The 56,697-nt window shown below is 57.9% G+C and carries 52 protein-coding genes (2 of these 52 only partly in view); 40 read left to right on the top strand and 12 right to left on the bottom strand.

Going from position 1 to position 56,697, the window contains the following annotated elements; translation table 11 throughout:
* The 5 genes in view from INF73_RS16735 to INF73_RS16715 are tightly spaced (at most 38 nt apart) and all read left to right on the top strand, a layout consistent with a single transcriptional unit that may run on beyond the window.
* Positions 1-1,460 carry the 3' portion of an ABC transporter substrate-binding protein gene (locus INF73_RS16735; RefSeq protein WP_041909887.1) on the top strand. 73 nt of this gene lie to the left of the window's left edge, so only the last 1,460 of its 1,533 coding nucleotides appear in the window; the start codon falls outside the window, past its left edge; its stop codon occupies positions 1,458-1,460.
* Positions 1,461-1,498: 38 nt separating this feature from the next.
* Positions 1,499-2,506, top strand: a complete 1,008-nt coding sequence (locus tag INF73_RS16730) for an ABC transporter permease (RefSeq protein ID WP_370567541.1) — start codon at positions 1,499-1,501, stop codon at positions 2,504-2,506.
* Positions 2,503-3,396, top strand: a complete 894-nt coding sequence (gene ddpC / locus INF73_RS16725; RefSeq protein ID WP_041909883.1) for a D,D-dipeptide ABC transporter permease — start codon at positions 2,503-2,505, stop codon at positions 3,394-3,396. Before INF73_RS16730 ends, ddpC begins: the two co-directional genes overlap by 4 nt.
* Positions 3,396-4,382 carry an ABC transporter ATP-binding protein gene (locus INF73_RS16720; protein ID WP_041909881.1) on the top strand — a complete coding sequence of 329 codons (987 nt, stop codon included), beginning with the start codon at positions 3,396-3,398 and terminating at the stop codon, positions 4,380-4,382. Before ddpC ends, INF73_RS16720 begins: the two co-directional genes overlap by 1 nt.
* Entirely contained in the window at positions 4,375-5,304 is a 930-nt protein-coding gene (locus tag INF73_RS16715) for an ABC transporter ATP-binding protein (RefSeq protein WP_028013227.1), read from the top strand. Before INF73_RS16720 ends, INF73_RS16715 begins: the two co-directional genes overlap by 8 nt.
* On the opposite strand, the gene INF73_RS16710 is transcribed toward INF73_RS16715, so the two are convergent.
* Complete coding sequence (locus INF73_RS16710) at positions 5,301-6,050, bottom strand: SDR family NAD(P)-dependent oxidoreductase (RefSeq protein WP_047368601.1); 750 nt, start codon at positions 6,048-6,050, stop codon at positions 5,301-5,303. The genes INF73_RS16715 and INF73_RS16710 overlap by 4 nt on opposite strands.
* A 112-nt stretch (positions 6,051-6,162) precedes the next feature.
* Here INF73_RS16710 and INF73_RS16705 point away from each other — a divergent pair, with 112 nt between their 5' ends.
* The gene (locus INF73_RS16705; protein WP_193542618.1) at positions 6,163-7,068 is read left to right on the top strand and encodes a LysR family transcriptional regulator; all 906 of its coding nucleotides are present in this window, start codon (positions 6,163-6,165) and stop codon (positions 7,066-7,068) included.
* Positions 7,069-7,091: 23 nt separating this feature from the next.
* Here INF73_RS16705 and INF73_RS16700 read toward each other — a convergent pair whose 3' ends face one another.
* Entirely contained in the window at positions 7,092-7,520 is a 429-nt protein-coding gene (locus tag INF73_RS16700; RefSeq protein WP_028013230.1) for an OsmC family protein, read from the bottom strand.
* A 114-nt stretch (positions 7,521-7,634) separates the two neighbouring features.
* On the opposite strand from INF73_RS16700, the gene INF73_RS16695 reads away from it, so the two are divergent.
* The gene (locus INF73_RS16695) at positions 7,635-8,594 is read left to right on the top strand and encodes a hypothetical protein (protein ID WP_193542616.1); all 960 of its coding nucleotides are present in this window, start codon (positions 7,635-7,637) and stop codon (positions 8,592-8,594) included.
* A gap of 7 nt (positions 8,595-8,601) precedes the next feature.
* Here the strand turns inward: INF73_RS16695 and INF73_RS16690 are convergent, their stop codons facing one another.
* On the bottom strand, positions 8,602-9,477 hold the full coding sequence (locus INF73_RS16690) for a LysR family transcriptional regulator (protein WP_045260574.1): 876 nt from the start codon (positions 9,475-9,477) through the stop codon (positions 8,602-8,604).
* Positions 9,478-9,587: 110 nt separating this feature from the next.
* Between INF73_RS16690 and INF73_RS16685 the strand changes: the two genes are divergently transcribed.
* The 8 genes from INF73_RS16685 (at position 9,588) to adhP (ending at position 17,649) form a co-directional block, all read left to right on the top strand.
* Positions 9,588-10,439: a Vmh family MBL fold metallo-hydrolase gene (locus tag INF73_RS16685; RefSeq protein WP_193542614.1), complete on the top strand. Its 852-nt coding sequence runs from the start codon at positions 9,588-9,590 to the stop codon at positions 10,437-10,439.
* 231 nt (positions 10,440-10,670) lie between these two features.
* A complete protein-coding gene (gene bdm / locus INF73_RS16680; RefSeq protein WP_028013234.1) occupies positions 10,671-10,886 on the top strand; it encodes a biofilm-dependent modulation protein in 216 nt (71 codons plus the stop codon).
* A 95-nt stretch (positions 10,887-10,981) separates the two neighbouring features.
* Positions 10,982-11,119 (top strand): stationary-phase-induced ribosome-associated protein, encoded by a 138-nt coding sequence (sra, locus tag INF73_RS16675; protein WP_008501714.1) that lies wholly within the window; start codon positions 10,982-10,984, stop codon positions 11,117-11,119.
* Between the two features lie 176 nt (positions 11,120-11,295).
* Positions 11,296-12,993, top strand: a complete 1,698-nt coding sequence (locus INF73_RS16670; RefSeq protein WP_028013235.1) for an NAD-dependent malic enzyme — start codon at positions 11,296-11,298, stop codon at positions 12,991-12,993.
* A 248-nt stretch (positions 12,994-13,241) separates the two neighbouring features.
* On the top strand, positions 13,242-13,727 hold the full coding sequence (locus INF73_RS16665) for an Hcp family type VI secretion system effector (RefSeq protein ID WP_041909869.1): 486 nt from the start codon (positions 13,242-13,244) through the stop codon (positions 13,725-13,727).
* Positions 13,724-14,206 carry a DUF2778 domain-containing protein gene (locus tag INF73_RS16660; RefSeq protein ID WP_071993720.1) on the top strand — a complete coding sequence of 161 codons (483 nt, stop codon included), beginning with the start codon at positions 13,724-13,726 and terminating at the stop codon, positions 14,204-14,206. The genes INF73_RS16665 and INF73_RS16660 overlap by 4 nt, the downstream gene beginning before the upstream one ends.
* Before the next feature lie 523 nt (positions 14,207-14,729).
* On the top strand, positions 14,730-16,442 hold the full coding sequence (locus INF73_RS16655; protein WP_193542612.1) for an ABC-F family ATP-binding cassette domain-containing protein: 1,713 nt from the start codon (positions 14,730-14,732) through the stop codon (positions 16,440-16,442).
* A gap of 196 nt (positions 16,443-16,638) precedes the next feature.
* A complete protein-coding gene (gene adhP, locus INF73_RS16650; RefSeq protein WP_041909867.1) occupies positions 16,639-17,649 on the top strand; it encodes an alcohol dehydrogenase AdhP in 1,011 nt (336 codons plus the stop codon).
* 43 nt (positions 17,650-17,692) lie between these two features.
* On the opposite strand, the gene INF73_RS16645 is transcribed toward adhP, so the two are convergent.
* Positions 17,693-18,199: an Rrf2 family transcriptional regulator gene (locus INF73_RS16645; protein ID WP_028013240.1), complete on the bottom strand. Its 507-nt coding sequence runs from the start codon at positions 18,197-18,199 to the stop codon at positions 17,693-17,695.
* Positions 18,200-18,329: 130 nt separating this feature from the next.
* On the opposite strand from INF73_RS16645, the gene INF73_RS16640 reads away from it, so the two are divergent.
* From INF73_RS16640 to INF73_RS16610, 7 genes are all read left to right on the top strand, one after another.
* Entirely contained in the window at positions 18,330-19,532 is a 1,203-nt protein-coding gene (locus INF73_RS16640; protein ID WP_193542610.1) for an NAD(P)/FAD-dependent oxidoreductase, read from the top strand.
* Positions 19,533-19,672: 140 nt separating this feature from the next.
* Positions 19,673-21,292: a TIGR04028 family ABC transporter substrate-binding protein gene (locus tag INF73_RS16635; protein WP_047365084.1), complete on the top strand. Its 1,620-nt coding sequence runs from the start codon at positions 19,673-19,675 to the stop codon at positions 21,290-21,292.
* 10 nt (positions 21,293-21,302) lie between these two features.
* Positions 21,303-22,247, top strand: a complete 945-nt coding sequence (locus tag INF73_RS16630) for an ABC transporter permease (RefSeq protein ID WP_126325953.1) — start codon at positions 21,303-21,305, stop codon at positions 22,245-22,247.
* Entirely contained in the window at positions 22,244-23,095 is an 852-nt protein-coding gene (locus INF73_RS16625) for an ABC transporter permease (RefSeq protein ID WP_023344202.1), read from the top strand. Before INF73_RS16630 ends, INF73_RS16625 begins: the two co-directional genes overlap by 4 nt.
* Positions 23,092-24,699, top strand: a complete 1,608-nt coding sequence (locus INF73_RS16620) for an ABC transporter ATP-binding protein (protein WP_193542608.1) — start codon at positions 23,092-23,094, stop codon at positions 24,697-24,699. The genes INF73_RS16625 and INF73_RS16620 overlap by 4 nt, the downstream gene beginning before the upstream one ends.
* Positions 24,696-25,685 carry a putative FMN-dependent luciferase-like monooxygenase gene (locus tag INF73_RS16615; RefSeq protein ID WP_193542606.1) on the top strand — a complete coding sequence of 330 codons (990 nt, stop codon included), beginning with the start codon at positions 24,696-24,698 and terminating at the stop codon, positions 25,683-25,685. The genes INF73_RS16620 and INF73_RS16615 overlap by 4 nt, the downstream gene beginning before the upstream one ends.
* 10 nt (positions 25,686-25,695) lie before the next feature.
* Positions 25,696-26,787 (top strand): alkylhydroperoxidase domain protein, encoded by a 1,092-nt coding sequence (locus tag INF73_RS16610; protein ID WP_193542605.1) that lies wholly within the window; start codon positions 25,696-25,698, stop codon positions 26,785-26,787.
* Between the two features lie 6 nt (positions 26,788-26,793).
* Here the strand turns inward: INF73_RS16610 and araJ are convergent, their stop codons facing one another.
* A complete protein-coding gene (gene araJ, locus INF73_RS16605; protein WP_193542603.1) occupies positions 26,794-27,969 on the bottom strand; it encodes an MFS transporter AraJ in 1,176 nt (391 codons plus the stop codon).
* Positions 27,970-28,156: 187 nt separating this feature from the next.
* Entirely contained in the window at positions 28,157-28,663 is a 507-nt protein-coding gene (locus tag INF73_RS16600) for a YbjP/YqhG family protein (RefSeq protein ID WP_193542600.1), read from the bottom strand.
* A gap of 333 nt (positions 28,664-28,996) precedes the next feature.
* On the opposite strand from INF73_RS16600, the gene ppk2 reads away from it, so the two are divergent.
* From ppk2 to INF73_RS16585, 3 genes are all read left to right on the top strand, one after another.
* Positions 28,997-29,815, top strand: coding sequence for a polyphosphate kinase 2 (ppk2, locus tag INF73_RS16595; RefSeq protein ID WP_049138026.1), 819 nt, complete (start codon positions 28,997-28,999; stop codon positions 29,813-29,815).
* A 102-nt stretch (positions 29,816-29,917) separates the two neighbouring features.
* A complete protein-coding gene (locus tag INF73_RS16590) occupies positions 29,918-30,106 on the top strand; it encodes a hypothetical protein (protein ID WP_048960001.1) in 189 nt (62 codons plus the stop codon).
* On the top strand, positions 30,106-30,429 hold the full coding sequence (locus INF73_RS16585; RefSeq protein ID WP_193542598.1) for a CcdB family protein: 324 nt from the start codon (positions 30,106-30,108) through the stop codon (positions 30,427-30,429). The genes INF73_RS16590 and INF73_RS16585 overlap by 1 nt, the downstream gene beginning before the upstream one ends.
* Before the next feature lie 51 nt (positions 30,430-30,480).
* Here INF73_RS16585 and fdnI read toward each other — a convergent pair whose 3' ends face one another.
* Genes fdnI through fdnG form a run of 3 tightly spaced genes read right to left on the bottom strand, consistent with a single transcriptional unit; the run spans position 30,481 to position 35,073 of the window.
* On the bottom strand, positions 30,481-31,137 hold the full coding sequence (fdnI, locus tag INF73_RS16580) for a formate dehydrogenase-N subunit gamma (RefSeq protein WP_028013252.1): 657 nt from the start codon (positions 31,135-31,137) through the stop codon (positions 30,481-30,483).
* Positions 31,130-32,014 (bottom strand): formate dehydrogenase subunit beta, encoded by an 885-nt coding sequence (gene fdxH / locus INF73_RS16575; RefSeq protein ID WP_193542596.1) that lies wholly within the window; start codon positions 32,012-32,014, stop codon positions 31,130-31,132. Before fdxH ends, fdnI begins: the two co-directional genes overlap by 8 nt.
* An 11-nt stretch (positions 32,015-32,025) precedes the next feature.
* A complete protein-coding gene (gene fdnG, locus INF73_RS16570) occupies positions 32,026-35,073 on the bottom strand; it encodes a formate dehydrogenase-N subunit alpha (RefSeq protein ID WP_193542594.1) in 3,048 nt (1,015 codons plus the stop codon).
* Between the two features lie 221 nt (positions 35,074-35,294).
* Here fdnG and yddG point away from each other — a divergent pair, with 221 nt between their 5' ends.
* Positions 35,295-36,173, top strand: coding sequence for an aromatic amino acid DMT transporter YddG (gene yddG / locus INF73_RS16565; RefSeq protein WP_059357601.1), 879 nt, complete (start codon positions 35,295-35,297; stop codon positions 36,171-36,173).
* Positions 36,174-36,648: 475 nt separating this feature from the next.
* Positions 36,649-37,758, top strand: a complete 1,110-nt coding sequence (locus INF73_RS16560) for a porin OmpC (RefSeq protein WP_059357602.1) — start codon at positions 36,649-36,651, stop codon at positions 37,756-37,758.
* Positions 37,759-37,812: 54 nt separating this feature from the next.
* Here the strand turns inward: INF73_RS16560 and INF73_RS16555 are convergent, their stop codons facing one another.
* Positions 37,813-38,757: a LysR substrate-binding domain-containing protein gene (locus tag INF73_RS16555; RefSeq protein ID WP_193542355.1), complete on the bottom strand. Its 945-nt coding sequence runs from the start codon at positions 38,755-38,757 to the stop codon at positions 37,813-37,815.
* A 170-nt stretch (positions 38,758-38,927) separates the two neighbouring features.
* Here INF73_RS16555 and INF73_RS16550 point away from each other — a divergent pair, with 170 nt between their 5' ends.
* From INF73_RS16550 to INF73_RS16520, 7 genes are read left to right on the top strand one after another with little or no spacing between them, the layout of a single operon-like run.
* Entirely contained in the window at positions 38,928-39,878 is a 951-nt protein-coding gene (locus INF73_RS16550) for a branched-chain amino acid ABC transporter permease (protein WP_193542357.1), read from the top strand.
* An 8-nt stretch (positions 39,879-39,886) separates the two neighbouring features.
* Positions 39,887-40,993 carry a branched-chain amino acid ABC transporter permease gene (locus INF73_RS16545; protein WP_193359981.1) on the top strand — a complete coding sequence of 369 codons (1,107 nt, stop codon included), beginning with the start codon at positions 39,887-39,889 and terminating at the stop codon, positions 40,991-40,993.
* Positions 40,990-41,757 (top strand): ABC transporter ATP-binding protein, encoded by a 768-nt coding sequence (locus INF73_RS16540; RefSeq protein ID WP_028013260.1) that lies wholly within the window; start codon positions 40,990-40,992, stop codon positions 41,755-41,757. The genes INF73_RS16545 and INF73_RS16540 overlap by 4 nt, the downstream gene beginning before the upstream one ends.
* Positions 41,750-42,469, top strand: a complete 720-nt coding sequence (locus tag INF73_RS16535) for an ABC transporter ATP-binding protein (RefSeq protein WP_193542359.1) — start codon at positions 41,750-41,752, stop codon at positions 42,467-42,469. Before INF73_RS16540 ends, INF73_RS16535 begins: the two co-directional genes overlap by 8 nt.
* A 28-nt stretch (positions 42,470-42,497) precedes the next feature.
* Positions 42,498-43,655 (top strand): branched-chain amino acid ABC transporter substrate-binding protein, encoded by a 1,158-nt coding sequence (locus tag INF73_RS16530; protein ID WP_041909827.1) that lies wholly within the window; start codon positions 42,498-42,500, stop codon positions 43,653-43,655.
* Between the two features lie 17 nt (positions 43,656-43,672).
* Positions 43,673-44,155: an L-2-amino-thiazoline-4-carboxylic acid hydrolase gene (locus INF73_RS16525; protein WP_028013263.1), complete on the top strand. Its 483-nt coding sequence runs from the start codon at positions 43,673-43,675 to the stop codon at positions 44,153-44,155.
* Positions 44,152-45,378, top strand: coding sequence for a Zn-dependent hydrolase (locus INF73_RS16520; protein ID WP_193542361.1), 1,227 nt, complete (start codon positions 44,152-44,154; stop codon positions 45,376-45,378). Before INF73_RS16525 ends, INF73_RS16520 begins: the two co-directional genes overlap by 4 nt.
* A gap of 66 nt (positions 45,379-45,444) precedes the next feature.
* On the opposite strand, the gene INF73_RS16515 is transcribed toward INF73_RS16520, so the two are convergent.
* Positions 45,445-46,932 carry an MFS transporter gene (locus INF73_RS16515; protein ID WP_193542363.1) on the bottom strand — a complete coding sequence of 496 codons (1,488 nt, stop codon included), beginning with the start codon at positions 46,930-46,932 and terminating at the stop codon, positions 45,445-45,447.
* 117 nt (positions 46,933-47,049) lie between these two features.
* Between INF73_RS16515 and INF73_RS16510 the strand changes: the two genes are divergently transcribed.
* The 6 genes from INF73_RS16510 to narI all read left to right on the top strand — a co-directional run bounded on the left by INF73_RS16510 (position 47,050) and on the right by narI (position 55,901).
* Entirely contained in the window at positions 47,050-47,625 is a 576-nt protein-coding gene (locus INF73_RS16510) for a TetR family transcriptional regulator (protein ID WP_193542366.1), read from the top strand.
* A gap of 209 nt (positions 47,626-47,834) precedes the next feature.
* Complete coding sequence (locus INF73_RS16505) at positions 47,835-49,220, top strand: NarK family nitrate/nitrite MFS transporter (RefSeq protein ID WP_193542368.1); 1,386 nt, start codon at positions 47,835-47,837, stop codon at positions 49,218-49,220.
* 27 nt (positions 49,221-49,247) lie between these two features.
* Entirely contained in the window at positions 49,248-52,988 is a 3,741-nt protein-coding gene (locus INF73_RS16500) for a nitrate reductase subunit alpha (RefSeq protein WP_193542370.1), read from the top strand.
* Positions 52,985-54,529 (top strand): nitrate reductase subunit beta, encoded by a 1,545-nt coding sequence (narH, locus tag INF73_RS16495; RefSeq protein WP_193542372.1) that lies wholly within the window; start codon positions 52,985-52,987, stop codon positions 54,527-54,529. The genes INF73_RS16500 and narH overlap by 4 nt, the downstream gene beginning before the upstream one ends.
* Positions 54,529-55,224, top strand: a complete 696-nt coding sequence (gene narW / locus INF73_RS16490; RefSeq protein WP_193542374.1) for a nitrate reductase molybdenum cofactor assembly chaperone — start codon at positions 54,529-54,531, stop codon at positions 55,222-55,224. Before narH ends, narW begins: the two co-directional genes overlap by 1 nt.
* Entirely contained in the window at positions 55,221-55,901 is a 681-nt protein-coding gene (gene narI / locus INF73_RS16485) for a respiratory nitrate reductase subunit gamma (protein ID WP_193542376.1), read from the top strand. Before narW ends, narI begins: the two co-directional genes overlap by 4 nt.
* A 78-nt stretch (positions 55,902-55,979) precedes the next feature.
* Here the strand turns inward: narI and nhoA are convergent, their stop codons facing one another.
* Positions 55,980-56,697: the 3' portion of an N-hydroxyarylamine O-acetyltransferase gene (gene nhoA / locus INF73_RS16480; protein WP_193542378.1), read on the bottom strand. It continues 128 nt past the right edge of the window; the window shows 718 of its 846 coding nt (coding positions 129-846); the start codon falls outside the window, past its right edge — the gene reads right to left on this strand; the stop codon is at positions 55,980-55,982.

Genomic DNA, 56,697 nt, shown 5'->3' with positions numbered 1-56,697 from the left:
TCCCGAAAGACATGCTGGCGATCGGTAAAGCCGCCGACCCGCAAACGCTCGACCCTGCCATCACCATCGATAACAACGACTGGACCGTCACCTATCCGTCCTACCAGCGTCTGGTCAAGTACAAGCCCGGCTCTACCGAGGTGGAGGGCGATCTGTCGACGGGCTGGAAGGCGTCCGACGACCAGAAAGAGTGGACCTTTACCCTGGCGGATAACGCCAAATTCTCCGACGGCACGCCGGTCACCGCCGAAGCGGTCAAACTCTCCTTTGAGCGCCTGCTGAAGCTCGGCCAGGGGCCGTCTGAAGCCTTCCCGAAAGATCTGAAAATTGATGCCGTCGATGACCACACGGTGAAATTCACCCTCAGCCAGCCGTTCGCGCCTTTCCTCTACACGCTGGCAAACGACGGGGCGTCCATCATTAACCCGGCGGTGCTGAAGGCCAATGCCGCGGACGACGCGCGCGGTTTTCTGGCGCAAAACACCGCCGGTTCCGGGCCGTTTATGCTGAAGAGCTGGCAGAAAGGCCAGCAGTTGATCCTGGTGCCGAACCCTCACTGGCCGGGCGACAAGCCGCACTTTAAGCGCGTCTCGGTGAAAATTATCGGTGAAAGCGCCTCGCGCCGACTGCAGCTTTCCCGCGGCGATCTGGACATTGCCGACTCCCTGCCGGTCGATCAGCTTGCGGCCCTGAAGCAGGAAGGCAAAGTCGCCGTCGCGGAATACCCCTCCCTGCGCGTGACCTATCTCTATCTCAACAACAGCAAAGCGCCGCTCAATCAGGTGGATTTACGCCGGGCCATCTCCTGGGCGACGGATTATCAGGGAATGGTAAAAGGCATTCTGAGCGGCAACGGCAAGCAGATGCGCGGCCCGATCCCGGAAGGCATGTGGGGCTTTGACGCCGCGGCAATGCAGTACAGCTTCGACGAGGCCAAAGCCAAAGCGGCGCTGGAGAAGGTCAAAGACAAACCCGCCAGCCTGACCTTCCTTTACTCGGACAACGATCCGAACTGGGAGCCTATCGCCCTCTCCACTCAGGCGAGCCTTGGCAAGATCGGCATTAACGTCAAGCTGGAAAAACTGGCCAATGCCACCATGCGCGACCGCGTCGGTAAAGGCGATTACGACATTGCCATCGGCAACTGGAGCCCGGACTTTGCCGACCCGTACATGTTTATGAACTACTGGTTCGAATCGGACAAAAAAGGGCTGCCGGGTAACCGCTCGTTCTATGAGAACAAAGAGGTGGATTCGCTGCTGCAGGCCGCGCTGAAAACCACCGACCAGGCGGAACGCACCAAAGATTACCAGCAGGCGCAAAAGGTGGTGATTGACGAAGCGGCCTACGTCTATCTGTTCCAGAAGAACTACCAGTTGGCGATGAACAAAGAGGTCAAAGGCTTCACCTTTAATCCGATGCTCGAGCAGGTGTTCAACATCGCCACCATGAGTAAATAACGGTTCTCGCCGGGGGAAAGCGTATGACGTTCTGAAGCATCGTGCGCCAGCGCTGCTGGGGGTTACTCCTGGTAGTGGCCGGTGTCTGTATTATTACCTTTATTATTTCACACATGATCCCCGGCGACCCGGCGCGTCTGCTGGCGGGCGATCGCGCCAGCGACGAAATCGTGCAGAACATTCGCCAGCAGCTGGGGCTGGATCGGCCGCTGTATGTGCAGTTTGGCCGCTACGTGGACGCCCTGGCCCACGGTGATTTAGGCACATCCATCCGTACCGGACGCCCGGTTGCGGAAGAGCTGAAAGCCTTTTTCCCCGCCACGCTGGAGCTGGCCTTTTGTTCTTTGCTGCTGGCGCTGGTTATCGGCGTGCCGCTGGGGATTTTGTCGGCGGTGTACCGCAACCGCTGGCTGGATCACCTGGTGCGTTTAATGGCGATGACCGGAATTTCCACGCCTGCATTCTGGCTTGGGCTGGGCGTGATTGTCCTGTTTTACGGGCATCTGCAGATTCTGCCGGGCGGCGGCAGGCTGGACGACTGGCTCGATCCGCCGACGCACGTCACCGGGTTTTATCTGCTGGACGCCCTGCTGGAAGGCAACGGTGAAGTCTTTTTCAACGCGCTGCAGCACCTGATTTTACCCTCGCTGACGCTGGCGTTTGTTCACCTGGGCATCGTGGCGCGCCAGGTGCGCTCGGCGATGCTGGAGCAGCTTAGCGAGGACTACATCCGCACCGCACGCGCCAGCGGGCTGCCCGGCTGGTACATCGTCCTGCGCTACGCCCTGCCGAATGCGATGATCCCGTCCATTACCGTGCTCGGGCTGGCGCTGGGCGACCTGCTTTACGGCGCCGTCCTGACCGAAACCGTCTTTGCCTGGCCGGGTATGGGCGCCTGGGTGGTGACGTCCATTCAGGCGCTGGACTTCCCGGCGGTGATGGGCTTTGCCGTCGTCGTTTCGCTGGCCTACGTGCTGGTTAATCTGGTGGTCGATCTGCTTTACCTGTGGATTGACCCGCGAATCGGGCGCGGAGGTGCCGAATGATGTTAACGCAGGAAACACCCGTCCCGGTGAAAACCGCCAGACAACGCATCAACTGGGCAAAGCTGTTCTGGATGCTGCGCCAAAGCCCGCTCACGATTGTCGGCGGCGTCATTATGATCGCGATGCTTTTGCTGATGGTGACCTCGCCGTGGATAGTGCCGCATGACCCGAACGCGCTGGATCTCACCGCCCGCCTGCAGGCACCCTCTGCGCAACACTGGTTTGGCACAGATGAGGTGGGACGCGACCTGTTCAGCCGCGTGCTGACGGGCAGCCAGCAGTCGATTACCGCCGGGCTGGCGGTGGTGGTGATTGCGGGCGGCATTGGCTCGCTCCTGGGCTGTTTGTCCGGCGTCCTGGGCGGGCGCGGCGACGCCGTCATCATGCGGGTGATGGACATTATGCTCTCCATTCCTTCTCTGGTGCTGACCATGGCGCTGGCCGCCGCGCTCGGTCCGAGCCTGTTTAACGCCATGCTGGCGATTGCGATTGTCCGCATACCGTTCTACGTGCGGCTGGCGCGCGGTCAAACCCTGGTGGTGCGACAGTTCACCTACGTTCAGGCCGCCCGCACGTTTGGCGCGTCCCGCTGGCATTTGATCCGCTGGCACATCCTGCGCAACGCCCTGCCGCCGCTGATCGTGCAGGCGTCGCTGGATATCGGCAGCGCCATTCTGATGGCCGCCACGCTGGGGTTTATTGGCCTGGGCGCGCAGCAGCCCACCGCCGAATGGGGCGCGATGGTGGCCGTGGGCCGTAACTACGTCCTGGACCAGTGGTGGTACTGCGCCTTTCCCGGTGCGGCGATTTTGATTACCGCCGTGGGCTTTAATCTGTTTGGCGACGGTATCCGCGATCTGCTGGATCCGAAGTCAGGAGGCAAACAGTAATGACCGAACCGGTACTCAATATTGAAGACCTGCATCTGAGCTTCCCGGTTTTTCGCGGGGAGGTCCACGCCCTGAACCACGTTTCGCTGGAGATCGGCAGGGGCGAAATTGTCGGCGTGGTGGGCGAATCAGGATCTGGCAAATCCGTTACCGCCATGCTCGCCATGCGCCTGCTGCCAGAGGGCAGCTACCGTATTCATCACGGTCAGGTGAGATTACTCGGTGAAAACGTCCTGACGGCGTCCGAGAAACAGCTTCGCCAGTGGCGCGGCGCTAAAGTGGCGATGATTTTTCAGGAGCCCATGACCGCCCTCAACCCGACGCGGCGGATTGGTAAACAGATGGTGGAGGTGATCCGCCAGCATCAGCCGCTTTCCCGGCGCGAGGCACAGCAGAAGGCGATCGCCCTGCTGGAAGAGATGCAAATTCCGGACGCGAAGGAGGTCATGGCGCGTTATCCGTTTGAACTCTCCGGCGGCATGCGCCAGCGGGTGATGATCGCCCTTGCCTTCTCCTGCGAGCCGGAGTTGATCATCGCCGACGAGCCAACCACCGCGCTGGACGTTACCGTCCAGCTCCAGGTGCTGCGTTTACTGAAGCATAAGGCGAAGGCCAGCGGCACCTCGGTGCTGTTTATCAGCCATGATATGGCCGTGGTATCCCAGCTCTGCGACAGAATGTACGTAATGTATGCGGGCAGCGTGATCGAGAGCGGCGCCACGCAAACGCTGATCCACCGCCCTGTGCATCCCTATTCTATCGGCCTGCTGCGGTGCGCGCCGGAAAACGGCCAGCCGCGCGACCTGCTGCCCGCCATTCCCGGAACGGTGCCCAACCTGAGCCAGCTTCCGCAGGGGTGCGCTTTCCGCGAGCGCTGCTTTGCCGCGGGGGCAAAATGCAGCGAAACGCCGCGCCTGCAGCCGCATGGCGCAGAGGGCCAACTGGCTGCCTGCTGGTATCCACAACGGGAGAAACACCATGTCTGATGTACTGCTGGAACTGGATAGCGTGCACGTGAACTTTGCGGCGCGCAAAAACTGGCTGGGCCGCGTGACGGAACGGGTCCATGCGCTCAACGGGCTGGATCTCCAGATCCGTCGGGGCGAAACGCTGGGCGTTGTCGGAGAATCCGGCTGTGGGAAAAGCACGCTGGCGCAGCTGCTGATGGGGATGCTTAAACCCAGCACCGGCGCATGCCAGCGTGCCCACCACGCCGGTGGCATGCAGATGGTGTTTCAGGATCCGCTCTCCTCGCTCGACCCGCGATTGCCGGTCTGGCGCATCATTACCGAGCCGGTGTGGGTGCAAAAACGCAGCAGCGAGCGCGAGCGCCGCCAGCTGGCGGCAGATCTGGCGCTGCAGGTGGGCATTCGCCCGGAATATCTCGACCGCCTTCCACACGCCTTCTCCGGCGGGCAGCGCCAGCGCATTGCCATCGCCCGGGCGCTTTCGTCCGATCCGGATATCATCGTGCTCGATGAACCCACCAGCGCGCTGGATATCTCCGTGCAGGCGCAAATCCTCAACCTGCTGGTGACGCTACAGCAGCAGCGTAATCTGACTTACGTACTGATCTCGCATAACGTCTCGGTGGTCAGACACATGAGCGACCGCGTGGCGGTGATGTATCTCGGACAGATTGTGGAGCTGGGCAGCGCCGCGAAGGTACTTGGCGAACCGCGCCACCCCTATACCCGCCTGCTGCTCGATTCGGTTCCCCGCACCGGAGAGCCGCTGGATGAAACGCTGGCGTTACGCAAAACGGAGCTTCCCGGCAACCGTCACCTGCCAGAAGGCTGTTTTTTCCGCGACCGCTGCCCGATGGCCGCGCAGGGGTGCGAACATCCTCAGCCGCTACAGCCCTCTCGCGAGGGCCGTCACGTTCGCTGCTGGCGCAGCCTGGGTTAAATTTGCGCCATCCCGCCGTCCACAAACAGCTCGGTGGCGTTGATAAAGCTGGCCGCGTCGGAGGCCAGAAACGCCACCGCTTTACCCACCTCGCCCGGCGCGCCTAAACGTCCGAGCGGCACCTGCGCGGCCAGCGCGTCGTACAGCCCCTGGCGATGTTCTTCCGGCACCAGATCCCCTAAACCTGGCGTTTTGATCGGGCCCGGGCTTACAACATTGACGCGGATCCCACGGCCCTGCAAATCCAGCGCCCAGGAGCGGGCAAAGTTACGCACCGCGGCCTTACTGGCGCTGTAGACGCTGAAGTTAGCCGTCCCCTTAATCGACACCGTCGAGCCGGTCAGAATGATCGACGAGCCGGTTGATAACAGAGGCAGCGCCTTCTGCACCGTGAACAGCACCCCGCGAACGTTGGTGCCAAAAATCCGGTCAAACTGTTCTTCGGTGATCGCGCCCAGCGGCAGCATATCGCCGCCACCCGCATTGGCGAACAGAATATCGAGACGGCCTTCTTCTTTTGCTATCCGGGCATAAACCGCATCCAGATCGGCAAGCTTAGAGACGTCCGCGCGAATGCCCACTGCGTCAGAAGCAATCTCTGCTACCGCGGCGTCAAGTTCGGCCTGACGACGCCCGGTGATGTACACCTTCGCGCCCTGTGCCGCCAGCTCCTGCGCCGTGGCAAGACCGATACCGGTGCTGCCGCCGGTGACGAGTGCAATTTTTCCTGAGAGAGTCGTGTTCATGTCATTTACCTTTTTGTGTTTGCGTTGGACAGACTTTATCCCTTGCGGCATTTATGAAAAATGGGCAAAAATGAAAATGACTATTCACCTATGGAAATAATCAGAGGTCATCATGGATCAGCTAATGGCGATGCGCGCCTTCACGCGGGTGGTGGAATCCGGCAGTTTTACCCGCGCGGCGGACTCGCTGAATATGCCGATCGCCACGCTGAGCAAACTGGTTAAATCCCTTGAGGCGCACCTGGCGATACGTCTCCTTCACCGGACGACTCGTCGGGTGGTCACGACGCCTGAAGGGCTGGAATACTATGATAAAGCGCGCCGGGTGCTGATTGATATCGAAGATATCGACACCTCGTTTCGCGTTTCCCGCGCGACGCCCAAGGGACATTTGCGGGTTGACGTGGGCGGTTCCACCGCACGGGACGTGCTCATCCCCCTGCTGCCGGATTTTATGCAGCGCTACCCGGATATCCGTATCGATCTTGGCGTGGCCGATCGTCCGGTCGATCTTATCAGCGGTAACGTAGACTGCGTGATCCGCGGCGGCCCGCTGAACGATTCAACGCTTATCGCACGTCATCTCGGTGACGCTCAGATGGTCACCTGCGCGACGCCGGGTTACCTTAAAAACCACGGCGTTCCGGCCTATCCGCAGGAGCTGCGCAACGGCCACAAGCTTGTTAGTTATCTCTCTCCCGTCACCGGGCGGCCGTTTCCGTTTCGCTTCCTGCAGAACGGCGAGGCGCTGGAAATCACTATTCCGCACTATCTCGGCGTCAATGAAAGTAACGCTCATCTGGCGGCTGCCGCGGCGGGTCTGGGGATCGTTCAAACCTTTGAGTATTCAGCAAAGACCTATTTGCAGACGGGAGCGCTGGTGGCGATTCTGGGTGACTGGCAGCCTGCCGCGTACCCGTTTCACGTGGTCTACCCGCAGAACAGGCATTTGACGCACAGACTGAAGGTGTTTATCGCCTGGCTGGCGGAGGTGTTCCCCGCCGCGCTGAAGGGATAGCCGGGCGCAAACCCGGCGGGAAATTAATTTAGCTTATAGTCCAGGGTGATCTCGGCTTTCAGAAGCTGTGAAACCGGGCAGCCCGCTTTGGCTTTCTGAATAATGCCGTCAAACTGCTGTGGCGCAATGCCCGGTACGGTGACCTTACTTTGCAGCGCAACCTTAGTGATGGCAAAGCCGCCGTCGGTTTTATCCAGAGAGACGTCCGCGGTCGTATCAATCGAATCAGCGGTATAGCCCGCTTCACCCAGCATCAGCGACAGTGCCATGGAAAAACAAGCCGCATGTGCCGCGCCGATCAGCTCTTCCGGGTTAGTCCCCTTTTCACCCTCAAAGCGGGTGTTAAAGCCGTAAGGCTGTTGGTTGAGAACGCCGCTCTCGGTGGAAACCGTTCCTTTCCCGCGCTTAATGTCGCCAGACCAGTGTGCCGAACCGTGCTTATGAATCGTCATTCTTGCTCTCCTTTTGGCTTACAAAGGGTTAAGTATAGACTACGCATCTGACACGCCCTGGAACACAGACGATTCCGTGTCTTTCACCTGCTGTACCGACAAAAGGATAATGATATGACGCTAAAAATCAGGATGGCCGTCGCGGTAGCCACGCTGGCTCTCTCTCTTTCTTCACTGGCCAAAACGCCGGAAAACTTTATCTATACCAGCTCAGGCGACCTCGACGCGGCGCTCCCGCTGGTTGCGCGTGGCGACATCGGCGGCGTACAGATCGTTTACAACTGGCGCCAGCTTGAACCCGAGAAGGACAGCTATGACTTCTCGCGGATTGAGCAGGATCTGGCGCGTCTTAAGGCCGTCCGGAAAAAACTCTTTATTCAGATCCAGGATCGTTTCTTTGAGCCGGACGCCCGCTACGTCCCGGACTATCTGATGCACGATAAGCAATACAGCGGCGGGATTGCGCCGCAGTTTGATAACCCCGGCGAGGGCAAGCCTGTCGGCGCGGGATGGGTAGCGCGTCAGTGGGACCCCACGGTGCGCCAGCGCTACCAGGCACTGCTGGCAGCGCTCGCAAAACGCTTTGATGGCGAGGTGTATGGCGTAAACCTGCCTGAAACCGCGATTGATATTGACGAGAAAAATCCGCCAGCGGGCTTCACCTGCGATAGCTATTTCGCGGGTGAGATGGAAAATCTGTCCTTTGCGCGCAAGGTTTTTCAGAAATCACATGTGGTGCAGTACGTGAACTTCTGGCCGTGCGAGTGGGATAACGACCACAACTATATGGGGCGTCTTTTTGCGTATGCCAGCGCCAACAATATCGGCCTGGGCGGGCCGGACATTGTGCCCAACCGCAAGGCGCACATGAAGAATGCCTATCCCTTCTTCCATAAAAATAAACAGGCGCTGCCGCTCATTGCCATGGCGGTTCAGGAGCCGACTCTGACCTATAAGGATCCTCAGACCGGAAAACCGTTCACCAAAGCCGAGTTTGTCCGCTTCGGCGAAAATTATCTCGGGGCCGATATTATTTTCTGGAGCACAGCCTCTCCCTGGCTAAAGGCAAAATAATCGCCCCTCAGGCAAGGTGGCGGGACAGTTCGTCAAGAAACACGCGCAGCGCGGCAGGCTGGTATTCCCGTGACTGATAAATGCCGTGGATGGCAAGCGATTTCGGCTCCAGCGACGCCAGTACCGGCACCAGTAATCCCTGCTCAAGCGCGGCGCGCGCTTCGCGCTCCGGCAGCATGGCGATGCCGCAGTGCTCGATCGCCGCGTTCATGAGCAGTGAAGAGATACTGGCGCTCAGGTTGCCGCTGACGGCCACGCTCAGGCTTTCGCCTTCCGGGGTCAGGAAGTGCCAGGACTGCCCGGCGAAAAAGCTGTAGTGCAGGCAGTTATGCTGCGCCAGTTCTTCGGGGCTGACGGGCGTGCCGTGCTGTGCCAGATACGCCGGCGAGGCGCAGAGCACCGATCGACATTCCCCCAGCCGGCGGGCGATCATGCCGGGCTCCGGGTTATCGGTAATGCGCACGGCGACGTCAATGCGCTCTCCCACCAGGCTGACCGGATGGTTGTTCACGTCCAGCTCAATGCGCAGCTGCGGGTAGCGCGAGAGCAGGCCGGGCAGGACCGGCGCAATCAGGTGCATGGCGGTAAAGTGCGCGCAGGCTACCCGCAGCGTGCCGGACGGCAGATCTTTTTCCGACTGACCTTCGATTTCCTGCGAGATCTGCGAGAGAGTCCGCGTTTTTTGCAGCACCTTTTCCCCTGCCGCCGTCAGCGTCAACTTGCGCGTGGAGCGGTTTACCAGCCGCGTCCCCGCCCACTTCTCCATTTGTTCAAGGTAACGGCTCACCATCGGCCGGGAAATGCCCAGCGCGCGGGCCGCCGCGCTCAGGCTTCCCAGTTCGCATATCCGGTTATAGACCTGAGCGGCAATAACGCGATCCATATAAGCTCCATCTGCTCGATTTATGAAACTAAGCATGTCTTGTTTCAGGAATTCTGGCAAATGAGAATATCCGTACAATAGAGACATTCCTGAACAACAGAGACAACAGCATGAAATTCCCTCATATTGCACTGCTTTCCACCCTTTTCGCTCCGGCCGTTTTTGCCGCGCCGTTGACGATTGATACCTATAACCCGCAGGATAAAGGCATTTTCGCGGTCTCCTCCACGCTCGTTTCCGGCCCGAAAGAGGCGGTGCTGTTTGACGCGCAGTTCAGCGTGAAGGATGGCGAAGCGCTGGTAGAGAAAATTCGCCGCAGCGGTAAAACGCTGAATAAGATTGTGATCACCTCCGGCGATCCGGATTTCTATTTTGGCCTGCAGCCGCTGGTGAAGGCCTTCCCGAATGCCAAAGTGGTGGCCACGCAGCAGGTGGTTGACCATATTAAGGCCACCAAAGACGCCAAGCTCGCCTTCTGGGGCCCGCAGATGAAAGACGGCGCGCCAACGGAACTGGTGGTGCCGCAGGTGCTCGCCTCCACCACCTTTATGATTGACGGGGAAAAGGTCGATATCGAGCAGCCGGACAGCTACGCGGCCTACGTGTGGATCCCGTCCGTGAAAACCATCCTCGGCGGCACCGGGATCTCCTGGGGGATTCACGTCTGGACGGCTGATACCCAGACGCCGGCTCGGCGTCAACAGTGGCAGCAGACCCTGGACAACATGGCCGCGCACAGGCCGGAACGCGTGATACCGGGCCACTACCTGGGCACGCCACCGTCCGGAACCGGGGCTATTGATTTTACCCGTGGCTATCTGCAGCATTTTGAACAGGCGTTGTCGGCACATAAAAACTCTGCGGGCGTCATCGGTGCACTGAAAAAACAGTATCCGGATCTGGCAGAAGAGAGTTCTCTGGAATTAAGCGCCAAAGTGAATACCGGCGAAATGAAGTGGTAATTTAAAAACGGCTCCTGCTATATTCCCGCGATAGCAGGAGCACCGCCATAATATCCGCACTGCCTCACGCCAATATATCCCTCCGTTTTAAAAGCACATAAAAGCATGTACTTATGTCATTTTTATTTCTAAGATGAATCTGAGACACAACCGGGGAAATATTTGCCATTCTGTTTGTGAATTAAATTTTTGCGAGCCGTACCATTAAACAGACAACGACACGGAGGCAGCATGTTTACTTATTACCCGGCTAATACCACAGCAGCACAACCTGAACTCGTTAACGCGATTGCGCAGGGTCTTCACGCCGAGCACGGTGCTGTGACTGAAGATGACATTTTAATGGAACTGACCAAGTGGGTGGAATCCACGGATAATGACATCCTCAGTGACATCTACCAGCAGACCATTAACTACGTCGTCAGCGGGCAAAGCGCACCTTTGTAAAAACCTGCTAAGCTGGATCTGCAACCTAAGGGGTTACATTTCGTTTGCGAAAGCAAACTGGTCCTTAAAACTATCAACAGGATTGAGGAGTTAACATGAAATCGAACCGTCAGGCACGCCACATTCTGGGACTGAACTACAAGCTTTCTAATCAGCGTAAAGTGGTGATTGAAGGCGACCACGAAACGCAAGTCACTCACGCCACCGGCAGAAAACGCCACGCGGGCAAGTAAGTTCCCGACTGAGATCCAGAACACCATCGGCAAAACCGATGGTGTTTTTGTTTATGTGTTGCGGTAATTAATATTTAGCTCCTTTATAATACCGCCCGACCGCACCCCGTAGCACAGGCCAGAAAGATGACAAACAGCAGTGTCAGGGACGGATCTTCAAAAAAAGAGTGAGTGACATGGACAACAAACTGAAAAAACATCGTTCCTTATACATCCCATACGCCGGCCCGGTTTTACTCGAATTCCCCCTGCTCAACAAAGGCAGCGCCTTCAGCATGGAAGAGCGCAGCAGCTTTAACCTGCTTGGCCTGCTGCCGGAAGTGGTTGAAACCATTGAAGAACAGGCGGAGCGCGCGTGGATCCAGTATCAGGGCTTCAAAACCGAGATCGACAAACACATCTACCTGCGCAACATCCAGGACACCAACGAAACCCTCTTCTATCGCCTGGTGCAAAACCATCTCGAAGAGATGATGCCGGTGATCTACACCCCAACGGTGGGTGCGGCGTGCGAACGCTTCTCTGAGATCTACCGTCGCTCACGCGGCGTCTTTATCTCTTATCAGAACCGTCACAACATGGACGACATTCTGCAGAACGTGCCGAACCACAATATTAAAGTGATTGTGGTGACGGACGGGGAACGTATTCTCGGCCTCGGCGACCAGGGCATTGGCGGGATGGGGATCCCAATCGGTAAACTCTCTCTCTACACCGCCTGCGGCGGCATCAGCCCGGCGTACACCCTGCCGGTGGTACTGGATGTCGGCACCAACAACCAGCAACTGTTGAACGATCCGCTGTACATGGGCTGGCGTCATCCGCGCATTACCGACGACGAGTACTATCAGTTTGTCGACGATTTCATTCAGGCCGTGAAGCACCGCTGGCCGGACGTTCTGCTGCAGTTTGAAGACTTTGCGCAGAAAAACGCGATGCCGCTGCTGAACCGCTATCGCGATGAGATCTGCTCCTTTAACGACGACATCCAGGGCACCGCAGCGGTGACCGTGGGCACGCTTATCGCCGCCAGCCGCGCGGCCGGCAGCCAGCTGAGCTACCAGAAAATCGTCTTCCTGGGCGCAGGCTCTGCGGGCTGCGGCATCGCCGAGCAGATTATTGCCCAGACGCAGCGCGAAGGCTTAAGCGAAGAGCTGGCCCGCTCCCGCGTCTTCATGGTTGACCGTTTCGGCCTGCTGACCGACGGTATGCCGAACCTGCTGCCGTTCCAGACCAAGCTGGTGCAGAAGCGCGAGAACCTGAAGAACTGGGACACCGACAACGAAGTGCTCTCCCTGCTGGACGTGGTGCGCAACGTGAAGCCGGATATTCTGATCGGCGTTTCCGGGCAAACCGGTCTCTTCACCGAAGAGATTATTCGCGAGATGCACAAGCACTGCGAGCGCCCTATCGTGATGCCGCTGTCTAACCCGACTTCCCGCGTGGAAGCGACGCCGCAGGACATCATCGCCTGGACCGAAGGTAACGCGCTGGTTGCCACCGGCAGCCCGTTCGATCCGGTGGTATGGAAGGATAAAACCTATCCGATCGCCCAGTGCAACAACTCCTATATCTTCCCGGGCATTGGTCTGGGCGTGATCGCCTCCGGCGCGTCCCGCATTACCGATGAGATGCTGATGTCAGCGAGCGAAACCCTTGCGGGCTATTCGCCGCTGGTCAACAACGGCGAAGGGCTGGTGCTGCCGGAACTGAAGGACATTCACAAGGTGTCGCGCGCTATCGCGTTTGCGGTGGGTAAAATGGCGCAGCAGCAGGGCGTGGCGGTGAAAACCTCTGCCGACGCGCTGCAGCAGGCTATTGATGATAACTTCTGGATGCCTGAATACCGCAGCTATCGCCGTACCTCGATTTAATTAGCTCCGACCCTTCCCTCTCCTCAAAAGGGAGAGGGAACGTGAACACCCTCCTCCCTTTATTTTCTTTGCCTCTTCTACAGTATTCCCCTGACCATTATTTAAAAAATCAATATTCCGACAACAATTCATATCTCATTGAAATATAAATATTTTGCATGACATTTTTTGCCTAATAAACAGTTTCTTTTAAAGGTTTAGTAACGTTCCGCATCACTAAATTCATTAATTGAAAAAGGAGTTTTGAAATGGCAATTCCGGCTTACCTTTGGCTTAAAGATGACGGCGGCGCAGATATCAAAGGCGCTGTTGATGTACAAGATCGCGAGGGAAGTATCGAGATATTAGGGTTCGGTCATGGACTGTATCTGCCAACAGATAACATGACAGGAAAAATCACGGGTACGCGCGTTCATAGTGCGCTGGTATTTGAAAAGGAGTTTGACAGTTCTAGCCCTTACTTATACAAGGCCGTGGCAAAAGGCCAAACGCTGAAAAGTGCCGAGTTTAAGTGGTACAAGATCGACGACGCGGGTCAGGAAGTCGAATACTTCAACATGTACCTGGAGAACGTAAAAGTTGTCTCAATATGCCCCTTGATGCATGACGTAAAAAACTCGGCAATGGAAAAACATAATCATCTAGAAAATGTTTCCCTGCGTTATGAGAAAATCACGTGGCAACATTGCGACGGTAATATCATCTTTGCAGACTCATGGAATGACCGTTCATGAATCTCCTGCAATGCTATTTCCACCTCAACGGCGGTAAGTACGCAACACTGTCTGTGCCCGGAGTGGGTTTTTTCCCAGCATTTTCGGGGAATGGCAATGCAACAAATCGTCCCGAAAGCGCGTCGCTACCCGACATAGGCCCTCTCCCTCCGGGCCGATATTACATACTATTACGTGGATTAGGTGGTTGGTATACTCAAACAAAGGACAGTGTAAATGCATTTTTCACGGGTTCCAATCGGAGCGAGTGGTTTGCTTTATATCGCGATGACGGATTGATAAATGATGAGACTTTTGTGAACGGTATAAGGCGAGGAGAATTCAGATTGCACCCTATCGGACCATCTGGATTAAGTAAGGGATGTATCACGCTTTACAGTCAGAGCGATTTTAAGGTTCTGGCATCAGCCTTGCTACGAACGGGAGGGCTGCAACTGGGAAACTATATGATTGCTCATGGCGTTGTGCAGGTTTATTAATGAAGGTGATACTACTGGCACTGCTATGGTGTACGGCAGTGTTTCTTTCGTTACTCACACTATATAAAGTTATTCCACCGGAAGTGCAGTACTCTTTTGCGGAGCATTTTAAAATATATGGCGACGAATTGATCATGGATTTCGTTCTGTACCTTTTTTTAGGTGTTTCCGCATTCAGTGCGTCAGTTCTCACACTAGCCCTGTATGTTCTTATACGGGAAAAATAATTCTGGGCAGCACTGCTGCCCCTCTGTTTGGTATATGCAGGAAAACGTTGTATAGTGATAGTCACCTACAAACTCATAACATATAAGGAGGCCAATTATGCTGTATCGTGAAATTTTCAATGTTTCACATACATTTGGTGATCGCACCAGCTCAAGCGTTATCGGTATCGTGCTGCGATAACTTCTGCTTGAGCGAAGACACCAACCCCTGAAATCCCTTCTCTCGGGCTTACTGAGTTATCGTCAGCGATGTTTGACGAGGCATAAACATGCCTGTAACTCTTGGGTAAGCAACAATGAGCACTTTACTCACTGCACAATCTTTACGCGTTGATACGGCGTTTGGCACGCTCTTCGACTCACTCTCCTTTACGCTGAAAAAAGGCGACCGCATCGGCCTGCTGGGCGACAACGGCTGCGGCAAAAGTACGCTTTTAAAGGTGCTGGACGGAACAGATATCCCAGCCGCCGGAACGGTAGCGCTGGCCGGGCACTGCCTGATGGCGCGCGTGGAGCAACATCTCCCGGACGCCATTTTCCCGCTGACCATGCTGGATGCCGTACTCGCGCAACTGCCTTTAGCTGAGCACGAAAGTCTGCGCTGGAAAGCCGAAACGCTGCTGGCGAGCATGGGCTTCACGCCGCAGGATATGATGCTGCAATCCGCCACCCTGAGCGGCGGACAGCACACCCGCCTGCTGCTGGCGCGGGCGTTGATTCACGAGCCGGATCTGCTGCTGCTGGATGAACCCAGCAACCACCTGGATCTGCCGACCATGCTCTGGCTGGAACACTTTTTACAGAACTGGTCAGGCAGCTTCGTGCTGGTTTCGCACGACAGACAGCTGCTGGATGCCGTCACAAACGGCAGCTGGATCCTGCGTGATAAGACGCTGCACTACTTTGCCCTTCCCTGTACGGCCGCCCGTAAAGCGCTTGCAGCAAAAGACGAAAGCGATGCGCAGCGCCACAAGGCGGAGCAAAAGGAGATCGACCGCGTGACCGCCAGCGCCAAACGTCTGGCGACCTGGGGTAAGGTTTACGACAACGAAGACCTGGCCCGCAAAGCCAAGCAGATGGAAAAACAGGTCGAACGACTCAAAGAAAGCCAGACCGCGCTCACGGCGGGCAGTCCATGGACGCTAACCCTGCGCGGCGACGCGCTGCGGGCGGACCGTCTGCTGGAGATGGAAAACCTCAGCGTCCCGCCTGCGCCCGGGCTACCGCCACTGTTTAACATCGAAACGGCGCGGCTGAAAAGCGGCGATCGCGTGGCAATTGTCGGTCGTAACGGCTGCGGTAAATCGTCGCTGATGAAGCTTATCTGGCGACATTTTGTGGATGAACCGACGGACTGCGGGCTGAAAATCCATCCGCGCGTCTCGCCTGGCTACTACGACCAGACGCTGCATCAGCTGCCGGATGACGCCACGCTGCTCGACGCGCTGGAACCTTTCGCTCCCGACCCGCAAAACAGGAAGATGGCGCTCATCAGCGCCGGGTTCCCGTGGGCGAGACACGGGCAAAAAGTCAGCACGCTCAGCGGCGGCGAGCGCTCTCGCCTGCTGTTCGTCGGGCTGACGCTTGCCCGCTACAGCCTGCTGATGCTGGATGAGCCCACCAACCATCTCGACATGGAAGGCAAAGAGGCACTGGCGGAAACGCTGCAACAGTTCGAAGGCGGCGTGCTGCTGGTCAGCCACGATCGCCAGTTAATTAGCCAAAGCTGTAACCGCTTCTGGCTGATTGAGGACGGCTGGCTGAGCGAGTGGCACGATGCTGAAGCCGTGTTTGAGCGGCTGCGTGAAAGCGCGGGGCTCGGGACATCCGCCGCGCCCGTCGTCACCGCTGAGGAGGTTCAACCCTCGCGGTATGACGATCTGCTGGAGCGGCTGATCGCGCTGGAAACGCTGCTGGAAGACGATCTGGCGCGTAAGCCGAAACATCAGAAGCCGCAGCTGCAGGCGCAATGGCGTAGAGAAATTGAGGAGATTGAAGCCCAGCTGTAAATCTGCGCCCGGCGAGCACCTCGCCGGGCCAGCATTTTCCCCCTTAATTATTAGAGGATCGCCGTATTCTTAATCTGAAATCGAATCAAATGATGACATTATGTTGCCGCAGCCTTGCATTACCAGGCTAATGTATTAATCCTTAAGGGGTACTACACCTGCTATGCAGATTCTTATCATGAACAAGGAGATACACATGAAGGCTGCTGTTGTTACTCAGGATCATCAGGTCAATGTCACTGAAAAAACCTTACGCCCGCTTAAGCACGGAGAAGCCCTGCTGAAAATGGAGTGCTGTGGTGTATGCCATACCGACCTCCACGTGAAGAACGGTGATTTTGGCGATAAAACCGGGGTAATCCTGGGCCATGAAGGTATTGGTATCGTGAAAGAAGTCGGCCCTGGCGTGACGTCGCTGAAAGTCGGCGACCGTGCAAGCGTGGCCTGGTTCTTTGAAGGATGCGGTCACTGCGAATACTGTAATACCGGTAACGAAACCCTGTGCCGTGACGTGAAAAACGCCGGTTACTCCGTTGACGGCGGCATGGCGGAAGAGTGCATCGTCACCGCGGATTACGCGGTAAAAGTGCCGGATGGTCTGGATTCGGCGGCGGCCAGCAGCATTACCTGCGCCGGCGTCACCACCTACAAAGCGGTGAAAATCTCCGGCATAAAACCGGGCCAGTGGATCGCGATTTACGGTCTGGGCGGGCTGGGCAACCTCGCGCTGCAGTACGCCAAAAACGTGTTTAATGCCAAAGTCATCGCTCTGGACGTTAACGATGAACAGCTGAAGCTGGCCGCGAGCATGGGTGCAGATTTAACCATCAACTCCCGCAGCGAAGATGCCGCTAAGATTGTGCAGGAAAAAACCGGCGGCGCGCATGCCGCAGTCGTCACCGCCGTCGCAAAAGCGGCCTTCAACTCGGCGGTAGATGCCGTGCGTGCCGGTGGCCGCGTGGTCGCCGTTGGCCTGCCGCCGGAAGCAATGAGCCTGGACATTCCGCGTCTGGTGCTGGACGGTATACAGGTGGTGGGTTCGCTGGTTGGCACCCGTCAGGATCTGCAGGAAGCCTTCCAGTTTGCGGCCGAGGGCAAAGTGGTGCCGAAAGTGACGATGCGTCCTATCGAGGACATCAACGCCATTTTTAAAGAGATGGAACAGGGCCAGATCCGTGGCCGTATGGTGATCGACTTACGCTCGTAAACACCTTTTGCCGGGTAGTGGCTACGCCTTACCCGGCTCATTGCTACGACGAACGACGAACTGAAATCCACTCCTGAACCTCAATCTGGAAGGTGTCCGGCGCTTTTCGGTACATTTTACGCGCCAGGTCGAGAATAGTATGACGCGCGAGCTCCTCTTCCATCCGCTGCTGCGCGCTATCCATGACTGAACGTACTCCGCACGGGCCGTCGCAGACCCAGGCAGGCGGTGCTTCATCAAACACGGCCAGCCGCTGGCGCACTTCACGACATTCGAACATGTTTTTCTCGCCGTCAATGGCATGCGCCACATCCAACACGCTGATCAGCTCCGCCGGACGCGCCAGCTTAAAGCCCCCGCCCTTGCCTTCCGTACTGATGACCAGCCCGGCACGTGACAGGCGTGTGAAGATTTTGCCGAGGTAGTCATACGGCACGCCCTGCAAGGCAGCCATCTCCCGGACGCTCATCTCACGCTCGTTGCCCTTCGCATCCACCATACACATCAGGCTGTGAATGCCGTATTCCACACCGGAACTGTAAAACGCCATGGTTAACTCCGAATTAGTGTTCGGAGCATTATAACGATTTTTAACTCAGAAAGAAGTTGTCGGAGTTAACTCCGACAAGTATAGTGGCAGTTATGTCAGGCATGAAGCCTGGCGGGAGAAAGGATCGAATATGAAAAAGCAGATTTTAATCGTAGGCAGTGGTTTTGCGGGTATGTGGGCAGCCGTGAGCGCGGCACGTCTCTCTGAGCAGCAGGGTAATAACAGTCTGGAAATTGCGGTTCTGGCCCCCTTGCCTGAACTCCGCGTTCGGCCACGCTTCTATGAGGAGAAGGTTTCAACGCTGGTCGCCCCGTTGACTGACCTGTTTGCCGAGCTTGATATCACATTCATCGCCGGACACGCGGAACAAATTGATACCACGGCGAAAACCGTTTTATACCGGATGTCCAATGGCGCGCATGCTACGGCTTCCTACGATAGGCTGATCCTCGCTACGGGCAGCCAGACCAAACGCCCACCGATTGCCGGCCTGGCTGACTACGCCTTTGACATCGACCAGCTGGAATCCGCACAGGTATTTGAGCGTCACCTTGATTCACTGGCGTTACGTCCCTCCACGCCCGAGCGCAACACCGTGGTAGTCTGCGGAGGCGGCTTTACCGGCATCGAGCTGGCAACGGAGCTACCTGCCCGACTGCGTGCCCGTTTTGGCGACAATACGGAGATTAAAATAGTCGTAGTTGAGAGAGGACCAGTCATTGGCGGCCATTATAGCGACGCATTGCGTAAAACAATTGCAGAGGCGAGTGAGGCGCTGGGCGTTGAATGGCGGCTGAAGAGTGAAGTTGAAGCCATTGATGCTCACGGCGTAACGCTGAAAAACGGTGAACGTATTGCTGCTGCGACCGTCGTCTGGACCGCAGGCGTCGAGGCAAATCCTCTCAGCCTGCAGATAGACGGTGAACGCGATAGCCAGGGCCGCCTGGTTGTGACAGAGACGTTGCAGGTCCCCGCACTTCCTGACGTCTATGCCACCGGCGATATGGCTCACGCCAAAACAGACGATGCGGGCAACACGGCGCTGATGACCTGCCAGCACGCGATCCAGCTAGGGAAATTTGCCGGTCACAACGCTGCCGCCAGCCTGCTGAACGTTGCTCCTTACCCTTATCGTCAGGTGAACTATGTTACCTGCCTGGATTTAGGCGCGTGGGGCGCGGTTTATACCGAGGGCTGGGATCAGGCCGTCAAATCCGTCCGCGACGAGGCGAAGAAGATCAAGATCGCCATCACTAACGAGCTGATCTACCCTCCAGCAGCGGATAAAGCAGTCGCCTTTGCCGCCGCCGACCCGCTGGCGAAATTCGTTTAGGCCCCCGCCATCGCCCCGCTAACGGGGCGTTTTTATTTTCAGTTTCCGGCAATCCTTATCTCAATTCCTTCGTTCCCTTGCTTCCCCCCTCGCCCGATGATGAATCCGACGCTAACAAGAAGATAACAAAGGAATTCACCATGCAAACCCCATTTCGTCTGCCGCTGCTGACGGCGCTGATTCTGACGACAACCGCAGCCTGGTCCGCCGATGCGCCGGTCAAAGGCGGCACGCTGATTTATCTGGAGCAACAGGCGCACACCAACCTCTATCCGCCTGCCGGCGGCTTCTACCCGAACGGCGGCATTCTGAACCAGATCACCGACAAACTGACGTGGCAAAATCCAAAGACGCTGCAGGTCGAACCGTGGGTGGCCGAAAGCTGGACCACCAACGCCGATAAAACTGAATACACCTTTAAACTGCGTCCCGGTATTACCTTCTCCGACGGCACGCCGCTCGACGCCAACGCCGTAGCAAAAAACTTTGATACCTACGGTTTGGGCAATAAGGCGCAGCGCCTGCCGGTGTCAGAAGTGATCAATAACTACGATCGCAGCGAAGTGGTCGACCCGCTGACCGTGAAGTTTTACTTCAAAAAACCGTCGCCGGGGTTCCTGCAGGGCACCGCCACGATTGGCTCGGGCCTGGTCTCGCTCAGCACGCTGAAGCGCAACTTTGAAGAGCTGGGAGACGCCCGGCATATCATCGGCTCCGGCCCGTTTGTGGTGAAGGACGAGAAGCTCGGTCGCGAAGTGACGCTCGAAGCCCGTAAGGACTACCAGTGGGGGCCCAAAAATCTGGCGCAACAGGGTCCAGCCAATCTGGACGGCATCAAGTTTATCGTGACTCAGGAGGACAGCGTGCGCGTCGGCGCCCTGCTGGCCGGCCAGGCCGACTTTATTCGCCAGGTGCAGGCGTATGACGAAAAGCAGGCGACAGACCAGGGCTATAAAATCTACGCCGCCCCAACGCGCGGGGTGAACGACAGCATCAGCTTCCGCCCGGATAACCCGCTGGTCTCCGATATTCGCGTGCGCCAGGCGCTGCTGCATGCCACGAATGCAAAGCAGGTGGTCGAGACGCTCTTCTCGGCCAACTATCCGCAGGCGAAGTCGGTGATTGCCGATTCCGCCGCGGGCTTTGTCGATCTCAGCGACAAATTGACCTTTGACCCGGCAAAAGCCAACCAGCTGCTGGACGAGGCGGGCTGGAAAGCGGGCAGCGACGGGATCCGCGCCAAAGACGGCCAGCGGCTGGCGCTGACGGTATATGAATCCCTGCCGCAACCGCAAAACAAAGAGGTGCTGCAGCTGGTTGCCCAGCAGTGGCGTCAGGTGGGCGTAGTGCTGAACGTAAAAGCCGGGGACGCTGGCAGCCGCACGCTGGATAACCTTGATCCACAGAAAACCCCGTTAACCGTCTCCGAAGTGGGCCGCGCCGATCCGGACGTGGTGAAAAGCATGTTCTACCCGGCTAACCGCGACGCGCTGCTGCAAAAAGGCGGCTCCAGCGACAAGGTCAAAAGCTTCCGCGACGACAAGCTGAATGCGCTGCTGGTAAATATCTCCTCAGAGGTCGATCCGCAAAAACGCCTGCAGCTGACCGGCGATGCCCAGCGCTACCTGCTGGATAACGCCTACGTCATTCCGATTTTCGAGGAGCCACAGGTCTTTGCCGGTGCGCCGTGGCTAAAAGGCGTCAATTTTGAAGCGGTCGGCCGCCCGTCGTTCTACGGCGCGTGGATTGAGAAACACTGAGGAGCTGACGATGCGCCACGCACTTCTTCAACGTCTTGGGCACGGGCTGCTGGTGCTGTGGGCCGCCTTTACCCTCTCGTTCGTGTTGCTCCAGGTGCTGCCTGGCGACGCGGTGCTGATTAAATTTCAGAACCCGGACCTGGGCCTAAGCCCGGCGCAAATCGAGGAGATGCGCGTGGCCTACGGCGCGGACAGCCCGCTTTGGCAGCAATACGGCCACACGCTGCTGGCGATGCTGCGCGGGGATTTCGGCTACTCGTTACAGGCCGGGGTGCCGGTCAGCGAGCTGATTGCCAGCAATCTGCCGGATACGCTGAGCCTCGCCCTGCCCGCGTTTGTACTCGCGGTCCTGCTGGCGTTTGCGCTGGCCTTTGCGTCACGTCTGCCGGGTCTGCGCTGGCTGAGTAATACCCTCCAGTCTCTGCCGGTCCTGTTTATCTCCTTACCCACGTTCTGGCTGGGGATTGCCCTTATCCAGCTCTTTTCTTTCCAGCTGCGGCTGATCCCGGTGATTAACCCGACGCCGCTGCAGGGGTTGATCCTGCCGATCGTGACCGTCGCGATCCCGATCTCCGCCCCGCTGGCACAAATTCTGATGCGCAGCCTGGACCAGGTGGCGATGCAGCCGTTTGTCGCCGTTGCCCGCGCCAAAGGGCTGAGTGAAACCGCCGTCCTGTGGCGCCACGTCACCGGCAACGCGCTGCTGCCGGTACTCAATATTGCCGGGCTGCTGCTGGGCGAACTGATTGCCGGAGCGCTGATCACCGAAACCGTATTTGGCCGCAGCGGGCTCGGGCAGCTGACCCAGCAGGCGGTGAACAACCAGGACATCGCCGTGCTTCAGGCGGTGGTCATGATTTCCGCTCTCGGCTTTGTCCTGATCAATCTGCTGGTGGACCTGCTGATGCCGCTACTGGATCCCCGTTTGCAAACCGTTACCGGAGGTGCATCATGAGCCTGGTCGATTACGCTGCCGCCGCGCGAAAACGCGTTCCCGGCTGGCAGGGCGTCGCGTGGCAGCCGGGACTGTGGCTGGCGTGGGCGGTGATTATTCTCGCGGTTTTTGCTGCCGTAGCCCCCGGCCTGTTAACCCACTACAGCCCGATTGAGGGCATCGCCGGAGCACAACGTCTGGCACCGCAGGCGGGCCACTGGCTCGGCACCGATCAGCTTGGCCGCGATGTTTACACCCGCATTGTGTATGGTGCGTCCCACTCCCTGAGCGCGGCGCTCGCTGCCGTCACGATGGGGCTGGTGGTGGGCACCGGTCTGGGGGTGATCGCCGGCGCGTTCGCCGGACGCGTCGAGTCTTTCCTGATGCGTTTTGTCGATGTGCTGTTGTCCATTCCGTCTCTGCTGCTCTCGCTGACGGTCATTATTCTGCTCGGGTTTGGCACCGTTAACGCCGCCATTGCCGTCGGCGTGGCCTCCATCGCCAGCTTCGCCCGCCTCGCGCGCGGTGAAGTGGTGCGCATCCGCCATACGGATTATGTCGAGGCGGCGTTTGGCAGCGGCGGGACGTTCCTTGCGGTCCTGTGGCGACACATCCTGCCCAACGCCTTAACCGCCGTCCTCGCCTTTGCCACGCTGCAGTTTGGTCAGGCCATTCTGGCCCTCTCCACGCTGAGCTTTCTCGGCTACGGCACCCCGCCGCCTGTTCCGGAATGGGGCTTATTGATTGCCGAAGGCCGTAACTATCTCTCTACCGCCTGGTGGTTAACTACCTTCCCCGGCGTGGTCGTCATCGCCGTCGTGCTTGCCACCAACCGTATCAGCCAGCAGTTCAGCGGAGGCCTGAAATGACCGTACTCTCGGTAGAAAACCTGACCATCAGCTACCGTACCGCGCGCCAGTGGCGCGAGGTGGTGCATAACGTCAGCTTCACCCTCCGTCGGGGGGAAATGCTGGCCTTTGTCGGTGAATCTGGCTCAGGCAAAACAACCACGGCACAGGCGATCATTGGTCTGCTGGCGGATAACGCCCGACGCGATGCCGGGAAAATCGTGCTCAACGGCGAGGAGATTAGCCGGTGGTCAGCGAAGCGTCTCGATACCCTGCGCGGCGCGCGAATCAGCCTGGTTCCGCAGGATCCGGGTAATTCACTCAACCCGGTGAAAACCATCGGTGCGCAGGTCGGGGAAATTATTCAGCTCCACCAGAAAGTGACCCACGCCCGGCGCGACGAGCAGGTGCTCGCCCTGCTGACAAAGGTCGGCCTGAGCCATCCCGAACAGCGCATGAAGCAGTATCCGCATCAGCTCTCCGGCGGGATGAAACAGCGCGTGCTGATTGCCATCGCCATCGCCCTGCGCCCGGACGTGATCGTTGCCGATGAGCCCACCAGCGCGCTGGACGTGACGGTGCAAAAACGCATTCTCGATCTGCTGGATATCCTGCGTCGGGAATCGGGTACCGCCGTTCTGTTTGTCACCCACGATCTGGCGCTGGCTGCCCAGCGCGCGGACAGGCTGCTGGTATTTCGCAACGGCGAGGTTCAGGAGCACGGCGACACCGCCGACATTATCCGCAACCCGCAGCACGCCTACACCCGCCAGCTGTTGAGCGATCTCCAGGGCCAGCGCCTGACCATCGCCCCGGTAGCTGGCCTTCCGCTGGCGTCACCGGCCATTCGCGCCCGCGCCATCAGCAAACGGTTCTCGCTGGGCAAAGGTCATCACCTTCAGGCGCTGGATCGGGTGACGTTTGACGTCAGGCGCGGCAGCACGCATGCGCTGGTCGGTGAATCCGGCTCCGGGAAAACCACCCTCGCCCGTATTTTGCTGGGTTTTGAACAGGCGGACAGCGGACAGGTCATTATTGATGATATTGATGCCACCGACCTCAGCCGCGAGGCCCGACGCCAGCTGCGCCAGAAGATCCAGTTTGTCTACCAGAACCCGTTTGCCTCTCTCGACCCGCGTCAAACTCTGTTCGAGATCGTCGAAGAGCCCCTGAAGAATTTTTCTCGCCTGAGCAAAGCGGAGCGAAAGGTCCGGGTGGAGACCGTGGCGCAGCGGGTTGCCCTGCCCGTCGAACTGCTGAGCCGCACCGCCCGGGAACTTTCAGGCGGGCAGCGCCAGCGCGTAGCCATCGCCCGGGCGCTGATTCTGGAGCCGACTATTCTGGTGCTGGACGAAGCCACCTCCGCGCTGGACGTCACCGTACAGGCGCAGATTCTGGCACTGCTTCAGCAGCTGCAGCAGCAGCTGGGATTGACCTACCTCTTTATCACGCACGATCTCTCTACCGTCCGCCGGATCGCCCACAGCGTCACGGTGCTGCGCAGCGGTCAGGTGGTCGAACACGGTGACGTCGAGACCTTATTCACGTCGCCGCAGAACGACTATACCCGCGAGCTGATTGCCGCCATTCCCCATTTTTCACCCGCTACGGAGGAGTTCGCATGACGCGAAAACGCCTGGGATTTTTCACCCGCCTGCTTGACGACGCCACGCCGAAGGAGCGCTATCGTCTGGCAACCGAACAGATCCGCCACGCCGAACGCCACGGTTTTGACAGCGCCTGGATCGCGCAGCACCACTTCCACGAAAGTGAAGGCGGCCTGCCGTCGCCGCTGCTGTTTCTGGCCCACGTTGCGGCGCATACCGAAACCATCCGCCTGGGCACGGCCATCATTACCCTGCCGATGGAAAACCCGCTGCGCGTGGCGGAAGATGCCGCCGTGCTGGATCTACTCGCCGATGGGCGTCTCGAAGTCGGTTTTGGTTCGGGCGGTACGCCGACCTCTTTCCTGCCGTTCGGACTGACGTTTGAACAGCGCGGCGCGGCCTTTGCTGACCATTTGCATGTGATCCAGAGCGCCTGGCGCGGGGATTCGCTCACCCATCCGGATAACCACCTTTATCCGCCAGCGCCACAGCTGGCTGAACGGATCTGGATTGCCACCTTTTCCGTCGACGGTGCCGTTCGCGCCGCGCGGGCCGGACACGGTTTGATGCTCTCCCGCACGCAGCCGCGCCCGGCAGACCAGTTGGATTTGACGCTCGACGCGATCCAGAATCCAATTGTGGATGCCTACCTTGATGCGCTGCCTGCGGGCATTGCGCCGCGTATTCTGGCCTCCCGCACGGCGTTCGTTGCCGACAGCGATGACTACGCGCTGAAGGTCGCCACGCCGGGTCTCACCAGGCAGGCCCAGCAGCATCGCGCTGCCGGACACGTGGTTAAAGGTGACACCGTCACAGATTTTCGTCACCAGTTCGACGCCCATATCGGTTCGCCAGATACGGTGCTGCGTTCACTGCATGCGGACTCCGTTCTCCGGCGCGCCACGGATATATCATTTCAGGTCCATTCGGTTGAGCCCACCCATCGCGACACGCTGCGCTCCATCGAACTGATCGCCGAACATATTGCCCCCTATTTACGTTGAGGAGATACCTATGGCATTAAGTCACGACATTCTCGCCGAGCTGGCGGAAATTAAACCCGGTTCCCCTCTGGCGGAGGCGCGCGCCACGCGGGACGCCGCCACGCGCCACGCACAGGGCAGCTACGAAATCTTATTTACCCAGCAGGATAGCGATTTTGCGCTGGACGAGCGCTTCGCCGTCGCGGCAAAAGTCGCCAGGTGGCATAACGCGGAGGCGCTGGCCGCGCACTATGCGGGGTTTGGCCTGGCCGACCCGACCTCAGACCGTCTGACCCCGGCGCTGAATTTCGCGCGTCTGCTGACGTTCTCTCCCGTCGAAGCCACGCCGTCCGCGTTGACGGCGCTGACCCGCGCGGGCTGGAGCAAGGAAGGCATTGTTACCCTGGCGCAGCTTGTTGCGTTTGTCAGCTTTCAGAGCCGACTCGTCGCCGGGCTGCGGCTGCTAAATGACAAGCCGGTGGTGGCAAGCGATGCGCCGGTGGCGGCAGGCATCTGGCATACAACCGCAACCACAGTCTCCGGGAAGACGGCTCCCGTCGCGTTCACCCAGCAGGAGCTGGGCTGGGAGCCGTGGATCGACGCCAAACCGCTGGCGGACTTCCGTGATGACGAAGTTGCCGTTCTGGCGAAATTTGGCCATACCGATTCCGACTATTTCCGCCTGCTGGGGCGCAACCTGCCGGTGCTTGAACAGCGCACGCTAACGGATAAAGGAATTTTTTATACGCCGGGGGGATTGCCGCGCGCCGAGCGCGAGCTGGCCGCAACGGTAGCCAGTAAAATTAACGGCTGCATCTACTGCGCCTCTGTCCACGCGCGGAAAGCCAGCCAGCTGTCAAAGGATGACGCGGCGGTAGAGGCCCTGCTGGCCGTGCGTCCGGGACGATCCCTGAGTGAGGGGCAATCTGCGCGCTGGCAGGCGGAAATTAATTTTGCGGCGGCGCTGTCGGTTACCCCGCCGGCCGCCACGCCGCTGCACCTCGCCGCTCTGGAAAAAGAGGGGCTGGACACCTTAGCCCAGCTGGACCTGGTGCAGTCCGCTGCGTTCTTCGCCTGGGCCAACCGCCTTATGCTGACGCTGGGCGAGCCCTGGCTTGCCTGAATGCAATCAGGCTAGCGCGCGAGCGTTAGCCTGAGCCTGTCTGGCCCGCAGGTAACCGAAGATCAACAGCGCGCTCATGGCCGAGAACGAGAGGAGCGCCGCAGGCAGCGTGACGTAGCGCCAGCTAAAGCCGAGGGTAATCATCATCCCACCAAAGTACGCCCCGATCGCGCTGCCGAGATTAAACGCCATCTGCCCTCCGGCTGCCCCCAGCATCTCACCGCCCTTCGCATTTTGCAGAAGCAAAATTTGCAGCGGTGCAGAGAGCGCAAACAGCCCGGCACAGCAGATAAAGCCCATCACCAGCGAGGCCGTTTTCAGTTCGCCCAGGGCGAAAAGCAGCAGCAGCGAGGCGACAATCACCATATCGGTGATGGCCGCAATGCGCAGCGGGCTAAAGCGCCCCGAGAGCTTGCCACTCAGCAGATTGCCCAACACCATGCCAAGGCCCATCAGCATCATAATGGCCGTCATCATCCCTTCGGAAAAGCCAGAAACGTTGACCATAAACGGCTTAACGAAGCTGAACCACGCGAACACGCCAGCATTGCCAAACATGGTGGCGGCAAAAATCAGCCAGGGCTCAGGCTTCTTCAGGAACTGAAACTGCTCGGACAATTTGATTTCTGATTTGTCATGGATATCCGGCACCCAGAGCAGAACCGAGAGGATAACCAGCGCGTCGAACGCAGCAATCAGGAAAAAGGTATAGCGCCAGCTGAACTGGTGCCCCAGCCAGGTGCCGAGCGGGACGCCCACCAGGTTGGCCACGGTCATCCCGGCGATCATCCCGGCCACCGCGACCGTTACCTTCCCGGGTGGCGCAATTTTAGAGAGGATTATCGCCCCGACGCCAAAAATGGCCCCGTGCGGAAAACCGGAGATCAAACGCCCCAGCGCCAGCCAGAAATACGACGTAGAAAACGTAAACAGGGCATTTCCGACTGCGCACATGGCAACCAGAAACAGCAGCGTCGTTTTTAACGAGAACTTGCCGGAGAACAGCGCCACAATCGGCGCGCCAATCACCACGCCGAAGGCATAAAACGAGATCATATTCCCGGCGGAAGGAATCGAAATGCCGGTGTCGTGCGCCAGCTCGGTTAACACCCCCATAATGCCAAATTCAGCCATACCCAGGCCAAATGTGCCAAGCGCCAACGAAAATATTGTCTTTTTCATGCCTCAACCACCGGTTAATCATTCGCGAGGGCATTATTAAATAATCTTGTATGGTGAGCCAGTTCAAATCAGCTGGCTGACACGTTAATCCATTAATTCAGGAGTTTTCTCCAACCGCGACACGGGGGAATGGAAAACAAAAAGCCCCGGCAGGCGTCAGGGCTTTAAAGGATTTAAGGTCTGGCTTTTACGGTGTGCTTTCTGCCGCTGCTTTAGCGCGTGTAATAGCGCTAGCATTGAAAATTGGGTGCTCGTAATTGTTCGTTACGTCACGAACGCGATAGATTTTCCATGCATCATCTTCACGACGAAGAAATACCTCAAGGTGGATGCTTCTCCCGTTACCCGCCCCTTCAATAACCTGGACAACTTCACCGTTTAAAAATGGCCTGGCGTTTTCCACTCGTAACGCAGGTATCCATTCACGAGAGTAATCTTGGGTATACGTAAAATAGTCAGACTCTATTAACTCTTGTTCAAAGATTTCCTGAATAGCATTGATGCGAGCAATAGTATCAGCAGAAACATATTTGCGCAGTTCATCGGCAGGATAAGGCCTGGCTTCATCGCTGCCGAATGCAGAAAGATAGGATTTATAAAATGATACAGTAGCGTCTTGTGCGCTACGTCCTTGATTGGCAGCCGAACTACAGCTCATCAGCAACATAACGAATGATAAAAATATCCTTTTCATCTATGCATCCATAGCACGTTCATTATGAGAGCGCCCCAGAGCATGTGAGCGGAGATACGAAACCGCAGCGTCTTTATTCCAACTCATTCTTAGTTCCTTTTAGTAAATAAGAATGAATTATTACATTAACCACACACAAACAGTGGTATTAAAAATGCTTTTATTACATCCCCGGCGTTCTAATAGTGGAACGGGTGCTAAGCACCTGCGTAAATACCTCAGTAACTTCTTAAAAAAGCATTGTGATAAAAACAATACGCATAATAACAAGTGGATTACACTTCATAGTGCGGCCTCGCTTTTTCCACGCCGGACAACCTGAGGATGACAATCATGGGAAGCAAAAAGAAAACCCCTGTCGCTGTTGATGTCGTATCGAATGCCCCCCTTAAGACCAAAGAGTATGAAAAAGAGCTCCGCCGCCTGCACGTCGAACTGGTTAAGCTCCAGCAGTGGGTCGTCGCCAAAGGATTGAAGGTGTGCATTGTTTTTGAGGGACGCGACGGCGCCGGCAAAGGCGGCACCATTAAAGCGATCACCGAGCGCGTCAGCCCCCGCGTGTTTCGGGTTGTTGCGCTTCCTGCCCCAACGGATAAAGAGAAAAGCCAGCTCTACTTCCAGCGCTATGTGCCTCACCTGCCCTCGGCGGGCGAAATCGTGATCTTCGATCGCAGCTGGTATAACCGCGCGGGCGTGGAGCGGGTGATGGGGTTCTGCACGGAGGAACAGGCGGAGAAATTTTTGGACGGCGCGCCGGTTATGGAAAAAGCGATGGTTGATGCCGGGATTATCTTGCTGAAGTACTGGCTGGAGGTGACGCCGAAAGAGCAGGAGCGGCGCCTGCGCGACCGCATTAACGATGGGCGTAAGATCTGGAAGCTGTCGCCGATGGATATTAAATCCTTTAACCTCTGGGACGAGTACACCCGCGCGCGCGACGCCATGTTTGAAGCCACTGACACCGCCTGGGCACCGTGGTTTGTCGCGCGTTCTGAAGATAAAAAACGCGTGCGTCTGAATATTATTTCGCATCTGCTTTCGCAGATCCCGTATAAAGAAATTCACCTCGACAAGGTGGATTTACCGAAGCGCAAAATCGGCAAAGTTAAACCCACGAAATACCCGTTCCGGTATGTAGAGGAGCGATTCTGATATAATTGAAAGGCGGCTCGCAGAATATAGATTACCAGGGGATACAGTATTGTTTTTTGTTGGCGGCGGTTGATAATGACCGCACCAACAAAGGAGATAGTGATGAAACCAAATCGAAGCAAAGACTATGGCAGAAGGGAGAGCGTGCCGAGTGGCGCCTCCCGAAAAGCCCAGACACCAGCGGCGCAAAGACGACAGCATCAGCAAGATAAAGAGTTCATAAGAGCCATGAATGATTTTACGGCTAAAGCGGGACTATTATCAGACGATCCTTTCTTTGGAGGGATTTAATGTGCTTTCAGTTTGACGTTTACCGTAACCCTTCAGAGAGAACACGGGACTACCAGCCTTATTTTATGATAATTCAACATGACTATTATGATGATTTATCAACAAGACTGATTATTCAATTAAGTTACCACAACTATTTACGTGGCCATGTCAACGCCGCGGCACCGTTAATAAATATTGATTTTCAGCGAAATTTTCTTAATACCGCTGGCATAACACACGTGGAGAAAAAGAAACTACATAATAAAAATTGTGTATGCAACCTTCGCTGCGCGAGAAGTACTGTTATCGCGGCGATAGATGCGTTAGTGACAAATACATAACGTAGGCCCGCGCAAGCGCAGCGCCGCCGGGCAGAGCCGACGGCGCAGGTCTTACTTCATCCCTTCCGTACTTTCCTGTTTCGCCTCCAGCCGTTCCACATCACGATACCAGCGAGGGTGATGTTTCTGCGCCCAGCGGCGGCTCACCTTCCCTTCAATCATCCCTTTGATCGACCCTTTTACCCAGAACGCCATATACATATGGATCAGGATGGCATGAATCAGGATGATGGCAGACGTCGCGTGAATTAGCAGCGCGTAACGCACCACCTGGATCGGGAAGTACTGTGCAAAATACGGACGCCAGATCATCACGCCGGTCACCAGCAGCACAAAAATCATGCTCATGATGGTCCAGAACATCATCTTCTGTCCGGCATTGTATTTCCCCACCTTCGCGACTTTATGCTCGTTGCCCTTCAAGACTTCGACAATCCCTTTCACCCACGGGATGTCCTGCTTGTCCGGAATATTGTGATGGACAAAGCGCACGAACATAAACATCAGCACCACGAAAATCAGCACGCCGAAGAACGGGTGCAGAATGCGCCCCATCTGCGGCGTACCGAAGGTTTCAGTCAGCCACTGCAGCGTCGGGAAGAAGAACGAAATGCCGGATACCGCCACCAGGAAGAAGCAAATGACCACCGTCCAGTGACAGGCGCGATCGACAAATTTGGTGCGCACTATCATTTTCGACTTACTCATGATGCTCCTCCTCCTCGTCATCCACCTCTTTATTCGGGCCGATACCGATGTAGTGATAAATCAACCCCGCAAAGGTGGCGATAAAGCCCGCCGCAGAGAGCGGTTTAAGCGCCCCTTTCCACAGGTTGATGGAGGTATCGATCGCAGGATCTTTCGGCAGGTTGTGATACAGCTGCGGCTGGTCGTTGTGGTGCAGCACATACATCACGTGCGTGCCGCCTACGCCCTGCGGGTTGTAAATGCCCGCCTTGTCGTAGCCGCGCGCTTTCAGCTTCTCCACGCGCTCTTGCGCCACGTCGAGCATCTCTTTTTTGTTGCCGAAGTGGATCGCCCCGGTCGGACAGGTCTTCACGCACGCAGGCTCCTGCCCGACGCTGACGCGGTCCACGCACAGGGTGCATTTGTATACCCGGTTATCCTCTTTATTGAGGCGTGGGATATTAAATGGACAGCCCGCGATGCAGTAGCCGCAGCCGATGCAGTTATCCTGCTGGAAGTCGACGATCCCGTTGGCGTACTGAATTATCGCACCGGCAGACGGACACGCCTTCAGGCAGCCCGGATCTTCACAGTGCATACAGCCGTCCTTGCGGATCAGCCACTCCAGCCTGCCGTTCTGGTCGGTTTCGCTAAAGCGCATCACCGTCCAGGATTTGGCGCTCAGATCCGCCGGGTTATCGTAAACCCCGACGCAGTGCCCCACCTCGTCGCGGATGTCGTTCCACTCCGAACAGGCCACCTGGCAGGCCTTACAGCCCACGCAGGAGGAGACGTCGATAAGCTTGGCGACCTCTGCCTTGTAGTCCCGCGCGCGAGGCGCGGGGGTAATCGGGTTGGTCGCGGAGCGTTTAATAATGTCTTGTGTTTCCATCGCCATTTAATCGCTCCTTACGCTTTCTCGATGTTGACCAGAAACGCTTTGTACTCCGGCGTTTGCGAGTTGGAATCGCCGACGTTTGGCGTCAGGGTGTTGGCGATATAGCCTTTCTGCGCCACCCCTTCAAAGCCCCAGTGCAGCGGAATACCGACGGTTTCCACCTGCTGGCCGTGCACGTTCAGACTTTGCAAGCGACGGGTCACCACCGCCACGGCGCGAATAAAGCCGCGCTTGCTGCTTACCTTCACGCGATCGCCGTTGGCAATGCCTTTCGCCTTCGCCAGCGTTTCGCTTATCTCCACAAACTGTTCCGGCTGCGCGATGGCGTTAAGCCGCGCGTGCTTGGTCCAGGTATGGAAATGCTCGGTCAGGCGGTAGGTCGTCCCCACGTACGGGAATTTGTCCTTTTTGCCTAAGCGCAGCACGTCCTCTTCGTAGATGCGCACCACCGGGCTTGAGACCACGTTCGGGTGCAGCGGGTTGGTCCCCAGCGGCGTTTCCATCGGCTCGTAGTGTTCCGGGAACGGCCCTTCTGCCAGCTTGTTGAGGGCGAACAGGCGCCCCAGCCCTTCCGGCTGCATGATGAATGGCCCGGTGTTGCTGCCCGGCGCGGCGGTGTTGTAGTCCGGAATGTCGTTCCCCGTCCACTTCGCCCCGTTCCACTGGATCAGCATCCGTTTCGGATCCCACGGCTTGCCGTCGATATCCGCCGACGCGCGGTTGTACAGCACGCGACGGTTCAGCGGCCACGCCCATGCCCAGCCCAGCGTGTTGCCCAGGCCTGACGGGTCGGCATTGTCGCGGTTGGCCATCTGGTTACCCTGCTCCGTCCAGCTGCCGGTGTAGATCCAGCAGGACGATGCCGTGGTACCGTCGTCACGCAGCAGCGCAAAGCTGTTCAGCAGCTGGCCTTTTTTCGCTACCAGGTTGCCGCTCGCGTCATACAGATCCGCCAGCGCCACGCCGTTGTTCTCTTTCGCGACTTCCTCAGACTCAGGACGATCCGGCTGCTTGTAGTGCCAGCTCATCTTCAGCAGCGGCTCCGCGCCTTTGCCGCCTTCGGTGCGGTACATTTCGCGCAGACGATGATAAATGCCGGCCAGAATTTCGCCGTCGTTACGCGCTTCGCCCGGTGCATCCTGCCCTTTCCAGTGCCATTGCAGCCAGCGGCCGGAGTTGGCAATAGAGCCGTCCTCTTCCGCAAAGCAGGTGGACGGCAGGCGGAACACTTCGGTCTGAATCGACGCCGGATCGACATCGTTGGATTCCCCGTGGTTCTGCCAGAAGGTGGAGGTCTCGGTCACCAGCGGATCGATAACCACCATGTACTTCAGCTTGCTCAGGCTGCGCACGACTTTGTTTTTATCCGGGAATGACGCCACCGGGTTAAAGCCCTGGCAGATATAACCGGTGACGTCGCCCTTATCCATCATGTTGAAATACTTAATGACGTCGTAAGCCTGGTCCCACTTCGGCAGCCACTCAAAGCCCCAGTCATTCTCCTTCTGCGCCGCGTCGCCGTAGAAGGATTTCATCAGGCTGACGTAGAACTTCGGATAGTTGCTCCAGTAGTTCACCTGGTCCGGCAGCGTTGCTTTTGGCGTATTAGCTTCAAGATACGCTTGCAGACTGGCCTGCTTTTCCGACGGTAGCGTCAGGTAGCCCGGCAGGCTGGTGGAGAGCAGACCGAGGTCGGTAAGCCCCTGAATGTTGGAGTGGCCGCGCAGCGCGTTCACGCCGCCACCGGCCATCCCCATGTTGCCGAGCAGCAGCTGGATCATCGCCATGGTACGGATGTTCTGCGCGCCCACGGTGTGCTGCGTCCAGCCCAGCGCATACAGGAACGTGGTGGTTCTGTCAGCGGCGCTGGTGGAGGCCAGCACCTCGCACACCTTCAGGAAGTCCGCTTTCGGCGTGCCGCAGATGTTCTCCACCACGTCCGGCGTATAGCGGGAAACATGCTGCTTCAGAAGGTTCCACACGCAGCGCGGATGCGTCAGCGTTTCATCCCGCATCGCATAGCCGTTTTCATCGAACTGATAGTTCCAGGACGTTTTGTCGTACTGGCGTTTTTCAGCGTCATAGCCGCTGAACAGCCCGTCATCGAAGGCAAAATCATCCCGCACCAGCAGGTTCGCATTGGTGTAATGCTTAACGTAGTCCGCGTTAATTTTGTTGTTTTCGATCAGGTACAGCAGCACGCCGGAGAGGAACGTAATGTCCGTACCGGAGCGGATCGGCGCATAGATATCCGCCACCGATGCCGTACGCGTAAAGCGCGGATCGACGACGATAAGCGTCGCATCGTTGTTGTTCTTCGCTTCCATCGCCCAGCGGAATCCCACCGGATGGGCTTCAGCGGCGTTACCGCCCATCACCACCACGACGTTGGCGTTTTTAATATCAACCCAGTGGTTGGTCATCGCACCGCGACCAAATGTTGGAGCAAGACTTGCTACCGTTGGTCCGTGTCAGACGCGCGCCTGGTTGTCTACCGCCAGCATGCCGAGAGAGCGCACAAATTTTTGCGTCAGCATGCCGGTTTCATTGCTTGCCGCAGATGCGCACAGCATCCCGGTTGAGAGCCAGCGGTTGACCGTCACGCCCTGCTCGTTCTTTTCAATAAAGTTGGCGTCACGGTCGGCTTTCATCAGTTTTGCAATACGGGAGAACGCCTCATCCCAGGAGATACGCTGCCATTTGTCGGAGCCCGGCGCGCGGTATTCCGGGTAGCGGAGGCGGTTTTCGCTGTGGACATAGTCCAGCAGTCCCGCCCCTTTCGGGCACAGCGCCCCACGGCTCACCGGATGATCCGGATCCCCTTCTATATGGTAAATCGCTTCTCTGGCGTTCTTCGCGCCATCGCCCAGGCTATACATCAATAGCCCACAACCCACGGAGCAGTATGTGCAGGTGTTACGGATCTCTTTCGCACGCAGCAGCTTATAGTTGCGTGCCTGAGCCAGCGCCATTTTGGGAGCAAATCCCAGCATTGCAGCTGTGGTTCCGGCCATACCGCCCGCGCAGATTTTGAAAAATTGTCTGCGGCTGACGTCCATTGTTGTCCTCGTTATCTGATAAGACTTCGCGCCGCAAACTAACAGCAAAGCCCCTGTTTTTTTTGCGTCAAATCAAGGTCGCCTCACGTCGCCCCCTTAATAGTCACCGCCGCCGCGTTTGAATACCCCTTAAGGGTTAAACACGTAAGAGAATAATTCGCGACAGGGTCAGAATTAATGCTATACATTTTCCCTTTGATTTTATTAGCGATGAAAACGTAATGGACAGAAAGAGAGCAACGCTCACGGGGCTGGCGGCGATACTGCTATGGAGCACAATGGTGGGCCTGATTCGCAGCGTAAGCGAGGGGCTGGGGGCGGTCGGCGGCGCGGCGATGATTTACACCCTCAGCGGGTTATTGTGCCTGGTAACGGTAGGATTTCCTGATATTAAACGTTTTTCACCCGGGTATCTTATTGCAGGCAGCGTACTGTTTGTCAGTTACGAAATTTGTCTGGCGCTGTCGTTAGGCTATGCCGCCACGCGAGCGCAGGCCATAGAAGTCGGTATGGTTAATTATCTCTGGCCGAGCCTGACAATCGTCTTTGCTATTTTATTCAACGGACAGAAATCAACGCTGTGGGTCGTCCCCGGTTTAGCTATCGCTCTGCTCGGCGTGTGTTGGGTATTAGGAGGTGAGCAAGGATTACACATTGATGAAATAATCCGCAATGTCGTCTCTAATCCCCTTAGCTATACGCTTGCTTTTGCCGGAGCATTTATCTGGGCCGCCTACTGCACCGTAACCGCCAAATTTGCCAAAGGGCAAAACGGTATTACCCTCTTTGTTTTGCTCACTGCGCTGAGCCTGTGGGTGAAATATACCATTAGCGATCAGCCAGAAATGGTGTTCAGCTTTCCGGTTATCGTGAAGCTCGTTATGTGCGGCATTGCGCTTGGGTTTGGCTATGCGGCATGGAATATTGGCATTCTGCACGGTAACGTCACGGTGCTGGCTGCCGTGTCCTATTTTACTCCCGTGCTCTCTGCCGCGCTTGCAGCCGTGCTGCTAAGCTCACCCCTCTCTTTTTCGTTCTGGCAGGGCGCGCTGATGGTCTGCGCCGGGTCATTGCTCTGCTGGTACGCTACACGAAAATAGGGTTCAGATTTATGCCGGGTTCGATTAAATCCGGCATAAAAATTAACATAAATTTAATATGTGATCACACCGTAATATATTAATCAGAACATTAGTGCATTTGTTGATGTTCTGTTTATATTAGCTTCCTTCGTCAATTCCCCCGACATCAAATTGACATAACCTGACACCGCTGCGTAACTACTTCCCTGCGAATATTAACGCTATTAATAACACGAAATGCAATAATATTCGCCATCATGGTTGCCAAAAAATAAACTCATTATGATTAAATAATCGCCACAACATTTTATTCAGCCGTCATTAACCCGATCTCGATCACACTAAATGAAATTATTACTCATATTTTGAAACTTATTATTGAAAGACAACTACAAGATTTTTAAAAATAGCACGCCGTTGACGAACAGCCTCGTTTAGAAATCGTTCGCGACAGTTCAGGAAATGCTGAAAAAAATTATAAGGAACATTTAAGATGAAACTTAAATTAGTTGCAGTGGCAGTCACTTCTATGCTGGCAGCAGGCGTTGTTAACGCTGCCGAAATTTACAACAAAGACGGTAACAAGCTGGATCTGTACGGTAAAGTGACAGGTCTGCACTATTTCTCTGATGACGCTGGCGCAGACGGTGATAAAACCTACATGCGTATCGGCTTCAAGGGTGAAACCCAGGTTAACGATCAGCTGTCCGGTTACGGCCAGTGGGAATACCAGATTCAGGGTAACAAGGACGAAGGCGACAACCAGTCCTGGACCCGTGTGGCCTTCGCAGGTCTGAAGTTCGCGGAAGCCGGTTCATTCGATTACGGTCGTAACTACGGCGTAATTTACGACGTGACCTCCTGGACCGACGTTCTGCCAGAATTCGGCGGTGACACCTACGGTGCCGACAACTTCCTGCAGTCTCGTGCAAACGGCGTGGCAACTTACCGTAACCAGGACTTCTTCGGTCTGGTTGACGGCCTGAACTTTGCCCTGCAGTACCAGGGTAAAAACGGCAGCGTCAGCGGTGAAAACACCAGCGGTCGCAGCCTGCTGAACCAGAACGGCGACGGTTATGGCGCATCCCTGACTTACGATCTGGGCGAAGGCTTCAGCGTCGGTGGTGCAATGTCTTCCTCTCGCCGTACAGCTGACCAGAATGCGGCTGGCGTATACGGTGAAGGCGACCGCGCTGAAGTGTACAGCGGCGGCGTGAAGTACGACGCGAACAACGTTTACCTCGCGGCGCAGTACTCTCAGACCTATAACGCAACCCGTTTCGGCACCTCTAACGGTAACCGCAGCGACATCTACGGCTTTGCAAACAAGGCGCAAAACTTCGAAGTTGTGGCTCAGTATCAGTTCGACTTTGGCCTGCGTCCATCCATCGCTTACCTGCAGTCTAAAGGTAAAGACATCGAGAACTTCGGCGACCAGGATCTGGTTAAATACATTGATGTCGGCACCACCTACTATTTTAACAAAAACATGTCCACCTACGTGGATTACAAAATCAACCTGCTCGACGACAACCAGTTCACTCGCCAGGCAGGTATCGGTACCGACAACATCGTGGCGCTGGGTCTGACCTACCAGTTCTAAAATCTTGTCTGTCCAAAAGCCAGCGTAACACGCTGGCTTTTTTATCTTCCGCTTTTACCCGACGGACAACTCCCCGCCTGCCGCCCGACGCAGCCAGGTTTGCAAAAGCTTGCCGTCTTCGGTCATCTCTGAGTCTGAGCGCACGCAGAGGTAATAATCGCGCCCGTCATCAATCGGTAAGTCAAATATCTTGACCAGCTCGCCGCTCTCAAGATATGGCGCAATCAGCGGCTCACGCATGAGCGCACATCCCAGCCCTGCCTGAACGCCCGCCAGCGTCAACAGCCCGTCTTCAAACAGCGGGCCGCTGCGCCGGAGTGGACGTTTTACCCCCTGCAACAAAAACCACTGCGTCCAGCTCGTACGCTCTTCATCGTGCAGCAGCGGCATTTGCAGCAGCTGTTCAGGCGTGTCGATATGGCCATGAACGCGCAAGAACGCGCGGCTGCACACCGGCACCATCTGGCCGGAAATCAGCTTTTCACTCTGATACCCCGCCCACTGCCCGTTACCAAAACGAATCGACATATCCGACGCGTCGCTCAGATAGTTACGGTGATTGGCATACACCACGTTGATCTCGGTTTGGGGATTGGCGCGCATGAACGCAGGCAAGCGCGGGATAAACCAACCCATACCAAAAAGCGGAATCAGGCTGATGGTGACCTGACGCGTTTGCGCCTGCTCCGCCAGGTGCTCCGTCGCCTGGCGCAACACGTTAAAGGCCGCACGGATCGAGCGGTAATATTCCCGCCCGTGCTGGCTCAGCACCAGCCTGCGTCCCTGACGTTCCGCGAGCGGCATTTGCAGGTATCCTTCGAGCACCTTGAGCTGATGGCTGACGGCCGACGGAGAGATATCCAGCTCCTGCGCGGCCAGCGTGACGCTCCCCAGCCTGGCGATGGCCTCGAATGCACGTACGGCCCGAAGCGGCGGATCGTTTGCCAGGCGGCTCTCTGCATACGCCGCCAGGCTCGCCAATTGTTCTGTTTTATTCATATGTTGATTTCTTTAGGCTTTTCACCCAAAAGCAGGTTTTAACTATTTTCATTTAAATCATATACATAAAACAATATTTATTTATCATAAGAAATAATAGATGCGTATTTTACAATTTAATTCATTTATTGGATGGTAGCCGCAGAACGAGCACTTTGCGGGTACAAACGTTGGATACACTCATACAACAACTGATCAACGGTGTGATGCTGGGAAGCATCTACGCGCTGATCGCGCTGGGCTATACCATGGTGTATGGCATTTTGCGCATTATTAACTTTGCCCACGGGGATATTCTGATGGTCGGCGCGCTCACCACGCTCTCCGCCATTAACGCCCTGAATAGCACCTTCCCGCATATGCCTCTGCTGTTGCAGCTCGGCGTTGCCCTGATGATTGCCATGACCGTATGCGCCCTATTGGCGATGGCCGTGGAGCGCTTTGCCTACCGTCGACTGCGCAACGCTCCGCGCCTGGCGCCGCTGATCTCGGGTATCGGCGTCTCCGTCCTGCTGCAAACCGTGGCGATGATTATCTGGACGCGCAACCCGCTGATGTTTCCGCAGATCCTGCCAATGGATCCGATTACCGTGACGTCAGGAAGTGAAATGCACCCGCCCGCCATCGTGACCGTTACCGGTATTGTCACCGTGGCGCTGGCGCTGGCGGTGATGACCGGGCTGTGGCTGCTGGTGGAATACACCCGTCTGGGGCGCGGCATGCGCGCCGTGGCGGAAAACCCGCGCGTGGCCACGCTGATGGGGGTTAACCCAAACGCCATTATCACCCTGACGTTTGCCATTGGCGGGGCGTTTGCCGCTCTGGCAGGCGTAATGATGGCCAGCAACTACGGTAACGCCAGCTTCTCGATGGGCTTTTTGCCCGGGATCAAGGCCTTTACCGCCGCCGTGCTGGGGGGCATTGGCAACATTCGTGGCGCCATGATCGGCGGGATACTGCTCGGCATTATCGAAGCGCTGGGCGCGGGCTACCTGGGTGAACTGACCCACGGCGTATTTGGCAGCAACTATCAGGATGTCTTTGCCTTTATGGTGCTGATTCTGGTGCTGGTCTTCCGTCCGGCTGGCCTGCTGGGCGAGCGCGTAGCGCACAGGGCGTAAGGAATACCATGACAACACTTCAAATTCAGGCCCCGACGACGACGCGCAAATTCTGGTCAGGCATGAGCCTGTTCTGCCTCGCGCTGCTGATTGCGCCCGTGGTGGCCACGCAGCTCGGCGGCAACTACTGGGTGCGCGTCATCGACTTCGCCCTGCTCTACATCATGCTGGCGCTCGGGCTCAATATTGTGGTCGGCTATACCGGCCTGCTGGACATGGGCTTTATCGCCTTTTACGCCGTCGGCGCCTACCTGGCTGCGCTGATGGCCTCCCCACACCTGCTGGAGGTGTTTCCGATCCTCGGCGTCTGGTTCCCGGACGGGCTGCATACCTCGTATCTGCTCATTATTCCGCTGGCCGCCCTGGTGGCGGCAGTCTGCGGGATTTTACTCGGTGCGCCCACGCTGAAGCTGCGCGGGGACTACCTGGCGATAGTGACCCTCGGCTTTGGCGAAATTATCCGCATCCTGATGCGCAACCTCGACCGTCCGGTAAACATCACCAACGGCGCAAAGGGCATTACCGGGGTCGATACGCTGAACCTGTTCGGCCTGAAGTTTAGCGGCGTCTACCACTGGTTTGGTTTCAAAGTGCCCGCCCTGTGGCTGTGGTACTACCTGCTGATGCTGGTGATTGTAGCGATTATTTTTGTCTGCCTGCGCCTGCAGCATTCCCGTATTGGCCGCGCCTGGCACGCCATCCGCGAGGATGAAGACGTGGCCCGCGCGATGGGCATCAACGTGCGTAACTATAAGCTGCTCGCCTTTGCGATGGGCGCTTCCTTTGGCGGCATAGCAGGTGCGCTTTTCGGCGCGTTTCAGGGCTTTGTCTCCCCGGAATCCTTCACGCTGCAGGAGTCCATTGCCGTACTGGCGATGGTGGTGCTGGGCGGTATGGGGCACATACCGGGCGTGATCCTGGGCGCGGTACTGCTTACCGCCCTGCCGGAACTGCTGCGTAGCCAGGCAGCGCCGGTTCAGCAGGCGCTGTTCGGTACGGTTCTGATTGACCCGGAAGTGCTGCGCCAGCTGTTTTACGGTCTGGCACTGGTGCTGGTCATGCTGGTGCGCCCGTCAGGCCTCTGGCCGGTACGCCACAAGGAGGTGAAGGCATGAGCCTGTTAACCGTACGCAACATGTCAAAACGCTTCGGCGGGCTGACTGCCGTAGATGACGTTTCGATTACCGTGAACAGGGGGGAAATCTACGGGCTGATTGGCCCCAACGGCGCGGGAAAAACCACCTGCTTTAACCTGATCACCGGGCTTTATCCGGCGGACAGCGGTGAGTTTTCGATTGCCGATAAGCCCTACTTCCCAAAGCACATAGAGAAAGTCACCGCCGCCGGGATTGCCCGCACCTTCCAGAACGTGCGCCTCTTCAACGAGATGTCGGTGCTGGAAAACGTGATGGTGGGCCGCCACGTGCGCACCCGTAACGGCCTGTGGGCCGCGCTGAGCCGCCATAAACGCGCCCGCGAAGAAGAGAAGCAGACCCGCGAGCTGGCCTGGCACTGGCTGGACTATACCGGCATTGCGCAGTTCGCCCACTATCGCGCCTGCGATCTGGCCTATGGTCATCAGCGTCGCCTTGAAATCGCCCGCGCGCTGGCGACGGATCCGCTGCTGCTGGCGCTGGACGAGCCCGCCGCAGGAATGAACGCGGCGGAAAAAGTGGCGCTCGGCGAGCTGCTCATCCGCATCCGCGATGACGGCAAAACCCTGCTGATGATTGAACATGACGTCAAGCTGGTGATGGGCATCTGCGATCGCCTGACGGTGCTTGATTACGGTAAAACGCTCGCCAGCGGTACGCCGGAAAGCGTGCGGCGCGACCCGGCAGTGATCGCCGCCTGGCTTGGAGGTAACGCCCATGTCTGAACTGCTGAAGGTAGAACGTCTGGACGTGCATTACGGCGGGATTCAGGCCGTACGCGATGTCTCCTTTACCCTGCACGAGGGCGAACAGGCTACGCTGATCGGCGCTAACGGCGCGGGGAAAAGCTCCACCGTGCGCGCCATTACCGGGCTGGAAAGCTTTAGCGGCAGTATTAATTTCAACGGTAAGCCGGTCCGTAAACAGAGCCCGGAGACCCTGCTTAGCGACGGGCTGGTCATGGTCCCGGAGGGCCGCGGGATCTTCTCCCGCATGACGGTACTGGAAAACCTGCAGATGGGCGCCTGGCTCAGGCGTGACACCGTCACGTTTAAGCGCGAAATGAATGCCATTTTCGAGCGCTTCCCGCGTCTGGGCGAGCGACAGCACCAGCTTGCCGGTCTGCTGTCCGGCGGCGAGCAACAGCTGCTGGCCCTTAACCGCGCCCTGCTCAGCCAGCCGCGCCTGCTGATCCTCGACGAACCGTCGATGGGCCTCGCCCCGAAGATGGTCGAAAACATTTTTGCCGTTATCGCCGGCCTGCGCGAGCGCGGCGTCGCCCTGCTGCTTATTGAACAAAACGCCCGCCTGGCGCTGGAGGTAACCGACAGCGCGTGGGTGATGGACAGCGGCAGCATTGTTCATCATGGCAAATCGACAGCGCTGCTTAACGACGACCAGATTGCACACATTTATTTGGGCGAAATACCCGTTTAACCACACCAGCCAACATCAGGGAAATACAATGAAAACAGTAAAAATCAGCGCGCTCAGCGCCGCTATTCTGCTCGGCGGTCTTGCCTCAACGTCCTCGTGGGCCGCCGACGGCGAAACCGTGGTTATCGGTCTGGCAGGCCCGCTCACCGGCCCGTCCGCCCGTATCGGGAAAGATCTGGAGAACGGCGCGCAGCTGGCCATTGACGACATTAACAAGCAGCATCCGACCATCGGCGGCAAAGCGGTCACCTTCAAACTGCAGTCCGAAGACGATCAGTCTGACCCGCGCACTGCCGTAGCCGTCGCGCAGCGTCTGGTGGACAGCGATGTGGCGGGCGTGGTCGGCCACTGGAACACCGGCACCAGCATTCCAGCGGCCCGCGTCTATCACGATGCGGGCATCGCCCAGGTGGCACCGGTCGCGACCGGTCACGCCTATACGCAACAAGGTTTTGATACCAGCTTCCGCGTGATGGGACACGACGATGACGGCGGCCAGCTCGCCGGTCAGTACGCGGTTAACACCCTGAAAGCCAAACGCATTGCGGTAATCGACGACCGTACCGCCTTCGGTCAGGGTCTGGCGGACCAGTTTATTAAGTCGCTGGAAGCCCAGGGCGTGAAAATTGTCGACCGTCAGTACGTGGATGACAAAACGGTCGATTTCAGCGCCGTGCTGACCGCCATCCGCAGTAAAAACGCCGATCTGATCTTCTTCGGCGGCGTCGACAGCCAGGCCGCACCGCTGGCTCGCCGCATTAAACAGCTGGGCATGAATGCCACGCTGATGGGCGCAGGCGGATTCGTCAGCCAGACGTTCCTGAAGCTGGCGCAGAAAGAAGGCGAAGGCGTTGTGGCGCTGGAGCCGGGCCTGCCCGTTGACCAGATGCCGGGTGGAAAGGCATTCGAACAGGCCTACCAGGCCCGCTACCACACCCATATCGAACTGCACGCCCCGTTCGCCTATGACGCCACCCGCGTGCTGGTTGCGGCGATGGAAAAAGCAGACTCCGTTGAGCCATCAGATTATCTGCCCGCCCTGCGCGCCATCAGCTATTCCGGCGTTACCGGACAGATCGCGTTTGATAAAGAGGGCAACCTGAAATCGCCGTCGTTCACGGTCTATAAGGTTGTCGACGGCAAATGGCAGCCGCAGACCGTGCTGGGCGGCGCAAAAGCGAAGTAACGCAGCGAGGCAATGTGATGAGTGATAATAATGAGCTGGGCATTCTCGCCCGCCGCAAAATTGAAGCTGAAATTATTAAGCCAATTTATGAAATCCTGGTGCGCGAGATAGGGAAAGCCCGTGCCCAGGCGGTGATTGGTGAGGCCATTGAGCAGGCCGCGATTGACGCTGGCAAAGGGTTTGCCAGCAAAGAACCCAACGGCGCGAACATCAAGAGCTTTATCGCCCTGCAGTATCTGTGGGAGAAAGATAACGCCCTGGACGTGAAGGTGATCGACGCTGACGACCAGCAGTACAACTACAACGTGACCCGCTGTCGCTACGCGGAGATGTACCACGAGATGGGGCTGGGCGAGATTGGTCATCTGCTCTCCTGCGCGCGCGATGAGAAATTCATCGTTGGCTATGCGCCGGACGTAGAGCTAACCCGCACCACGACCATTATGCAGGGCGGTGCGTGCTGTGATTTCCGCTACCGCAGCGGTAAGGACAAGCCATGATCCGCGTCAATGCCGAACGGCTGTGGTCAACGCTTGAGATGATGGCGCAGATCGGCGGCACGCCCGCCGGTGGCGTCACCCGTCTGGCACTGAGCGAGGAAGATCGTATTGCGCGTAACCTGCTGCGCGACTGGGCGCTGGACGCCGGTTTTACCTGTGACGTCGACAGCATGGGCAATATGTTCATCCGCCGCGCGGGGAAAAACCCGCATCTTGCGCCGGTCATGACCGGTTCGCACGTGGATACCCAGCCGCTGGGAGGGAACTACGACGGGGTTTACGGCGTGCTGGCCGGGCTGGAGCTGCTGCGCACCCTCAATGACCATCAGCTTGAGACGGAGCGTGACATCGTGCTGGTCAACTGGACCAACGAAGAAGGCGCGCGCTTTGCGCCAGCCATGCTCGCTTCAGGGGTCTGGACGGGGCAATTTAGCGAAGCGTACGCCCATGCCCGCGCGGATAGCGACGGTATCAGCGTGGGTGAAGCGCTGGAAAGCATCGGCTACCGGGGTGAAGCCCCCGCCCGCGCGTTTCCGGTTCACGCCTGCTACGAGCTGCACATCGAACAGGGCCCGATTCTGGAAGATGAAGCCCTGGATATCGGGTTAGTCCGCGCGGCAATGGGCCAGCGCTGGTTTACCCTGACGCTGGACGGGTTTGCCGCCCACGCGGGCACCACGCCGATGCACAGCCGCCGAGACGCGCTGACCGCATTCTCGGAGCTGGCGCTGAAGGTGGAGGAGATTGGCTATCGGCACGCGCCGGACGGACGTGCGACCATCGGTATGGCGCAGGTTACGCCAAACTCGCGCAACGTCGTGCCGTCTCGGGTGGTCTGCAGCGTGGAGTTTCGCCATCCGGCGCTGACGGCACTGGAAGCCATGGAGGCGGCGCTGCACAAGGTGGCTGAAAGCCTGAGCCTGCGCGGCGTGGCGGCTGTCGTTGAGCGCATCTTTGACTACGCGCCCATCGCATTTGATGCTGAATGTCTGGCCCGCACGGAAAAGGCCGTTGCGGAACTGGGCTATTCGTCGAAGCCGATGGTCTCGGGGGCGGGACATGACGCCTGCTATGTCAGCAAGATTGCCCCTGCCAGCATGATTTTTATCCCCTGCGTGAAGGGCATCAGCCATAACGAAGCGGAAAGGATCCTGCCAGAGTGGTCGGAGAAAGGGGCGAACGTGCTGTTGCATAGCGTCCTGTCCGCGGCCCAGGAAAAATAAACCGGGTGGCGCGGCTCGGACAACCGCGCCCGTAGGCCCGGTAAGCGCAGCGCCACCGGGCGTGTTTTACGGCTTCGGCACCTTCGCCAGGCTGAACCAGATCCCCACTGCCAGCAACAGCAGCATTCCGCCCGCACTCCCCAGCGCCACGCTGTGGGAGGTAATAAACGCACTTTTCGCCGCCTCAATCACCGGCTCCGCGAGGGACGGCGTCAGCTCCTGCGCCACCTTCATCGCTTCACCAATGGATGACGAGGCTTTATCGACGAGCGAGGCATTCAGCCCCTGCGGCAGGTCAATCGACGCCGAGAAGCTGCGGGTCAACAGCAGACCAAAAATGGCGATCCCCAGCCCGGCGCCCAGTTCATAGGACATGGTTTCAATCGCTCCTGCGGCAGCGGCTTTCTCCTTCGGCGCGGCAGCCATAATGGCGGAGGTCGAGGCCAGCAGCGCGCTTGCAGCGCTAAAGCCAAGCAGAACCATCAGCCCCCACGCCTGCCACTGCTGCGTGCTGAAATCAAGCATCGACAGGCCGATGAAGCTGACAGCGCTGAGCCCCATCCCCCCGGCAGCGACGATGCGCAGCCCCAGGCGGCCCACCAGCACACCGGCAATCGGCCCGCTGAATCCGCTTGCCACCATCACCGGGAGCATAAACATACCCGCTTCAAACGGCGTAAAGCCGTGAACAAACTGTAGCTCCTGCGCCATCAGCAGCTCAAACCCGACCAGGGCAATCATGGCGGTCATCGCCATGACCACGCCGCTCAGAATGATGCGATGGCAGAACAGACGCATATCGATCATCGGCACGCGGGCGCGCAGCTGGATGCGCACGAAGATAAACAGCAGCACCGAGCCGGTCACCAGCGCGGAGGCAACCAGCCACGGAGACAGGACGCCTTTTAGCGCGGTTTTGGCGCTGTAGACCAGCAGCAAAATCGCCACAATCAGCATGATGGCATGACTGATATTCAGCGGCTGCTCCGGTCGGCCCTGCTGACGGGGCACAAAACGCGCGGCCAGCGACACCACTACCAGCACAATCGGCACGTTGATTAAAAACACCGATCCCCAGTAAAAATGCTCGAGCAGCATACCGCCAATCAGCGGACCAAACGCCGCCCCGCCGGAACCCACTGCCGCCCAGACGCCGAGCGCGATGTTGCGATCTTTCGCGTCGGTAAACAGCGTGCGGATCCCCGCAAGCGTAGCCGGAATGATCATTGCCGCACCGATCGCCAGCGAGGCGCGTGCCGCTATCAGCCACCCTGCCGACGGTGCAAACGCGGCCCCCAGGGACGACAGGCCAAACAGCGTGCTGCCGATCATCAGCAAGCGTTTAAAGCCAATGCGGTCACCCAGGGCACCCATCGGCAGCACCATTCCCGCCATCACCAGCGAGTAAATATCAATGATCCACAACAATTCGTTACCGCTGGCACCCAGCGTCATGCTCAATGTCGGCGCCGCCACGTGCAGCACCGTCGCGTCAATCGCCACCGGGATGTATACCAGCACGATAATCACTAACGCTAACCACTGACGAAACATAAATTTCCTTTTCATTTTAAACATGGACACATGTCCAGAATGCGATCCTACGTAAAGTTGAACGACTGTCCAGCTTTTTGTTACACTCGTTTCGGTCTTATTGAGAGTAGAGAAAAAATGCGCTATTTGAGCAAGGAAGAGCGGCGGGAAGCGATCTTACAGGCCGCGATGCGCGTGGCGCTGGCCGAGGGGCTGGCAGCCATGACGGTACGGCGTATTGCCGCAGAAGCGGGCGTCGCGACCGGGCAGGTCCACCACCACTTTGCCTCCGGCGGCGAGTTAAAATCGCTGTCGTTTGTGCGCGTGATCCGCGAGCTGCTGGATGCCGACGTGGTGGGTGAAAACGCCGGCTGGCGGGAACGGTTGCACAGCATGCTCGGCAGTGACGACGGTGGGCTTGAACCTTACATTCGCCTTTGGCGGGAAGCCCAAATTCTTGCCAGCCGTGATCCCGAGATCAAAGCGGCTTATGTCCTGACCATGGAGATGTGGCATCAGGAAACCGTGGCGATTATCCGCGCCGGGGCTGATGCCAACGCGTTCACGCTTACCGATCGGGCGGAAAATATCGCCTGGCGTTTAATAGGGCTGGTTTGTGGCCTGGATGGGATCACCGTATTAAATATGCCTGAAATGGACGATGCGGCATTTAATAAACATCTCGACAAACTTATCACGCTGGAATTGTTTTAATACTCCTTCCGGAGTATAAATTAAGCAAAGTGTTACAATTAGTAACACATTAAGCGAGCCCTTATTTTCATTCTAATCTCGGGGGTTCGCTTTTTTATCTATCCTTTCAGATGTATCCCAAAGCATCCCAAAAAACCAATAACACTTCTTTAATCATCTTTCTGTTTTTACTTCATTTTTCTCTCAAACATGGTAAGCAAGAGGGCGATATGTCGCAACAAAGTGATAAAAGTAATCCCCATCTGTTGAGTAACTGGAAACCTGAAAACGCGCAATTTTGGGAGAATAAAGGAAAACATATCGCACGAAGAAACCTATGGATTTCTGTAGCTTGCCTGCTATTAGCGTTTTGCGTGTGGATGTTATTTAGCGCCGTTGCGGTCAATCTTAATAAAGTCGGATTTAATTTCACCACCGATCAGCTTTTTATGCTAACGGCATTACCTTCTCTCTCTGGCGCGATATTGCGCGTCCCCTACTCGTTTATGGTGCCAATATTTGGCGGACGCTACTGGACGGTATTGAGCACCGTTATCCTGATTATCCCCTGCGTCTGGCTGGGAATAGCCATTCAGGACACCGCGACACCTTACTGGGTCTTTATCGTGATTGCCCTGCTCTGCGGTTTTGCCGGGGCCAACTTTGCCTCCAGCATGGGTAACATCAGCTTCTTCTTCCCGAAGGCCAGACAGGGCAGCGCGCTGGGCATCAACGGCGGGCTGGGAAATCTGGGCGTCAGCGTGATGCAGCTGTTTGCTCCGCTGGTGATTTTCCTGCCAATGTTTACCTTCCTCGGCGTGCACGGCGTACCGCAGGAGGACGGCTCAACGATGTGGCTGGCCAATGCGGCCTGGGTCTGGGCGCCGCTGCTGCTGGCAACCCTTGCGGCGTTTTTTGGCATGAACGATATCGCCAGCTCTAAAGCCTCTATCGCCAGCCAGCTGCCGGTACTGAAGCGCTTTCACCTCTGGCTGCTGAGCCTGCTTTATCTTGCTACCTTCGGCTCGTTTATCGGCTTCTCGGCGGGCTTTGCCATGCTGTCGAAAACCCAGTTCCCGGACGTGAACATCCTGCACCTCGCTTTCTTTGGCCCCCTGATCGGCGCGCTGGCGCGTTCGGCGGGCGGAATGATCTCTGACAGGCTGGGCGGCGTGCGCGTCACGCTGATTAACTTCGTTTTTATGGCTATCTTCAGCGCCCTGATCTTCCTGACGCTCCCCGGCTCTGGCTCCGGCAGCTTTATCGCCTTCTACCTGGTCTTTATGGGCCTGTTCCTCACCGCCGGGCTGGGCAGCGGTTCGACCTTCCAGATGATCGCGATTATCTTTCGCCAAATCACCCTCGACCGCGTCAAGAGGCAGGGCGGCACGGACGAGCAGGCGCAGCATGAAGCGGTGACGGAGACCGCCGCCGCGCTGGGCTTTATCTCCGCTATCGGCGCCGTTGGCGGGTTCTTCATTCCCAAAGCCTTTGGCACCTCGCTGGCGATGACCGGATCGCCGGTCGGCGCCATGAAGGTGTTCCTCGTGTTTTACATCGTCTGCGTGCTCGTTACCTGGCTGGTGTATGGCCGCAAATCCGCAAAAAAACAATAACTACACGTCCGAAGCAGGAGAAATGTCATGAGCAAACTGTTGGATCGCTTTCGTTATTTCAAAACAAAGGGGGACAGCTTCGCCAACGGGCACGGGCAGGTATACCACACCAACCGCGACTGGGAGGACGGCTACCGCCAGCGCTGGCAGTTCGACAAGATTGTGCGATCCACCCACGGGGTAAACTGTACCGGCTCCTGCAGCTGGAAGATTTATGTCAAAAACGGCCTGGTGACCTGGGAAACCCAGCAGACCGACTACCCCCGCACCCGCCCTGACCTGCCCAATCACGAGCCGCGCGGCTGCCCGCGAGGCGCAAGCTACTCCTGGTACCTCTACAGCGCCAACCGCCTTAAGTACCCGCTGGTGCGCCGCAGGCTGATTGAGCTCTGGCGCGAGGCGCTGGCGCAGCATACCGATCCGGTGCTGGCCTGGGATGCCATCCAGAACGATCCGCAAAAGGCGCAAAGCTACAGGAAGGCGCGGGGTAAAGGCGGGTTTATCCGCTCAAACTGGAAAGAGCTGAACCAGCTGATCGCCGCCGCTAACGTCTGGACCATCAAAAACTACGGCCCGGACCGCGTGGCCGGTTTTTCGCCTATTCCGGCGATGTCGATGGTCTCCTACGCTGCCGGAACGCGCTATCTCTCCCTGCTGGGCGGCACCTGCCTGAGCTTCTACGACTGGTACTGCGACCTGCCGCCGGCGTCGCCGATGACCTGGGGCGAGCAGACCGACGTGCCGGAGTCCGCCGACTGGTACAACTCCAGCTATATCATTGCCTGGGGCTCGAACGTGCCGCAGACGCGTACTCCGGACGCCCACTTCTTTACCGAGGTGCGCTACAAAGGCACTAAGACCGTTGCGATTACGCCGGACTTCTCGGAGGTCGCCAAGCTCAGCGACCAGTGGCTGGCCCCCAAACAGGGCACCGACAGCGCCCTCGCCATGGCGATGGGCCACGTCATCCTCAAAGAGTTCCACCTCGATAACCCGAGCGATTACTTCCTTAACTACTGCCGCCGCTACACCGACATGCCGATGCTCGTGCTGCTGGACGAGCAGGCTGACGGTCGCGTGGTGCCGGGCCGGATGCTGCGAGCCTCCGATCTCGTCGACGGACTGGGGGAGGCCAATAACCCAGAGTGGAAGACCGTCGCCTTCGATATTGCCGGTAACCTGGTGGTGCCAAACGGCTCGATCGGCTTCCGCTGGGGGGAAAAAGGCAAATGGAACCTGGAGCCTCAGGCTGCGGGCCATGAAACAGAACTCACACTCTCCCTGCTGATTACCCACGACAGCGTGGCGGACGTCGCGTTCCCCTACTTTGGCGGCAACGAAAACCCGCATTTTCGCAGCGTGAAGCAGGAGCCGGTGCTGACGCGCCGCGTGCCGAGCAAAACCCTGACGCTCGCCGACGGCAGCGAGAAGCGAGTGGTCAGCGTTTACGATCTGGTGCTGGCTAACTACGGTCTCGATCGCGGCCTGGAAGACAGTAACGCCGCAGACAGCTATGACCAGATCAAAGCCTACACGCCCGCCTGGGGCGAGCAGATCACCGGCGTGCCCGCGTACCTGATCGAAAAAATTGCCCGCGAGTTCGCCGACACGGCGCACAAAACGCACGGTCGCTCGATGATCATTCTTGGTGCCGGGGTGAACCACTGGTACCACATGGACATGAACTATCGCGGGATGATCAATATGCTGGTCTTCTGCGGCTGCGTCGGGCAGAGCGGCGGCGGCTGGTCCCACTATGTCGGCCAGGAGAAGCTGCGCCCGCAAACCGGCTGGCTGCCGCTGGCCTTCGCGCTGGACTGGAACCGCCCGCCGCGCCAGATGAACAGCACCTCGTTCTTCTACAACCACGCCAGCCAGTGGCGCTACGAGAAGCTCACCGCGCAGGAGCTGCTCTCCCCGCTGGCGGACGCGTCGAAGTTCACCGGACATCTGATCGACTTTAACGTTCGTGCCGAACGCATGGGCTGGCTGCCGTCGGCCCCGCAGCTCAACCTCAACCCGCTGCACGTCAAGGCGCGTGCGGACGCGGCGGGCATGACGCCGCAGGAGTACACCGTTCAGGCGTTGAAGTCGGGCGATATCCGCTTCGCCTGCGAACAGCCGGACAACGGCAAGAACCACCCGCGCAACCTGTTCGTCTGGCGCTCTAACCTGCTCGGCTCGTCCGGGAAAGGCCACGAGTACATGCTGAAATACCTGCTCGGCACCGAGAGCGGCATTCAGGGTGAAGATTTAGGCTCAACGGATGACGTGAAGCCTGAAGAGGTGGAGTGGCAAACCGCCGCCATCGAGGGCAAACTCGACCTGCTGGTGACGCTCGATTTCCGCATGTCCAGCACCTGCCTGTTCTCCGATATCGTTCTGCCGACCGCCACCTGGTATGAAAAGGACGACATGAATACCTCGGACATGCACCCGTTTATTCATCCGCTTTCCGCCGCCGTTGACCCGGCATGGGAATCGCGCAGCGACTGGGAGATCTACAAAGGCATCGCCAAAGTCTTCTCCGAGGTGTGCGTTGGCCATCTGGGCACAGAAACCGACGTGGTGCTCCAGCCGCTGCAGCATGACTCCCCGGCGGAGCTGTCGCAGCCGTTTGATATTCAGGACTGGCGCAAAGGGGAATGTGACCTGATCCCCGGTAAAACGGCGCCAAACATTGCCGTGGTCGAGCGTAACTACCCGGAAACTTACGAACGTTTTACCGCCCTCGGCCCGCTGATGGACAAGCTCGGCAACGGCGGGAAAGGCATTTCGTGGAATACGCAGAACGAGGTCGATTTCCTCGGCAAGCTGAACTACGTCAAGCTCGACGGCCCGGCGAAAGGCCGCCCGCGCATTGAAACCGCCATTGACGCCTCGGAGGTGATCCTCGCCCTCGCCCCGGAAACCAACGGACAGGTGGCGGTGAAGGCCTGGGAAGCGCTCGGAGAACTGACCGGGCGCGACCACACCCATCTGGCGCTGAACAAGGAAGACGAGAAAATCCGCTTCCGCGACATTCAGGCGCAGCCGCGCAAAATCATCTCCAGCCCGACGTGGTCCGGCCTTGAGAGCGAGCACGTCTCCTATAACGCGGGCTATACCAACGTCCACGAGCTGATCCCGTGGCGCACCCTTTCGGGCCGCCAGCAGCTGTATCAGGATCATCCGTGGATGCGCGCCTTCGGGGAGAGCCTGGTGGCCTATCGCCCACCGATTGATACCCGCAGCGTGACCCACATGCGCGAGATCCCGCCGAACGGCTTCCCGGAAAAAGCGCTGAACTTCCTGACGCCGCACCAGAAATGGGGCATCCACTCCACCTACAGCGAAAACCTGCTGATGCAGACCCTGTCGCGCGGGGGGCCCATCGTCTGGATCAGCGAAACCGACGCGCGCGAGCTGGGCATAGAGGACAACGACTGGATCGAAGCCTTCAACGCCAACGGCGCCCTCACCGCCCGCGCGGTGGTCAGCCAGCGCGTGCCGCCGGGCATGACCATGATGTACCACGCCCAGGAGCGCATCCTGAACATTCCGGGGTCAGAAGTGACCGGACGGCGCGGCGGGATCCACAACTCGGTCACCCGCGTCTGCCCAAAACCGACGCACATGATCGGCGGCTATGCGCAACTAGCATACAGCTTTAACTATTACGGCACCGTCGGCTCCAACCGCGACGAGTTCATCATGATCCGCAAAATGAAAAATATTAACTGGCTGGACGGCGAAGGTCGGGATCAGGTACAGGAGGCGAAAAAATGAAAATACGCTCACAGGTTGGCATGGTTCTGAATCTCGATAAATGCATCGGCTGCCACACCTGCTCGGTCACCTGCAAGAACGTCTGGACCGGGCGCGAAGGGATGGAGTATGCGTGGTTTAACAATGTGGAGACCAAACCGGGGATTGGCTACCCGAAAAACTGGGAAGATCAGGAGGAGTGGCAAGGCGGATGGATCCGCGGCATTCACGGCAAGCTGACCCCGCGCCTCGGCGGCAAAATGGGCGTGCTGTCGAAGATTTTCGCCAACCCCGTCCTGCCGCAGATTGACGATTATTACGAACCCTTCACCTTTGACTATCAGGATCTGCACCGCGCGCCGGAGGGGGATCACCTCCCTACCGCCCGCCCCCGCTCGCTGATCGACGGCAAGCGGATGGACAAAATCGTCTGGGGGCCAAACTGGGAGGAACTGCTGGGCGGCGAGTTCGAAAAGCGCGCCCGCGACCGCAACTTCCAGAAGATCCAGAAGGAGATGTACGGCCAGTTTGAAAACACCTTCATGATGTATCTGCCGCGCCTGTGCGAGCACTGCCTGAACCCGAGCTGCGTGGCCACCTGCCCGAGCGGCGCGATTTACAAGCGCGAAGAGGACGGCATTGTGCTGATCGACCAGGATAAATGTCGCGGCTGGCGCCTGTGCATCAGCGGCTGCCCGTACAAGAAAATTTACTTCAACTGGAAAAGCGGCAAGTCAGAAAAATGCATCTTCTGCTACCCGCGCATTGAGTCCGGCCAGCCGACCGTTTGTTCGGAGACCTGCGTCGGGCGAATCCGTTATCTCGGCGTGCTGCTCTACGACGCGGACCGTATTGAAGAGGCCGCCAGCACCGAGCATGAAACCGATCTGTACGAGCGCCAGTGCGACGTGTTCCTCAACCCGAACGATCCGGCGGTGATTGAGGAAGCGCTGAAGCAGGGCATTCCGCAGAACGTGATTGATGCCGCCCAGCGTTCGCCGGTCTACAAGATGGCGATGGACTGGAAGCTGGCCCTGCCGCTGCATCCGGAATACCGCACCCTGCCGATGGTCTGGTACGTGCCGCCGCTGTCGCCGATTCAGTCCTACGCGGATGCGGGCGGCCTGCCGCAGAGTGACGGCGTCCTGCCTGCCGTGGAAAGCCTGCGCATTCCGGTGCAGTACCTGGCAAACATGCTCAGCGCGGGCGATACCGGCCCGGTGCTGCGCTCCCTGAAGCGCATGATGGCGATGCGTCACTATAAACGCTCTCAGACCGTGGAAGGCGTGACCGATACCCGCGCCATTGAGGAAGTGGGCCTGACCGAAGCGCAGGTTGAGGAGATGTACCGCTATCTCGCCATCGCTAACTACGAAGACCGCTTCGTGATCCCGACCAGCCACCGCGAAATGGCGCGCGACGCCTTCCCGGAGAAAAACGGCTGCGGCTTCACCTTTGGCGACGGCTGCCACGGCTCCGACACCAAATTCAACCTCTTCAACAGCAGCCGCATCGACGCGATTAACATCACCGAGGTGCGCGAACACGGGGAGGGAGAATAATGCAGATCCTTAAAATCATCGCGCTGCTGATTGAGTATCCCGATGAGCTGCTGTGGGAAAACCGCGATGAGGCGCTTTCCCTGGTTGAGCAGGACGCGCCCATGCTGCTGCCGTTTGCGCAGCAGCACCTTAGCGCCCCGCTGCTGGATAAGCAGGCCGAATGGTGCGAGGTGTTCGAACGGGGCCGCGCAACGTCCCTGCTGCTGTTCGAGCACGTTCACGCCGAGTCGCGCGATCGCGGTCAGGCGATGGTCGATCTGATGAGCCAGTATGAGAAAGCCGGGCTGGAGCTGGACTGCCGCGAGCTGCCCGACTATCTGCCGCTCTACCTGGAATACCTCAGCCTCGTCACCGACGACGAGGCGCGTGAAGGATTGCAAAATGTCGCGCCGATCCTGGCGCTGATTGGTGGTCGCCTCAAGCAGCGCGGCGTGGCGCATTACCAGCTGTTTGACGCCCTGCTGACGCTGGCGGGAACGCGGCTTTCCAGCGACAGCGTGGCGAAGCAGGTGTCCGGTGAAAAACGGGATGATACCCGTCAGGCGCTGGACGCCGTGTGGGAAGAGGAACAGGTGAAGTTTATCGAAGACAACGCCACATCGTGCGACAGTTCGCCGATGCAGCAATATCAACGACGCTTTAGCCAGGACGTCGCGCCGCAGTACGTGGACGTCAGCGCCGGAGGCCCAAAATGACGCACTACCTGAACGTGTTTTTCTATGATATTTACCCGTATATCTGTGCTACCGTTTTTTTCCTCGGCAGCTGGCTTCGCTACGACTACGGGCAATACACCTGGCGGGGCTCATCGAGCCAGATGCTCAGCAAGCGCGGGATGAACTGGGCCTCTAACCTGTTTCATATCGGGATTCTGGGGATCTTCTTCGGCCACCTGTTCGGCATGTTAACCCCGCACTGGATGTACGCCTGGTTTTTACCCGTCGCGGTTAAACAGCAGCTGGCCATGATTGCGGGAGGCATATGCGGCGTACTGACGCTGATTGGTGGGTCAATGCTGCTGATCCGCCGCCTGTTCAACCAGCGGGTACGCGCCACGTCCACCACGCCGGATATTATCATCATGAGTATCCTGCTGCTTCAGTGCATCCTGGGGCTATCGACCATTCCTTTCTCCGCGCAATATCCTGACGGAAGCGAGATGATGAAGCTGGTCGGCTGGGCGCAGGGGATCGTAACGTTTAAGGGGGGCTCGTCGGAGATGTTGAGCGGCGTCGCGCCGATCTTCCGCGTGCATCTGGTGCTGGGGATGACGATCTTCCTCATCTTCCCGTTCACCCGTCTGGTGCACGTGTGGAGCGCGCCGTTTGAGTATTTTACCCGTCGGTATCAGGTGGTGAGATCGCGCCGTTGATTTTGTCGGGTGCCGCTACGCCTTACCCGACCTACGTTCACACTCCCGTAGGCCCGGTAAGGCGTAGCCGCCACCGGGCTATTTCCCGGCCTGCGGATGCGTCTCAAACCCCGCCATCACTGCCGTCAGCTCGGCCAGTGTAAAGCCGTGCTTCGGGTCATCAACGCCCAGGCCAAACCGCTCCTGCATCAGCTTATACAGCGCCTCCGCATCCGGCAAATGGATCTGCTCCTCCATATGGCCATTCTGCCAGTGGGTGAAGTTGAAGTTGGTCAGCGTCAGCTTGCCGCCGTCCGGCAGATGGCGGCACATCAGCAGATGATGACGGAAGTGCGACTGCGGCCAGTGCGCCGACCAAAAGTTCCCCATCACATAATCGCTGAAATACTGCGTCGTCAGGTCAAAGTGGTACATCGACTGCCAGTGCTCGTGGTGTCGAAACTGTAATACCCAGTCGTTACCCTCGCTCAGAAGACGGTACATGCCGTGCGGGGTCTCCTGTTCCTCGTTGGCGAGCAGGCGAATCGGCGCCGTCAGCGTCTGTCCACCAAACCCCACGTCGGCAATCCAGCGCTCGCCGTTCAGCTCAACCAGCAGCAGGCGGTGCGTGCGCGGCGGCATCTGCGACGGATTTGCCAGTACGACCCGCCCCAGCACGCTGCGCACGTTAAACCCGACTTCACGCAACACGCGCTCGAAAAGGCCGTTTTGCTCAAAGCAATATCCTCCGCGTCGCGCCGTCACCAGCTTGTCGACCAGACATTGATCGTCAAGATGGATTTCGCGCGGCAGGACG

Source organism: Enterobacter cloacae complex sp. P6RS (assembly GCF_014982245.1).
GTDB classification, from domain to species: domain Bacteria; phylum Pseudomonadota; class Gammaproteobacteria; order Enterobacterales; family Enterobacteriaceae; genus Enterobacter; species Enterobacter bugandensis.
The sequence above is the reverse complement of the archived record's forward strand: the minus strand, read 5'-3'. Positions and strand labels throughout refer to the sequence as shown.

Excerpts from the sequence above, each read along its gene's own strand:
- INF73_RS16625 (WP_023344202.1), top strand. The coding sequence starts at position 22,244 with ATGAGCCTGGTCGATTACGCTGCCGCCGCGCGAAAACGCGTTCCCGGC.
- INF73_RS16720 (WP_041909881.1), top strand. The coding sequence starts at position 3,396 with ATGACCGAACCGGTACTCAATATTGAAGACCTGCATCTGAGCTTCCCG.
- yddG (WP_059357601.1), top strand. The coding sequence starts at position 35,295 with ATGGACAGAAAGAGAGCAACGCTCACGGGGCTGGCGGCGATACTGCTA.
- INF73_RS16685 (WP_193542614.1), top strand. The coding sequence starts at position 9,588 with ATGAAATTCCCTCATATTGCACTGCTTTCCACCCTTTTCGCTCCGGCC.
- narH (WP_193542372.1), top strand. The coding sequence starts at position 52,985 with ATGAAAATACGCTCACAGGTTGGCATGGTTCTGAATCTCGATAAATGC.
- INF73_RS16500 (WP_193542370.1), top strand. The coding sequence starts at position 49,248 with ATGAGCAAACTGTTGGATCGCTTTCGTTATTTCAAAACAAAGGGGGAC.
- INF73_RS16635 (WP_047365084.1), top strand. The coding sequence starts at position 19,673 with ATGCAAACCCCATTTCGTCTGCCGCTGCTGACGGCGCTGATTCTGACG.
- INF73_RS16660 (WP_071993720.1), top strand. The coding sequence starts at position 13,724 with ATGAATCTCCTGCAATGCTATTTCCACCTCAACGGCGGTAAGTACGCA.
- INF73_RS16540 (WP_028013260.1), top strand. The coding sequence starts at position 40,990 with ATGAGCCTGTTAACCGTACGCAACATGTCAAAACGCTTCGGCGGGCTG.
- INF73_RS16615 (WP_193542606.1), top strand. The coding sequence starts at position 24,696 with ATGACGCGAAAACGCCTGGGATTTTTCACCCGCCTGCTTGACGACGCC.
- INF73_RS16515 (WP_193542363.1), bottom strand. The coding sequence starts at position 46,932 with ATGTTTCGTCAGTGGTTAGCGTTAGTGATTATCGTGCTGGTATACATC.
- ppk2 (WP_049138026.1), top strand. The coding sequence starts at position 28,997 with ATGGGAAGCAAAAAGAAAACCCCTGTCGCTGTTGATGTCGTATCGAAT.
- INF73_RS16645 (WP_028013240.1), bottom strand. The coding sequence starts at position 18,199 with ATGGCGTTTTACAGTTCCGGTGTGGAATACGGCATTCACAGCCTGATG.
- bdm (WP_028013234.1), top strand. The coding sequence starts at position 10,671 with ATGTTTACTTATTACCCGGCTAATACCACAGCAGCACAACCTGAACTC.
- narW (WP_193542374.1), top strand. The coding sequence starts at position 54,529 with ATGCAGATCCTTAAAATCATCGCGCTGCTGATTGAGTATCCCGATGAG.
- INF73_RS16510 (WP_193542366.1), top strand. The coding sequence starts at position 47,050 with ATGCGCTATTTGAGCAAGGAAGAGCGGCGGGAAGCGATCTTACAGGCC.
- INF73_RS16665 (WP_041909869.1), top strand. The coding sequence starts at position 13,242 with ATGGCAATTCCGGCTTACCTTTGGCTTAAAGATGACGGCGGCGCAGAT.
- INF73_RS16670 (WP_028013235.1), top strand. The coding sequence starts at position 11,296 with ATGGACAACAAACTGAAAAAACATCGTTCCTTATACATCCCATACGCC.
- INF73_RS16600 (WP_193542600.1), bottom strand. The coding sequence starts at position 28,663 with ATGAAAAGGATATTTTTATCATTCGTTATGTTGCTGATGAGCTGTAGT.
- INF73_RS16590 (WP_048960001.1), top strand. The coding sequence starts at position 29,918 with ATGAAACCAAATCGAAGCAAAGACTATGGCAGAAGGGAGAGCGTGCCG.
- ddpC (WP_041909883.1), top strand. The coding sequence starts at position 2,503 with ATGATGTTAACGCAGGAAACACCCGTCCCGGTGAAAACCGCCAGACAA.
- INF73_RS16710 (WP_047368601.1), bottom strand. The coding sequence starts at position 6,050 with ATGAACACGACTCTCTCAGGAAAAATTGCACTCGTCACCGGCGGCAGC.
- INF73_RS16705 (WP_193542618.1), top strand. The coding sequence starts at position 6,163 with ATGGATCAGCTAATGGCGATGCGCGCCTTCACGCGGGTGGTGGAATCC.
- fdxH (WP_193542596.1), bottom strand. The coding sequence starts at position 32,014 with ATGGCGATGGAAACACAAGACATTATTAAACGCTCCGCGACCAACCCG.
- fdnI (WP_028013252.1), bottom strand. The coding sequence starts at position 31,137 with ATGAGTAAGTCGAAAATGATAGTGCGCACCAAATTTGTCGATCGCGCC.
- INF73_RS16640 (WP_193542610.1), top strand. The coding sequence starts at position 18,330 with ATGAAAAAGCAGATTTTAATCGTAGGCAGTGGTTTTGCGGGTATGTGG.
- INF73_RS16560 (WP_059357602.1), top strand. The coding sequence starts at position 36,649 with ATGAAACTTAAATTAGTTGCAGTGGCAGTCACTTCTATGCTGGCAGCA.
- narI (WP_193542376.1), top strand. The coding sequence starts at position 55,221 with ATGACGCACTACCTGAACGTGTTTTTCTATGATATTTACCCGTATATC.
- INF73_RS16715 (WP_028013227.1), top strand. The coding sequence starts at position 4,375 with ATGTCTGATGTACTGCTGGAACTGGATAGCGTGCACGTGAACTTTGCG.
- INF73_RS16530 (WP_041909827.1), top strand. The coding sequence starts at position 42,498 with ATGAAAACAGTAAAAATCAGCGCGCTCAGCGCCGCTATTCTGCTCGGC.
- INF73_RS16690 (WP_045260574.1), bottom strand. The coding sequence starts at position 9,477 with ATGGATCGCGTTATTGCCGCTCAGGTCTATAACCGGATATGCGAACTG.
- INF73_RS16525 (WP_028013263.1), top strand. The coding sequence starts at position 43,673 with ATGAGTGATAATAATGAGCTGGGCATTCTCGCCCGCCGCAAAATTGAA.
- INF73_RS16610 (WP_193542605.1), top strand. The coding sequence starts at position 25,696 with ATGGCATTAAGTCACGACATTCTCGCCGAGCTGGCGGAAATTAAACCC.
- INF73_RS16630 (WP_126325953.1), top strand. The coding sequence starts at position 21,303 with ATGCGCCACGCACTTCTTCAACGTCTTGGGCACGGGCTGCTGGTGCTG.
- INF73_RS16520 (WP_193542361.1), top strand. The coding sequence starts at position 44,152 with ATGATCCGCGTCAATGCCGAACGGCTGTGGTCAACGCTTGAGATGATG.
- sra (WP_008501714.1), top strand. The coding sequence starts at position 10,982 with ATGAAATCGAACCGTCAGGCACGCCACATTCTGGGACTGAACTACAAG.
- adhP (WP_041909867.1), top strand. The coding sequence starts at position 16,639 with ATGAAGGCTGCTGTTGTTACTCAGGATCATCAGGTCAATGTCACTGAA.
- INF73_RS16655 (WP_193542612.1), top strand. The coding sequence starts at position 14,730 with ATGAGCACTTTACTCACTGCACAATCTTTACGCGTTGATACGGCGTTT.
- INF73_RS16555 (WP_193542355.1), bottom strand. The coding sequence starts at position 38,757 with ATGAATAAAACAGAACAATTGGCGAGCCTGGCGGCGTATGCAGAGAGC.
- INF73_RS16585 (WP_193542598.1), top strand. The coding sequence starts at position 30,106 with ATGTGCTTTCAGTTTGACGTTTACCGTAACCCTTCAGAGAGAACACGG.
- INF73_RS16620 (WP_193542608.1), top strand. The coding sequence starts at position 23,092 with ATGACCGTACTCTCGGTAGAAAACCTGACCATCAGCTACCGTACCGCG.
- INF73_RS16505 (WP_193542368.1), top strand. The coding sequence starts at position 47,835 with ATGTCGCAACAAAGTGATAAAAGTAATCCCCATCTGTTGAGTAACTGG.
- INF73_RS16695 (WP_193542616.1), top strand. The coding sequence starts at position 7,635 with ATGACGCTAAAAATCAGGATGGCCGTCGCGGTAGCCACGCTGGCTCTC.
- INF73_RS16535 (WP_193542359.1), top strand. The coding sequence starts at position 41,750 with ATGTCTGAACTGCTGAAGGTAGAACGTCTGGACGTGCATTACGGCGGG.
- INF73_RS16700 (WP_028013230.1), bottom strand. The coding sequence starts at position 7,520 with ATGACGATTCATAAGCACGGTTCGGCACACTGGTCTGGCGACATTAAG.
- araJ (WP_193542603.1), bottom strand. The coding sequence starts at position 27,969 with ATGAAAAAGACAATATTTTCGTTGGCGCTTGGCACATTTGGCCTGGGT.
- INF73_RS16545 (WP_193359981.1), top strand. The coding sequence starts at position 39,887 with ATGACAACACTTCAAATTCAGGCCCCGACGACGACGCGCAAATTCTGG.